The following is a 57671-nucleotide window of genomic DNA, read 5'->3' as shown; positions in this document are numbered from 1 at the left end:
GTCGGACCTGCCCAGTCCGCCCATTTATAACAAGGTCAACCCGGCCGATACGCCGATCCTGACCATCGCCGTCAGCTCCCCCACCCTGCCGCTGACCAAGCTGGAAGACCTGGTGGACACGCGGCTGGCGCAAAAACTGTCGCAGGTGCCCGGCGTCGGCCTGGTCAGCATCAGCGGCGGCCAGCGGCCGGCCGTGCGCATCCAGAGCAATCCCAAGGCGCTGGCGGCGCGCGGCCTGACGCTGGAAGACATCCGCACCGCCATCGGCAGCGCCAATGTCAACCAGGCCAAGGGCAGTTTCGACGGCCCGCTGCAGGCATCCACGGTGGACGGCAACGACCAGCTGCAATCCGCCGAGGAATACAGAAACGTCATCATCGCCTACCAGAACGGCGCGCCGGTGTTCCTCAAGGATGTGGCCAAGGTGGTGGATTCCGCGGAAAACGTGCGCCTGGCCGCCTGGTCCGGCACCACGCCGGCCATCATCCTCAACGTACAGCGCCAGCCCGGCGCCAACGTGATCCAGGTGACTGACCGCATCAAGGCCCTGCTGCCGCAGCTGCAAAGCACGCTGCCCGGCGCGGTGGACGTCCACGTGCTGAGCGACCGCACGGTGACCATCCGCGCCTCGGTGGAGGACGTGGAGTTCGAGCTGATGCTGGCCATCGCGCTGGTGGTGATGGTGATCTTCGTCTTCCTGCGCAATATTCCCGCCACCATCATCCCCGCCGTGGCGGTGCCGCTGTCGCTGGTGGGCACCTTCGGCGTGATGTATTTGACGGGCTTCTCCATCAACAATCTCACGCTGATGGCGCTGACCATCGCCACCGGCTTCGTGGTCGACGACGCCATCGTGATGATCGAGAACATCGCCCGCTACATCGAAGAAGGCGAAAAGCCGATGGCCGCGGCGCTGAAGGGTTCCAAGCAGATCGGCTTCACCATCATCTCGCTGACCATTTCGCTGATCGCGGTGCTGATCCCCTTGCTGTTCATGGGCGACGTGGTGGGCAGGCTGTTCCGCGAATTCGCCATCACCCTGGCGGTGTCCATCCTGATTTCCGCTTTCATCTCGCTGACGCTGACCCCGATGATGTGCGCGCGGCTGCTCAAGCACGTGCCGGAAGAGAAGCAAGGCCGCTTCTACCATGCCAGCGGGCAATTCTTCGACCGCATCATCGCCCGTTACGGCGTGGCGCTGAACTGGGTGCTGGACCGACAGAAAACCACGCTGCTGGTGGCAGTCGGCACCCTGGCGCTGACCGCCGCGCTTTACGTGGCCGTGCCCAAGGGCTTTTTCCCGCTGCAGGACACCAGCGCCATCCAGGGCATCAGCGAGGCCTCGCAATCCATCTCCTTCGGCGCCATGGCTGATCGTCAGGAGGCGCTTGCCGACGCGCTGCTGAAAGACCCGGCGGTGGACAGCCTGTCGTCCTTCATCGGCGTGGACGGCGCCAATGCCACGCTGAACAGCGGCCGCCTGCTGATCAACCTGAAACCCAAGGACCAGCGCGACAATATCCGCACCGTGCTGGCGCGCCTGCAACAGCGCGCCGCCGACGTGCCCGGCATGTCGCTGTATCTGCAGCCGGTGCAGGACCTGACCATAGACGCCCGCGTCAGCCGCACCCAGTACCAGTTCACGCTGCAGGCCACCAGCCAGGACGACTTATCCACCTGGGTGCCCAAGCTGGTGCGCCGGCTGCAACAGGAACCGGCATTGGCCGACGTGGCCAGCGACCTGCAGGACAAGGGCCTGCAGGCCTACGTCAACATCAACCGCGACGTGGCCTCCCGCCTCGGCGTCACCACCGCCGCGATCGACAACGCGCTGTATGACGCCTTCGGCCAGCGGCTGATCTCCACCATCTTCACCCAGACCAACCAATACCGCGTGGTGCTGGAGGTGGACCCCGCGCATCAACGCGACCTGCTGTCGCTGAAGGGCATCTATGTGCCCACCGCCAGCGGCGGCCCGGTGCCGCTGGACACCGTGGCCACCATAGAGGAGCGCCCCACTTCGCTGGCGATCAACCATCTGGGCCAGTTCCCCACCGCCACCATCTCCTTCAATTTGAAGCCAGGCGCGTCGCTGGGCGAGGCGGTGGACGGCATCCGCAAGGCCGAGTCCGAGCTGGGCCTGCCGGCCAGCATGGACACCAAATTCCAGGGCGCGGCCATGGCGTTCCAGGCGTCCTTGTCCAACACGCTGTGGCTGATCCTGGCCGCCATCGTCACCATGTACATCGTGCTGGGCGTGCTGTATGAAAGCTATATTCATCCGATCACGATTCTCTCCACCCTGCCGTCCGCCGGCATCGGCGCGCTGCTGGCGCTGATGGTCACCGGCACCGACCTGTCGGTGATCGCCATCATCGGCATCATCCTCTTGATCGGCATCGTCAAGAAAAACGCGATCATGATGATTGATTTCGCGCTGGAGGCGGAGCGCGAACACGGCATGAGCCCGCGCGAGGCGATCTACCAGGCCTGCCTGCTGCGTTTCCGTCCGATCCTGATGACCACCATGTCGGCGCTGCTGGGCGCGCTGCCGCTGATGCTCGGCGGCGGCATGGGCTCCGAGCTGCGCGAACCGCTGGGCATCACCATGGTGGGCGGCCTGATGGTCAGCCAGGTGCTGACGCTGTTCACCACCCCGGTGATCTACCTGGCCTTCGACCGCCTGGCGCGCCGCTTCGGCCGCCAAGCCAAGCCGGAGCTGAGCGAAGAGGCTGAAGCATGATCCCGTCGGCGCCCTTCATCCGCCGCCCGGCGGCCACCACGCTGCTGACGCTGGCCATCCTGCTGGCCGGCCTGATCGCCTTCAAGCTGCTGCCGGTGTCGCCGTTGCCGCAGGTGGACTTCCCCACCATCTCGGTATCGGCCAAGCTGCCCGGCGCCAGCCCGGAAACCATGGCCGCCACGGTGGCCACGCCGCTGGAGCGCGCCCTGGGCCGCATCGCCGGCGTCACCGAGATGACGTCCACCAGCTCGCTCGGCTCCACCAACATCACGCTGCAGTTCGATCTGGACCGCGACATCAACGGCGCGGCGCGCGACGTGCAGGCGGCCATCAACGCCGCCCGCTCGCTCTTGCCCACCGGCATGCCGTCCAATCCCACCTACCGCAAGGTGAACCCGGCCGACGCGCCCATCATGATCATGGCGCTGACCTCGGACAGCATGACCCGCGGCCAGATGTACGACGCCGCCGACTCCATCCTGGGGCAGAAACTGTCCCAGGTGGACGGCATCGGCAATGTCATCATCGGCGGCGGCGCCCAGCCGGCGGTGCGGGTGGAAATGAACCCGGCCCAGCTGAACCACTACGGCATCGGCATGGAAACGGTGCGCGCCGCCATCACCAGCACCAACGCCAACCGGCCCAAGGGCTTTCTGGAAAACGAAGACCGCCACTGGCAGGTTCAGGCCAACGATCAGGCCGGCAAAGCCAGCGACTACCTGCCGCTGATCGTCAGCTACAAAAACGGCAGCGCGGTGCGCATCTCGGACGTGGCCGAAGTGCACGACTCCGTGGTCGACCTGCGCAACGCCGGCATGCTGGGCAAGCAGCCGGCGGTGATGCTGATCCTGTTCCGCCAGCCCGGCGCCAACATCATCGAAACCGTCGATCGGGTGAAGGCGCTGCTGCCGCAGCTGCAGGCGTCGATTTCGCCGGCGATCAAGATCAATCAGGTGATGGACCGCACGCCGACCATCCGCGCCTCGCTGTCCGAAGTGGAGCGCTCGCTGGTGATTTCCATCGGCCTGGTCATCATGGTGGTGTTCCTGTTCCTGCGCAGCGGCCGCGCCACCGCCATTCCGGCCATCACCGTGCCGGTGTCGCTGGTAGGCACTTTCGCCGTGATGTATCTGGCCGGCTTCTCCTTGAACAACCTGAGCCTGATGGCGCTGACCATCGCCACCGGCTTCGTGGTCGACGACACCATCGTGGTGCTGGAGAACATCTCGCGTCACATAGAAAACGGCATGAAACCGTTTCAGGCCGCGCTGCAAGGCGCGCGCGAGGTGGGCTTCACCGTGCTGTCGATGAGCATTTCGCTGATCGCGGTGTTCATCCCCATCCTGCTGATGGGCGGCATCATCGGCCGGCTGTTCCGCGAATTCGCCGTCACCCTGTCCGTCGCCATCCTGGTTTCGCTGGTCGTCTCGCTGACCACCACGCCCATGCTGTGCGCGCGCTGGCTGAAGGCGCATGACGCGCATCAAGCGCCGGGCAAATTGTTCCAATGGAGCGAGCGCGCGTTCGACGCCATGCTGGACGGCTACCGCCGCTCGCTCAGCTGGGCCTTGCGCCACAGCCGCCTGATGATGGTGATGCTGGGCGCCACCATCGCCTTGAACGTGTTCCTGTACACCGTCATCGCCAAGGGCTTTTTCCCGCAGCAGGATACCGGCCGCCTCACCGGCATGATACGCGCGGACCAGAGCATCTCCTTCCAGGCCATGCAGCACAAACTGCAGCGCTTCATCGACGTGGTGGGCGCCGATCCGGCGGTGGACAAGGTGGTGGGCTTCACCGGCGGCGGGCAGCGCAACGGCGCCAATATGTTCGTCAGCCTCAAACCGCTTACGGAGCGCAAGGAAAGCGCCGACCAGGTCATCGCCCGGCTGCGCAAGAAACTCTCCAACGAGCCCGGCGCCCAGCTGTTCCTGCAGTCGGTGCAGGATATCCGCATCGGCGGCCGCTCCAGCAATGCGCAGTACCAGTACACCTTGCAGGGCGACGACCTCGCCGAGCTGCGCGAATGGACGCCCAAGGTGCAACAGGCGATGAGCAAGATTCCGTTCCTGGCGGATCTGAACAACGATCAGGAAGTGAAGGGCCTGCAAACCTCGCTGACCTTCAATCGCGCGGCGATGGCGCGGCTGGGCCTGACCCAGGCCCAGGTGGATTCGGTCCTGAACGACGCCTTCGGCCAACGCCAGGTCTCCACCATCTACAACGCCTTGAACCAATATCATGTGGTGCTGGAGGTGGCGCCGCAATACTGGCAGAGTCCGGAAGGCCTGCGCGACATCTATCTGCAAACGCCGGGCGGCCAGCCGACGCCGCTGTCAGCCATCGCCAGCTGGAAACCGACCAATACCTCGCTGTCGGTCAACCACCAGAGCCAGTTTGCCGCCACCACCATCTCGTTCAACCTGCCGCCGGGCAAATCGCTGTCCGACTCCACGCAGGCGATCGACGCCGCCATCGCCGACATCGGCTTGCCCAGCAGCATTCGCGCCAGCTTCCAGGGCACGGCCAAGTCCTTCCAGGCCTCGCTGGACAGCCAGCCCTATCTGATCCTGGCGGCGCTGGTGGCGGTGTACATCGTGCTGGGCATGCTGTACGAGAGCGTGGTGCATCCGATCACCATTCTCTCCACCCTGCCCTCGGCCGGCGTGGGCGCGTTGTTGGCGCTGATGGCCACCGGTGGCGAGTTCAACATCATCGCGCTGATCGGCATCCTGCTGTTGATAGGGATTGTGAAGAAAAACGCGATCATGATGATCGACTTCGCGCTGACCGCCGAGCGCGAACAGAGGCTGACGCCGGAAGCCGCCATTCTGCAGGCCTGCCTGCTGCGCTTCCGCCCCATCATGATGACCACCATGGCCGCGCTGTTCGGCGCCTTGCCGCTGGCGCTGGGCCGCGGCGACGGCGCCGAGCTGCGCACGCCGCTGGGCATCTCCATCGTCGGGGGCCTGCTGCTGAGCCAGCTCTTGACGCTGTACACCACGCCGATTGTCTACCTGTATCTGGACCGCTTCCGCCTATGGTGCCTGAAGTGGCGCGGCAGCCATGGCCACGCGCTGGCCGATGGCAAAGAGGAATGATTGCGATGCATAAAACAAGAAAACCATTGAAATCCGGCCTGATCGCCGCCGCGGCCGCCCTGGCGCTGGCCGGCTGCGCCGTCGGCCCCGACTATGTCAAGCCGAAACTGGACATCCCTGCCAGCTTCAAGGAGGACGGACGCTGGAAAACCGCCGAGCCGCAGGACGCCATGCCGCGCGGCGACTGGTGGGCCGTATTCCAGGACGCCACGCTGCACCGGCTGATGGACACGCTGAACCGGCAAAGCCCGACCATCGCTCAGGCCGAGGCGCAATACCGCGAGGCGCAGGCGGCGCTGCGGCAGGCCCAAGCCGGGCTGTTCCCCTCGCTGTCGGCCAACGCCTCAAAAAGCCATGGAGTGGCCGCGCCCGGCGCCGGCGCGACAAACGGGTACAACCTGGGGCTGTCCGCCAGCTGGGAAGTGGACCTGTGGGGCGCCGTGCGCCGCGAAGTGGAGGCCGGCAAGGCCAAGCAGCAGGCATCCGAAGCCCAACTGGCGGCCATCCGGCTCAGCAGCCAGACCCAGCTCGCCACCGCCTATTTGCAGCTGGTGGTAGCGGACATGCAGTTGGCCAATCTGCGCCAGAGCGAAAAACTGCTGGGCGACACCCTGCAGCTGACGCGGAACCAGTACGCGGCCGGCATCGTCGGCGACGACGCCGTGGCCTCGGCCGAAAGCCAGTGGAAAACCGCCCAGGCCGCGGTAGTGGACAAGCGGCTGACGCGCGCCCAACTGGAGCACGCCATCGCCGCCCAGTTGGGCCTGGCGCCGGCCAGCTTCGCGCTGCCGCCGGCCAGCCAGCAGCCGCATCTGCCGCAGATCCCGGCCGGCCTGCCCTCGACGCTGCTGGAGCGCCGCCCCGACATCGCCGCCGCCGAGCGCAATATGGCCGCCGCCAACGCGCAGATCGGCATCGCCAGGGCCGCCTTCTTCCCGACGCTGACGCTGGGCGCCAGCGGCGGCTACCGCGGCTCCACCTTCGCCGATTGGGTGACGCTGCCCAACCGCATCTGGTCAGTCGGCCCGTCGCTGGCGCTGACGCTGTTCGACGCCGGCCTGCGCCGCGCCCAGACCGATCAGGCCATCGCCGGCTACGATGCCAGCGTGGCCAGCTACCGCCAAACCGTGCTGGCGGCTTTGCAAGGCGTGGAGGACAATCTGTCGGCGCAGAGCCTGCTGAAGGAAGAAGCCGACATGCAGCGCGCGGCGGTCGCGGCGGCCAAGCGGGCGGAAGCCATCGCGCAGAATCAGTACCAGGCCGGCACGGTGGCGTATCTGAATGTGCTGTCGGCGCAAAATGCCCGCATCGCCGCCGAGAACAATCTGTGGACCGTGGTCAACCGCCAGTACACCGGCAGCGTCGCGCTGATCGCCGCGCTGGGCGGCCGCTGGTAAGCTTGCCGCCCAGTAAGACCGGCCATGAGCCCCGTTCCCCGCTTCAGCCGCGCGCCGGCACCTCCAAACCGCGCGCCACGGCCGGCCTCGCGGCAAAGGCCGCCAGCGCGCGTTGCAGATTCGGACAATCGGCAAAGCCCACCAGCTCCCCCGCGCCATAATAGCCGACCAGATTGCGCACCCACGGCCAGATGGCGATGTCGGCGATGGTATAGTCGTCGCCCATGATCCAGTCGCGGCCGGCCATCCGCCCTTCCAGTACGCCCAGCAGGCGGCGCGACTCGGCGGCATAGCGATCGCGCGGCCGCTTGTCCTCGTAATCCTTGCCGGCGAACTTATGGAAGAAGCCCAGCTGGCCGAACATCGGGCCGACGCCGCCCATCTGGAACATCAGCCACTGCAGGGTTTCATAGCGGCCGGCGGGGGCAGCCGGCAGCAGCTTGCCGGTCTTTTCCGCCAGATAGATCAGAATGGCGCCGGACTCGAACAGCGCCAGCGGTTTGCCGCCGGGGCCGTTTGGATCGAGGATGGCCGGGATCTTGTTGTTCGGGTTCAGCGACAAGAATTCCGGCGACAGCTGCTCGTTGCGCTCGAAGCTGACGGTATGCGCCTCATAGGGCAAACCGATCTCCTCCAGCATGATGGATACCTTGACGCCGTTGGGCGTGGCCAGCGAATACAGCTGCAAGCGGTCCGGGTATTGGGCCGGCCATTTGCCGGTGATGGGAAAGGCGGACAGGTCTGCCATAGAAGAACGCTCGTTTTGGGTGGTCAAGCCGACATCATACGCGTACGGCATGTCCGCGTCGCCGCCGCTTGTTCGGGATGGTTCGCGCCGCGCAGTGGGTATATCATGTCGTTTTGCTCAATCCGGCCGCGCCCCTCGCGCGGCCGCGCACGAACACAGGAAGACTCCCTTGATCAACGTTACCCTTTCCCCGTCCGTCACCGTCGGCAACGCAGCCCCGTTCACGCTGTTCGGCGGCGTCAATGTGCTGGAATCACGCGATCTGGCGCTGCGCGCAGCCGAGGAATACGTTCGCGTCACCCAGAAGCTGGGCATTCCCTACGTGTTCAAGGGCAGCTTCGACAAGGCCAACCGCTCGTCCATCCATTCCTATCGCGGGCCGGGCCTGGAAGAAGGCATGAAGATCCTGCAGGCGGTGAAGGATGCCTTCGGCGTGCCGGTGATCACCGACGTGCACGAGCCGTGGCAAGCCGCCCCGGTGGCCGAAGTGGCGGACGTAGTCCAGCTGCCGGCCTTCCTCGCCCGCCAGACCGACCTGGTGGTGGCGCTGGCCGAGACCGGCCGCGCCGTCAACATCAAGAAGCCGCAGTTCATGAGCCCGGCGCAGATCCAGAACGTGGTGGAAAAGTTCGTCGAAGCCGGCAACGAGCAGCTGATCCTGTGCGACCGCGGCACCTGCCTCGGCTACGACAACCTGGTGGTGGACATGCTGGGCTTCGGCGTGATGAAGAAGGTATCCGGCAACCGTCCGGTGATTTTCGACGTCACCCACTCGCTGCAGCAGCGTGAATCCGGCGCCGCGGCTTCCGGCGGCCGCCGCGCCCAGGTAGCCGAGCTGGCCCGCGCCGGCATGGCGGTGGGTTTGGCCGGCCTGTTCCTGGAAGCCCACCCGAACCCGGCCGAAGCCAAGTGCGACGGCCCCAGCGCCCTGCCCCTGGCGCTGCTGGAACCGTTCCTGGCGGAAATCAAGGCCATCGACGACCTGGTCAAGTCCTTCCCGCCGCTGCAGATCAGCTGATACCGGCCATAGCCGAATGCGGCGATAGGCTTGGACGCGGCAGGGGAAAGCCACCTCTGCCCTGTCGCCATGTTCCGAATGAGCGGCGATCAGGCGGCGCGGCGCCGTTTTTCCTTGCCCGGCGGCACCGCGATGAAACTGACCGGCAAGGGCGATCCGCGATCACCCGCTCCAGACTGCAGACATGGCCAAGCGACAGCGCAGTTTGTTCAGGCCCCGCGGAAAAGCGGCGATTGTCGAACCGTTCGCGCCAGCGGGCCAGCCTCAAGTTCGTAGCAAAGCATTCAATGGTTTCTATTAGCGCAGTATTGATACGTATTTATAAGCTGCCGCAAGCTACCTAGTATGAATCAGGGCGGCTCCTACCTGCCGGCAGTACCTGCTTGGCACGCAAGCGCATCGCACATCCCGCGACGAATGTAACCCTTCCGGCCGCCCTCCCCTTTCCAACTCCCCCCGGGGGCAACATGTCTACCACCACCGAAAATCAAGCCGCCATTGCGGACGCGACAGCCACCAGGAGTTATGCCTGGACGCTGACCGCCTTCCAGCAGCAGGGCACCCTCTGGCTCAAATGGAGCAGCACTGCGCCATTCCGCGCCCAGCAAGGCCAGATTCACGTTTACGAGAGCACGCACTTCCCGGCCAACCCTCAGGACCAAACCAAAAAATGGACTTGGGACGACGCGCCGAACAGCCCATGGGACACCGGCCTGCCCTGGGGCTCCAACTGGTATTGCGCCTATATCGCACAAAGCCCGCCCAATGGACAATATGTTTATGTAGTACAGGTCATTACACCGCGTGAAGCGTAACTCAGCGCCAACAAAAAGCGGAAGCCATGGCTTCCGCTTTTTTCATGCCCTCAACTGATCCGCCGCGACTGCAAATCCAGCAAATACGGTTTGACTTTGGCCGCCGTCACCTTCTGCAGCTTGCACAACAAGGCGTGGTCGATGTCCGGCAGATGGAACTGCCGCTGCAGCGTGTCGCCCAGCAGCGTCAGCAAATTGGCAGCCATTTCGGCGTCGGCCAGCGCGCGGTGGGCGCGGCCGGCATCGGGCAGCTTGGCCCAGCGCGTCAGCGTGCCGAGCTTGTGGTCCGGCGCCTGCGGCAACAGGCGGCGCGACAGCAGCAAGGTGCAGGCGAAATCCTGCCGGCGCGCCAGGCCCAGCAAGGACAGTTCATGGTCCCAGAACTTGCGGTCGAAACTGGCGTTATGCGCCGCCAGCGGCGTGTCGCCGACAAAACGCGCCGCCTCGCGCATCACCTCATGCGCCGGCGGCGCGGCGCGCAACATGGCGTTGCTGATGCCGGTCAGCTGTTCGATCATCGGCGGCACCCACACGCCTGCGTTCATCAGACTCTGGAAGCGGTCGACGACGCGCCCGTCTTCCACCATCGCCACGCCTATCTCCGTGGCGCGGCAATCGCGGCCCGGCGTGATGCCGTTGGTTTCAAAGTCGATGACGGCGACGCGCTGCCTCATGCCAGCGCGGCCTTGGCAGCCTCTTCCGGCGTCAGGCCGTCAAAGAACTGGTCGGTATACCATTCAGCCTGCTCTTCGATATGCTCCTGAGCTTCGGCCGCGGTCGCGCCGGCCGCCACCAGATGGGTCTCCACCTCCGCGCACCAGGCCAGCAGCGCCAGCGTTTCCTCATCCAGTTTTTCCTGCGGCTTCTTCGACATCGAGATTTCCTTGCAATTCAGTACATTATCGAGCCGGGCATTGTACCCGGCTTTGAGCGGCGCGCAAGCGAAACCGGCTTAATCGATCACGCGGCCGCGCAGCGACTTGATCGCCGCGCGCTGGGATTTGCCGGCCAGCCGGCGCTGCTTGGAGCCATAAGTGGGCTTGGTGGCGCGGCGCGCCTTGGGCGTATGGCTGGCGCCGTCGATCAGCGCCTGCAGCCGCAGCAACGCATCGGCGCGGTTCTGCTCTTGGGTGCGGTACTGCTGCGCCTTGATCACCAGCACGCCTTCCTTGCTGATGCGTTGATCGTTCAGGCCCAGCAACCGCTCGCGCAGCCATGCCGGCAACGATGAGGCGGCAATGTCAAAACGCAAATGGATGGCAGACGACACTTTATTGACGTTCTGCCCGCCTGCGCCCTGGGCGCGCATCGCGGTGAACGTCACCTCGTCCTCTTTGACTACGTAGCGGGGGGATGACACGGCACAATTAGCTGCAAGCAAAAGCCTATTATACGCCTGAAACGGAAAAGCCCGCCGCGCAGACAGGCGGGCGGGCTTGGGCCAGGGGGATGTTCAGGACTTCAGGCTCTTGACCAGCCCGTCGCATACCGGTTTCTGCGCATCGGCGGCCGGCAGCTTTTCGCAGACGCCATTCAACTGGCCGGCCAGACGGCTGATCGCCTCCGCGTGCTTGCCATCCTGGTTCCAGGTTTTCAGCCGGCTGGCGACGCGCTCCAGCGAGCGGCGGCTGCGCTCGTAGAACGCGCTGTCGGACTTGGCCGCGTCGGCAAACACTTCTTGGGCGGCGGTTTCGATCCGGGCGGCATCCTGCGGCGCCAGCTCCACCGCGTTGCCGACATAGCTGGCGCCCCACTGCAGCCGCGTCGCCTGCCCCTCGGCGGCTTGATAGGCCTTTTGATACCAATCGAGCGCCGCCGCCTTGTCGCCGCGCGCCTTGGCGTTGGAGGCCAGGATCAGCATGTGGTAGTACGGCGCATGCGAGGTCTTCAGCTCGCCTTGCAGCAATTTGTCGGACTCCGCCAGCAGCCCGGCATCGGCCAGCAGCTCGCCGGCAGCCGTGATCACCGCCTGGCGCTGATACGGGTTGGCGCTGGCCTTGTCCGCCGCCGCCACCTTGCTCTGAATATCCGTCACCAATTCGGCCGGCAACGGCTGCTTGGGACGCTCAGCCTTGTACAGATCCAGCACGGCGGATTCGGCGCCGAGTCGGTCGCTCCAGGCCAGGGATTCGTCATTGGACAACCGCTGCAATTGGCCATGGAATGCCGCCCGCAATGGCGCGTCGCCCAGCAGCTTCAGCAGGTCGGCCGCCGCGTAAATCACGATGTCGGCATTGGCGCGGCTGAGCGTGTCGTCGTTCAACACGTTCAGCAGGCGAGCGCGGGCTTCCGCTTTATCGAATTCAGGCGGCTGCTTGTCGCCCGCCAGCGCGGCCAGCGCCTTCAATTGCAAGCGGGTGGCAGTGGCGGCCTGCTCAGCCGGCGCCTGGCGCGCCAGCTTGACCAGCGCAGCCGTCACGTCAGATTCCGGAATGATCTGCCCTTGGTCGACATCCCAGGCGTAATCGGCCAGCAGCTGCCAGTCATCGGCCGCCAGCGGCTTGCCGGCCAGCGCGTCGGCCAGCAGCGCCTTCACCGGCCTCACCGTGGTCAGGCCCAGCTGCAAGGTGCGCAGATAGCGTTGCGGGTCCACCTCGCCCGGCAGGCGGGTGATCTCCGTGCCATCCGGGCGGAACAGAATCATCGTCGGGTAGCCGCGCACCTTGAACCGCTCGCCCAACTGCTGGGCGTTGTCGCTGTCGCCGTCCAGATACACCGGCACAAACTGCTTGGTGGCGGCGATGAAATCCGGCCGGTTGAAAATGGTGGATTTGACCTGATTGCACGGCGGGCACCACACCGCGCCCCAGTACAGGAATACCGGCTTGTTTTCGCTACGCGCCTTGGCGAACGCGGCGGGCACATCGCCCTGCTGCCAGGCGATGCCCGGCGGCAAGGCGTGGTCGTTGCTGACATCGGCATGCGCCAGCGGCATCAGGCCGGCCAGCGCCAGGGACAACACCAGGATGGTTCGCTTCATGTATTGGCCTCGCACATTGATTTTAATGCCATCATGCTAAGCCAGGTGCTTGATCAACATAAAGCTCTATTTTTGATTTGCTTAGCTGAGCCGAAGCAAAAACGCCGTCACTCAACTTCCCGCAACTCAAAATCATGCGTGATGTCGGCCGTCTTGCCCAGCATGATGGAAGCGGAGCAGTACTTCTCCGCCGACAGCTTGATCGCCCGCTCCACCGCGTCCGGCTTCAAATCCCGTCCTACGACGACAAAATGGAAATGAATCTTGGTGAACACCTTGGGATCGACGTCAGCGCGCGCCGCCTCTATCTCCACCCAACAGTCGCGCACGTCCTGGCGGGATTTTTTCAGGATGGTGATCACGTCATAGCTGGTGCAGCCGGCGGTGCCCAACAGCACCAGCTCCATCGGCCGCGGGCCCAGATTGCGGCCGCCGCCTTCCGGCGCGCCATCCATCACCACCGCGTGGCCGCTGCCGGTTTCGCCCATGAAGCACACGCCGTCCACCCATTTCAGTCTCGCCTGCATCGCACTCTTCCCCTTTTTGATCGAAAAACCTCATCAGACTAACATCGCCGATTTGGGCAGACAAAGATTCACCGGTAGAATAGAAAGATTGTCCCGTTATATCCGAGCTGCACCCATGCTGGTACTTGGTATTGAATCTTCCTGCGACGAAACCGGCGTCGCGCTTTACGACACCGAACACGGCCTGCTGGCCCATCAGCTGCACACCCAGATGGCGATGCACGCCGAGTACGGCGGCGTGGTGCCGGAGCTGGCCAGCCGCGACCACATCCGCCGCGCCATCCCGCTGACCGAGGCCTGCCTCGCCGACGCCGGCAAAACCTTGGCCGACCTGGACGCCATCGCGTATACGCAGGGCCCCGGCTTGGGCGGCGCGCTGATGGTGGGCGCCAGCATGGCCAATGCGCTGGCCTTCGGCCTGAACATCCCGGTAATCCCGGTGCATCACCTGGAAGGCCATTTATTGTCGCCGCTGCTGGCCGATCCCAAGCCGGAATTCCCTTTCCTGGCGCTGCTGGTCTCCGGCGGCCACACCCAGCTGATGGCGGTGCGCGGCGTGGGCGACTACGAAATCCTCGGCGAAACGGTGGACGACGCCGCCGGCGAGGCCTTCGACAAAACCGCCAAGCTGCTGGGCCTGCCCTACCCCGGCGGCCCGCTGCTGTCCAAACTGGCCGAATCCGGCAGCCCGGACCGTTTCACCCTGCCGCGCCCCATGCTGCATTCCGGCAATCTGGACATGAGTTTTTCCGGCCTGAAAACCGCCGTATTGACGATGACCAAGCAGGTGGAAGCCGAGCACGGCGAAATCGACGAGCAGACGCGGATGGACATCTGCCGCGCCTTCCAGGAGGCCATCGTCGAAGTGCTGGTGAAAAAATCCCTCGCCGCGATGAAACAGGCCGGCATGAAGCGGCTGGTGGTGGCTGGCGGCGTCGGCGCCAACAAGCAGCTGCGCGCCGCGCTCGACGATGCCGCCGCGCGCAAGCGTTTCGAGGTGTTCTACCCGCCTTTGGCGCTGTGCACCGACAACGGCGCGATGATCGCCTTTGCCGGCGCCATGCGCGTGAAGTATGCGGAACAGCCGGGCAGCTTCAGCATCAAGCCGCGTTGGGATTTGTCCAGCCTGCCGGCGGTGTAAACCTAAATATTTTATCAGCCACGAAAACCACGAAAGCACACGAACAACTCCCGAAGCCGGCAGGCCGCCGCTGAGTCAGCAGCTTGCTCCGCCAGCTTTATTTTTCGTGTCGTTTCGTGGATTTCGTGGCCCAATACCATCATGATCCAACTCAAAAACCTAAGCCTGCGCCGCGGCCTGAAAGAACTGCTGATCGGCGCGAATCTGACGCTCAACCCAGGCTACAAGGCCGGTCTGACCGGCGCCAACGGCGTCGGCAAGTCCAGCCTGTTTTCCATGCTGCTGGGCGAATTGCACGCCGATGGCGGCGATATGCTGATCCCGCCCAACTGGATCATGGCCCATGTGGCGCAGGAAACGCCTGCGCTGGAGCGCAGCGCGCTCGATTACGTGCTGGACGGCGACAAGGAGCTGCGCGCGCTGGAAGCGCAACTGGCCGAGGCGGAAGCCAGGCACGACGGCAACGCCATCGGCCATCTGCACGGCGAATTGGCGCATATCGACGCCTATTCCGCCTCGGCCCGCGCCGGCAAGCTGCTGACCGGCCTCGGCTTCGACGAGGCGGCCCAGCAACGTCCGGTGGCGAGCTTCTCCGGCGGCTGGCGCATGCGGCTTAACCTGGCCCAGGCGCTGATGTGCCGTTCCGATCTTTTGCTGCTGGACGAACCCACCAACCACTTGGACCTGGAAACCGTGCTGTGGCTGGAGGATTGGCTGAAGGCCTATCCCGGCACGCTGCTGGTGATCTCGCACGACCGCGACTTCCTGGACGCCATCTGCAGCCACATCGTCGAAGTGGCCAACCAGACGCTGACGCTGTACACCGGCAACTACAGCCAATTTGAAGTGATGCGCGCGGAGAAACTGTCGCGCCAGCAAGGCGAGTACGAAAAGCAGCAGCGCCAGATCGCCCACCTGGAATCGTTCATCACCCGCTTCAAGGCCAAGGCCAGCAAAGCGCGCCAGGCGCAAAGCCGAGTCAAGGCGCTGGAGAAGCTGGAACGGATCGCGCCGGCCCATACCGCCTCGCCGTTCGACTTCCATTTCGACAGCCCGGAACACCTGCCCAATCCGCTCTTGAAGCTGGACAAGGCCAATGCCGGCTATGGCGACAAGACCATCCTGTCCGATATCAGCCTGTCGGTAGAGGCCGGCGCGCGCATCGGCCTGTTGGGCGTCAACGGCGCCGGCAAATCCACGCTGGTCAAGCTGCTGTCCGGCGACCTTTCCCCGCTATCCGGCGAGTGCATCAACGCGCAGATGCTGAAGATAGGCTATTTCGCCCAGCACACGCTGGAAACGCTGCGTCCGGACGAATCGCCGCTCTTGCACATGCAGCGCCTGGCGCCGACCACGCGCGAGCTGGAATTGCGCAGCTTCCTGGGGGGATTCAACTTCCGCGGTGACGCCGCCACCGACCCGGTCGGCCCGATGTCCGGCGGCGAAAAGGCGCGCCTGGCGCTGGCGATGATAGTCTGGCAGAAGCCCAACCTGCTGCTGCTGGACGAACCGACCAACCACCTGGACCTGGAGATGCGCCACGCGCTGACGCTAGCGCTGCAGGACTTCACTGGCGCGCTGATCGTGGTGTCGCACGACCGCAGCCTGCTGGAATCCACCACCGACGTATTCTGGCTGGTCAGCGGCGGCAAGGTGCAGCCGTTCGACGGCGATCTGGAAGACTACCGGCAATGGCGCATCGCCCAATTGGCCGAAGGCAACAAACCATCCGACGGCGATGCCCAGGGCGTGAACCGCAAGGAGCAAAAGCGCCAGGAGGCAGAGGCGCGCCAGCAGTTGGCCAAGCAACGCAAGCCGCTGCAAAACCGCCTGAACAAGCTGGAACAGGAAATGGACAAGCTGTCGCAAGAGAAAACCCAGCTGGAAGCCTTCCTGTCCTCCGCCGAGGCGTACGACGACGCCAACAAGCTGAAGCTCGCCGACAGCGTCAAACGACAGGGGGAAGTGGCCAGCCGCCTGGCCGTGGTGGAGGAAGAATGGATGGAAGTGCAGGAACAGCTGGAAGCGCTGGAATCCTGATCACGCCACTACCCAAGCGCCATGAGCGAAACGCCGCCCCATCCGGGCGGCGTTTTCGTTTTTGAACATAATCCACATCAAGATTGAACAAGGCTGTGGACAAGTTAGGGACAAGATGAAAAATCCCTTTACCTTGAAATACTTGCCTCGCACGCTCAAAATTTGAGCAATGACGGAACTTTCCCACACCCGGCAAGAACAAGCCTGGTGACAGATTGTGGATAAACCAGCCAAGCCCATGAGCGGAAAAGAGAAAATTCGTGCGCTCATTTTTTAATCAATTCTTGCCACAGCCCGACCCAGCGTCATCCGTCCCAGTTGCTGCCACGGTTGGCCGCCGTACTGGCGGATCATGCTGACCGCGACGAATGTGATGGCGATGTGCCGCGGCAGGCCCGGGGTATCCAACAATAGATTGCCGGCCGCGCGCGGGTTGCGCGGATGCGCCAGCGTCAGGTGCGGAGCATGACCGCGCGCGGCGCTGCCCAACACCTCGCGGCGCATGGCCTGGAAATCCGCCTCGCCGGCGACGCAGGGCAACATGATACCGTGCCCCTGAAAGCGCTCCGCCGGGCCGAACGCCAGCCGCAACGGTCCCATTCCACGCAAGCGCTCAAACAGAAGAACCCTGTCCAAATCGGCGATTTCGTCCTCGCGGCACAGCGTGACGTGCGCCGCGATGAGTCTGGCCTGCACCGGGTCCAGCGCATGGCGCAGCGCCTCCAGCGGCTCGCCCTGGACGCGCGGCACAAACAGGGTCAACTGCTCGCGCAGCCTGGCGGTCTCAGCCATGGGCCGCGCAATGGCAAAGCTCGAACTCATTGCCTCCAGGCGAGGCCAACACGATGGAGTTCATTTGCGGATTGGCCAGTCCGTCCAGCACCACCGTCGCGCCGGCCTCTTTGGCGCGGCTCACGGCAGCCGCCAATCGCTCCGGCGCCAGTTCGAACACCGGCACGGCGGCGCAGCCTTGCAGTTCCTCGCCAAAATCATTCAGCAGCATGCCCAAGCGGGTTTCGCCCACCATGAATTCCGACCAATGGCTGCCCCGCTTCAGCGGCTCCCTTTCCAGAAAAGCCTGCCAAAACGCCAGCTCCGCCTCCATCTCGGCCACCTTGAAATACATGCTGCGGATGCGCATTGCTTTTCCCCTCTGCGATTGAACGCGATAGACATTATGCCCAAAGCATCTTAAATGCATTCATCCGGGGGGATCAAGGCAGCAATGTCCGAGCCGGCTGCGCCCAAAATGCCGCATCCAGCGTGTAATCGCGCGTCAGCGGCGCGGCGCCGGGATTGGCCAGCACCAGATGCAGCTTGGGCGCGGCAGCAGGCGGGAAAGCCATCTGCCAGCCGGCCAACGTGTACTCATGGCCGTTGCGCCACAGGCTGTTGTCAGGGCCATCATGGCGATCCTGACTCAGCTTCTCGAACTCGGCCAGACTATGCTGCGGCTGCCGCGCCAGCAAAGACTGGATCCGATCCAGCCGGGTTCTGCTGCTGGCGCCGACTTTTTGCGGCGCATCCAGCAAGTCGGTGTCCGCATAATGATTGGTATGCGCCAAGGTGCCATTCTGCTGACGGACCAGCCGGTAACGCCCCTGCTGGCCTATTTCCACCTGCATCAGGCCGCCGGCATCAGCCAACAGCAGAAACACAGGGCGAGACTGCGGAAACACCTTGTCGGCCGCGGCCGCCACCTCGTCCAGCGAACCATAATCGCGCAACAGCTGCGCCAGAATGCCGTGCCTCTCGCTGTCCGCCAGCCGCACCGTGCGCGGCAGGCTGCTGGCGGAAGCGCTGACCACGGCCAGCCCCTTTTCATTCACGCCCGCCTTGATGCCCGGCGCGCTGCCGTTGTCGGCATACAAGCCCAGATAGGCATAGCCCTGCTGCGGATGACGCAAGCGCAAGGACTGCGCATGATCCGGCTTCCAGTCGCGGTTTTTGGCCAAAAGCGTGCCCTCCGCGCTGGCCGCCCCGGCCGCACCCCACAAGGTGCAGGCGTTTACGGGAGAATGAAACAGCGCGAGCAAGCCCGCCATAGCCAGCCACGATTTCCGCATACAAGCCTCTACTCATGCCTGATTCCATAAAACAGGAAAGCTTTTAGGAGCCGGGACAGGCCACCAACGGCTCGCAAGCATCTAGGGGCTGGAGCGATTCACACCCACAGACATGTGGAAGCCTGCGCCTCACATCTGGCATGCCTCAGCATGGCTCCAGTGATTTAGCTTAACTGATCGAACTTATATTTATAGACAAAATTCGCAACATTTTTTGCAATGCTTGCGATGGAAAGTTGCGTTAATGGTGTTTACATATTGATAATACTAATTTACATTTATTTACAAAACAAACAATATCTTTAAACAAGTTCTTATAGTGAAGAAGATGGACAAAATGAATAAAAATGCCCGCGTGCAAATGATGGCAGCCTGTATAGCCAGTGCCCTGATGTTAAGCGCCTGTGGTGGTGGTGGCGGAGGCGGCGGCGATACCTCGCCCGGCGCCCAGACCACCCGGCAAACCGCTCCCAGCACGCCCAATATTTCGATTGGAACCACGGGCAGCTTGCTGGCAACGGCCCCTATTGCCTTTTCCGCCAGCGCAACCGACCCTTCCGGATTGACGCTTTCCTACATATGGGATTTTGGCGATGGCTCCGCGCCCGCTCCGGGCCAGAACGTCAGCCATAGTTATGCAAAGCCGGGTAGCTATACCGTCAAGGTCTCGGTGTCCAACACCGCCAATCAGGCGTCCAGCTTCACGCAAAGCATCACCATCATTGCTCCCAATCCGGCGACGCCGACTATCCAATCCTCAGCCGCCACCGCTGCCATTGGCCAAAGCGTGACTTTTACCGCCAACTCCAGCGATCCACAAAATCTGCCGCTGACGTTCAATTGGGATTTTGGCGATGGCAGCACCGGCAGCGGCGCAACGGTTTCCCACACCTTCAACAAGGCGGGCACCTACAACGTATCGGTAACAGCTAGCGACACTTCCGGTTTCCAGGCCACCGCCAGCATTGCGCAAGGCGTTGTGGCAACAAACAGCAATAAGCTGGTAGCCGATTGCGCGGGCGCCAATTGCAGCGCCGTGGACGCGTCCACCTATAGCGGCAGCGGAATTGGCGCCTGGCGTTACACCAACACCACATCGAGTGACGCCACCATAGACATCAATATTGCAGGCGTGAAGCCGGGCAACAAAGCGACCCTGGTGTTTACCAATGGCGGCACCAACATGACTTCCGCGCCCGGCACCGGCAGTCTAGCCTCGGCCTCCGCTCTGCCTTCGTTTGGCGCACGCGCAGTCATCACTCACGAGATGATGGCTTACCAGGGCACCTATGCCGGCAAAATGGCCATGACGGAGAAAAACCGACAATTGGCTGAACAGCTGATTCACTTGCCGGCGCAAACCGCCGCCGCGCGCGCGCAGGCAGCGCGCATGCTTGCCCGCCCCCGCGTCAATGCGGCAATTGGCGATACCCGCACCTGGAATGATGTATGGGACAGCACCAGCAACCCCATTCCTTATGTCACCCAGGCTAACACCCAGTGCACGCTGCCGTCTGGCCGCAATGTCGTGTTCTGGCTGGACCCGAACGCCACCAAGTCCGGCAACGTCAGCAGCGACGACATGGCTGCGATGAAAAACGCAGTCTGCGGCAGTAGTGGTGGCTTTGCCCAGCTCAACAACTTACTGGGCGATGTTTGGGGCAATACGCCAAGCAAATACAGCGGCACTCTGATTCAGGATGCGCCCGGCGCCATGCAGGACATCAATATTGTCATCGCCAATGTTCCGGCAAGTACCGGCTGGGCGGGTTATTTCGCTGGTTACAATAACTACCTGAACACGGTCGGAGGGATGAGCAACTCCAACCAGGCCTTGCTGTTCTTCATCAACGCCGGCGAGATCAAGAATAACCGCAACTACACCATTGCCTCTTTGCTGCACGAAGCGACGCACATGGTCAACTTCTACCAGCGCGCGGTTGTCAGAGGCACTGCGCATGACACTTGGCTTGAAGAAACCTCGGCCATGCTGTCGGAGGATGTGATCGCGCCTGCCTTGCTTGGCGGCTACGATACGGCCTATTCAGACAGAATCCCTGGTTACCTGAAAACTGGCGGCGGCGTCAGCTACAACCAGTGGTCTACGCTGTCGTCCGGCTCATACAGCCTGGGCGGCGCGTTTGGCGCCTTCCTGAACCGCCGTTATGGCCTGGCCATCTACAAACAGCTGATCACCAGCTGCAATGACGGCGACAGCTATGGCATCGACAGCAGCTACAACTGCTTGGACAAACTGATCACCCGCAATGGCGGCAGCGGCCTAGCCGATGAATACGCCCGCTTCGGCGCCAGCGTCTTCGCCACGCTGCCTGCCACAAACTTGCCCAATGGTTATGGTTTCCCGACCAAAACAGACGGTGCCTACCAGTTCGCAGCGTTTGATCTGACGAAATATCAGACCACCTCACCGCAAAGCCTGTTCGGGATTTTCCAGTCCATGAGCCATAGCTATCAAGTGGATAACATCAACGGCAATAGCTATAGCCGCAAGGGCGTGAAGATTCCGGCCAACAGCAGCATGATTCTGGTGGTACGCTGATGCAAACAGGCCGGCATGGATTCATTTGCTTGCTGCTGGCGAGCAGCGTGCTGGCCGGTTGCGCCCACTCTGGCAACGCCAGCCAACCGCTGCAGCACACGGTTGCGCCCAGCCAGCGCTGGGTGGGCGCAGTCGTCCGCAAAGGTCCGGATGTGGGCGGCTGGTGGGCGCTGGTTGACGCCAAAGGCCAGGCCTGGCGACTGGATGGTTTAAGTCGGGCCGACACGGCACAGCTGGCCAAACTGCAGTACCAACGCATAGAGGTCAACGGCAAGCCCGGGCAAGAGCTGCTTTCCGTCCCCGGCATCATTGTGGAGCGCTGGTCGCCGCAACCCTAGGGGCTGTTGACGTTTGGTGAGTGGATCGCGTTTGCGCCGATTTGTGCCGGAAGCAAGGCGCACAGTCCGCCGCATAGTCATTCTATGCAAGGGCTGGGCAACGCGGCTTCCGGCCCAAAGCGGCCAAACCCGCAGGGCCGGGCGCCTTTCGCGCCGACTCTTCGTTGTTCCGCGCTGGCAGAGAATGACTATGCGGCGCGCGAAACGCCTCGATTCGGCGCAAAACGCATCCCGGCGCGACCGCTCTCCAAACGTCAACAACCCCTAGGTCCGTCTGACTTGCAGAATGAGCAAACGCCACTGTTTCACGGTGGCGTTTTTCTTGGAATTCGCCGCTGCAGCGCAGGCCGCTACCCTACTTCAGCCTTACCTCATACCCGCGAGCTTGCAAGGCCTTCCCCCACTCCGCCATCGCAATCTCCACTAACGCCGGCTGGCCGCTGAAACCAAACTCGATGTGCATTTCCGGAATGGCCTCATTGCCGAAATTGGGCAAGCTGGACAATTTGAGCGAAGGGTAGCGCGTAGTGAATTCCTGCATCAGCCCGATCAAATCGCCCTCTTTCGCAGCGATGGCGATGCAAGTCTTTTCGATATCTGGCTGATCGTTGAACAGCTGGCGATAATGGGTATCCAGCACCCACTCGATCATGGGCCAGGCCATGCTGGGGAAACCCGGCACAAAGTGGACGTGGCCGCTGGAAAAACCGGGAATCTGATTGACCGGATTGGGAATGATGGCCGCGCCCTGCGGGAAGTGGCCCATGTGGATGCGGTGCGGATAGGCTTCGTCGCCGAAGCGCGCTTCCAGCAGCGCCTTGGCTTCCGGGTGCAGCGCCAGCGGCACGCCCAGCGCGCGGGCGGCGCAGGCGCGGGTGTGATCGTCCGGGGTGGCGCCGATGCCGCCGAAGCTGAACACCAAATCGCCGCCGGCGAAAGCGCGGCGCAGGGCGGATTCGATGCGCGCCGGATCGTCGCCCAGGTACTCAGCCCACGCCAGCTTCATGCCGCGCGCGGCCAGAATGCGGATCAGCGCCTGCATATGCTTGTCCTGGCGCTTGCCGGACAGCAATTCGTCGCCGATGATCAGTGCGCCCACTTGCATGTCTTGCTCCTTTTAACGCCCGCCGTCTTCCAGCATGCGGCGGCAAACGGCGTAGCAATCGTCGATATGGGTGTTGCCGATATAGCGCATGGCGGCGAAGCCGATGGCGGCATTGGCGGCCCAGCCGAGCACCGGCACCAGCTTCAGCGCTTGCTTGCCGGCCCAGCGTCCGGCGGCGCGCTTGACCAACGCAGCCAACAGCGTCCGCGTCACCTCCAGCCCCAAAAGCGCGCTGCCGGCGCGGCGGATCAGCTGGTACAACATCTGTTTGCGCGCCGCGTCGTAAGCGGCGATCTGCTCCGGCGCCACGCCGAAGCGCTGGTTGATGGCCGGAATCAGCTGCAGCAGAATGGCCACATCGGCGGCGACATCCACGCCTGGCGCGGGCAAGGCCGATGCGCCGGCCGACAGCGCGGCGCGTTGCCTCACCAAGGCGCGGCATTCCTCGCGAATGGCATCCAGCTCTTGCAGGCTGGCGGGCAGCATCTCAGTGCGCCTCGCCCACCTGCGGGCCAGCCAGCGCATCCTGCGGCATCGCCAGCTGCCTCACCACGGCCTGAGCGGCGGCGAAGTCGGCGCTGGCGATCACGCGCTGCCAGTCCTCGGCCGGGCTCTTGCCCGCCATGCGTTCCAGACGCTCTGCCAGCTTGGGCTGGGACGACGGCGCAAGCTGCGCCAGCATGGCATCCGCCTCTTCCGGCTGATTGCACACCAGCACCATGTCGCAACCGGCATCCAGCGCCGCGTCGGCGCGTTGCACATAGCTGCCGGCGCCGGCTGCGCCGGCCATGTCCAGCGCGTCGGAGAAGATCACGCCGTCGAAGCCCAATTGGCCGCGCAGGATATCCTGCAGCCAGACGCGGGAGAAGCCGGCCGGCTGGCTGTCCACGGCCGGATACAGCACATGGGCCGGCATCACCGCCCCCATGCCGGCATCGGCCAGACGCGCGAAGGGGATCAGATCGTCGCGCTCGATTTCGGCCAGGCTGCGATCGTCCTGCGGCATCAGGTGGTGGCTGTCTCCGGTCACATAGCCATGGCCGGGGTAATGCTTGCCGCAACTCATCATGCCGCCGCGCCCCAGGCCCTGCTGCAGCACCTCGGCCAGCGCCGCCACCGCCTCCGGGTCGCGGTGGAAGGAACGATTGCCGATGACGGCGCAGCGCTCCCAGTTCAGGTCCAGCACTGGGGTAAACGACAGGTCGATGCCGCAGGCCGACAGCTCGGCCGCCAGCACATAGCCGACGGTTTCCGCCAGCTTGAGCGCCTGATCGCGGTCGGCATCCCAGGCCTCGCCCAGCACATTCATCGGCGGCAGACGGGTGAAGCCATCAAGGAAGCGCTGCACGCGGCCGCCTTCGTGGTCGACGGCGATCAGCAGGTGTGGACTGCGCAAGGCGCGGATCTCGGCGGTCAGCGCGCGCAGCTGTTCGATATTCTGGAAATTGCGGCGGAACAGGATGACGCCGCCCACCAGCGGATGGGTGAGCCGGGCGCGTTCCTGCTCGGTGAGCGCGAAGCCGGCGATGTCCACCATCACCGGGCCGCGCGGAAGGTTCAATGGGGTCTGAGTCATGGTTTTATCCTCGACCGTTGCGGGAGGCATGGATTGCCAACCCAAGTATTGCAAAGACAAGGCTGGAGCGCCGGCCGTTCCCGCTACGATTCCAGCACGACAAAAGCCAGCGCGTGGCCGCGCTCATCGCTGATCGACACGTGCATGCGCGCGACGCCGCGCTCAGCGGCGAAGGCGGCCAGCTCCTTGGACAGCGCCAGCAAGGGCTTGCCCTGCGCGTCATGGCCGACGCCTATCGCCGTCAGCAAGGCCGGCGCCACCACGCCGGTGCCCAAGGCCTTGGCGAACGCCTCCTTGACGGCGAAGCGCTTGGCCAGGAAACGCGCCGGCTCGGCATGCGCTTCGAATTCGGCTTGCTCAACTTCCGTCAGGATGCGCCGGCCGGCCTTGGCGCCCCAACGCTGGAAGAGCGCTTCCATGCGGGCGATTTCGACCAGATCGGTGCCGATGCCGTAAATCATTACAGCCCCTGGCGGCCTTCTATCATCAGCGCCTTCATTTCGCGCACGGCCTGCGGAAAACCGACAAACAAGGCGTGGGCGACGATGGCGTGGCCGATGTTCAGTTCGGCGATCTGCGGGATGGCGGCGATGGGCTTGACGTTGTGGTAGTTCAGGCCGTGGCCGGCGTTGACCACCAGCCCCAAGCTCGCGCCGAACTCGGCGGCTTCGCGGATGCGGACCAGCTCGGCCTCGCGCTCGGCCGCATGCGGGGCATCGGCGTAGGCGCCGGTGTGCAGCTCGATCACGCGCGCGCCGGCGTCGTAGGCTTTCTGGATTTGCTCGCGGTCCGGATCGATGAAGATGGAGACGCGGATGCCGGCTTCGGCCAGCTTGGCCGTGTAATGGCCGACGTCGGCGTAATGGCCGCGCACGTCCAGGCCGCCTTCGGTGGTGACTTCCTCGCGTTTTTCCGGCACCAGGCACACGTCTTCCGGCGCCACTGCCAGCGCGTGCGCCAGCATTTCCGGCGTCATCGCCATTTCCAGATTCATCCGGGTTTTCAGCACCGGGCGCATGGCCTTGACGTCGGCGTCCTGGATATGGCGGCGATCTTCGCGCAGGTGCAGGGTGATCAGGTCGGCGCCGCTGGATTCGGCCACCAGGGCGGCCTCCACCGGGCTGGGGTAGCGGGTGCCGCGCGCCTGGCGCAGCGTGGCGACGTGATCGATGTTTACGCCCAACAGAATCATTTGCTTCTCCCTTTTTCGCCGTCTAGTCCGACAGGGACTGGATGGCCTGCAATAATTCGCGCGACGCCAGCGGCTCCTCGCCCAGCAACGCGCCCAGCCACACCCGGCTGAGCTGGCGCGCCTGGCCGCGCACCGCCGGATCGCTGTAATCGTCGGCGTCAATCGCCAACAGCGCCGCGCCGGAAAGCCGCGCCACGCGGCCGATCAGCGCCAGCTCAGGATGATCGTCCGGCTCCGGCAGCGCCGCGTCGCGGCACAGGTAATGGCGATCGGCGGCGACGGCCGCGCCGTGGCTGTCCCGCGCCAGCGACGGCGCGTAGCCCAGCGCCTGGGCCAGTTTCAACTCGTAGCGGCGCAGCACCGGCGCCAGCGATGGCTGGACGGCCAGATCGCGCACCGCCGCGTCGTAAACGGAAAAAGCCCGCGGCTCGGGATCGTCCCGCGCCGTGAGCTTCAGCATCAATTCATTCAGGTAAAAGCCGCAGACCAGCGGCAAGCCGGTCAACGGCCGCACGCCGCCGTCCCAGTCGGCGCCGTGCAGCGTGCGCAACTCGCCCTTGCCGAACCACGAGAGCGTCAGCGGCTGAAACGGCAGCAACACCCCGCGCAAATCGGAGCGCGGCCGCCGCGCGCCGCGCGCCACCAGGCTGAAACGGCCATGATCGCGCGTCAGCACTTCCAGCAGCAGGCTGGTCTCGCGGTACGGCTGGGTATGCAGGATATAGGCCGACTGCTTGTCCACCCGCCCCGGCTGGCTCATGCGCGGCTATCCTCCGGCAAACGGCGGCTGACGACAAAATCGAACTCGCCGGCGCCGCGGCCCAAGCGCTGCAGAACCAGTTGTTCCACCCTGCCGCGCCAGGCGGCGATGGCATCGACGCTGTCCCAATACGTGAGCTGCTCCACCGCGTCGCCGCCCAGGCAGCCCGGCTGCGCCGTGGCCAAGCGCAGCGCGCACAGAGACAGCCCGGCCAGCGCCGGCGTGTCGGCGGCAAGCCGCACCGTCCAGCAAGGCTGAAACGGCGGCTGTTCCAACGGCTTCATCAGTCCAGACCGAACTCGCGCAGGAAGCGGACGTCGTCGGCCCAGCCGGACTTCACCTTCACCCATACCTGCAGGAACACCTTGCCGTCGAACAGCTTTTCCATGTCCAGACGCGCCTCGGTGGAAATTTTCTTCAGCTTCTCGCCGCCCCTGCCGATCACGATGGGCTTCTGATGCTCCTTGTCCACCAGCACCGCGATGTGGATGCGGCGCAGCGCGCCGTCCATCTCGAACATCTCCACTTCGACGTTCATTTCGTACGGCAGCTCTTCGCCCAGGTAGCGGAACAGCTTCTCGCGGACAATCTCGGCCGCCAGGAAACGCTCGTTCTTGTCGGTGATCATGTCTTCCGGATACAGCGGCATCGACTCCGGCAGATGCGGGCGCACTTGGTCCAGCAGCTCGGCCAGGCGTTGGCCGTGCTTGGCGCTGACCACTTCCACGCCGGCGAATTCGAACTCGGCGCACACCTCGTCGATGAAAGCCTGCAGCGCCAGCTTGTCCTTGGCCTTGTCCAGCTTGTTCACCACCAGGATGACAGGCGTTTTCTTGGGCAGCAGCGCCATCACTTCGCGGTCGGCGGCGGTGAAGCGCATCGCTTCCAGCAGGAACAGCACGCAATCGACACTGCCGAGCGAATCCTTGACGCTCTTGTTCAGCGCCTCGTTCAGAGCGCCCTTGTGGTAGGTCTGGAAGCCCGGCGTATCGACGAACACGAACTGCGCCGCGTCCTCGGTATGGATGCCGGTGACGCGGTGGCGCGTGGTCTGCGACTTCTTGGACGTGATGCTGATCTTCTGGCCGATCAAGTGATTCATCAACGTGGACTTGCCCACGTTGGGACGGCCGACGATGGCGACAAAGCCGCAGTGGAATGGGGTGTGGGTCATGTTCGTTTCTTGCTTGCTGCGAGTTTCTGTTCCAGCAGGTTGATCGCCGCTTCGGCGGCCTGCTGCTCGGCTGCGCGGCGGCTGCCGCCTTCGCCGGTGGCGATCAGGGCCACTTCGCCCAGATCGCACTCCACCTTGAACCATTGTTCATGCGCCTCGCCGCTTTGCGACAGGATGCGGTACTTCGGCAGCGCCAGCTTGCGCGCCTGCAGCGCTTCCTGCAAGCGGGTCTTGGCGTCCTTGGCCTGGCGCGTGGTATCGATGGTGGCCACGCGCTGCGCGTACAGCTTGCGCACCACCAGCTCGGCGGCGGCGAAGTCCGCGTCGAAGCTGACGGCGGCGAAGGTGGCTTCCAGCGCGTCGGCCAGGATGGACGGCCGGTTGAAGCCGCCGCTTTTCAGCTCGCCCTCGCCCAGGTACAAGTAGTCGCCCAGCTTCAATTCATGGGCGATCTCGGCCAGCGTGTTCTGGTTGACCAGATTGGCGCGCAGACGGGACAGCTCGCCCTCGGTCAACTGCGGAAACTGGTCGAACAACATGCGGGCCACGGTGTAATTGAGGATGCTGTCGCCGACGAACTCGAAGCGTTCATTGTTGGCGCTGCCGTAGCTGCGGTGCGTCAAGGCCTGGCGCAGCAATTCCGGCGTCTTGAAGGAATAATCCAGCGCCTGGGTAAGGCGCCGGAATCGATTATCGGTTTGGGTCACGGTATGGTTATTGAACAGCAGGCGGTTGGCCTGCCTGGGTATCGAAATGGAACAGCAGACTGACATTGGCGAACAGCGGCACCTCGCGCTGGTATTGCGCGCGCAGGAAGTTGCCGTTATTGCCGGCCACCACTGTCAAGTTATCGCCCTTGATCGCGGTGATGTCGGCAACGGCCGCCTTCTGGTCAAACTCATGCCGCAGCGTGTACTCGCCGGCATTGGTTTCGCCGGACAGTGTCTGCAACGTATTCTTGATATTGGCGAATTCGGTGTAGACCGGCACGATCTTGAACACCAGCAACAAGGCGGCGCCGGCCAGGGCGACACACAACAGCACGGCGATGCCAGACAAGCCCCTCTGTTTTTTCATGCGAATCTCCCGCTGCGGCCAGCGCGGCCTGTAGCTTACTGAATTTTGCTGCCGATGCGCGACAGGTCGCCGAAGTTCATCCAGATCATGAAGGCCTTGCCCACCATCAGATCATCCTTGACGAAGCCCCAGTAGCGGCCGTCGGAACTGTTGTCGCGGTTGTCGCCCATCATGAAGTAGTTGCCCTGCGGCACTTTGCAGACAAAGCCATCGTCATCGTAGCGGCAATTGTCGCGGTACGGGAAGTCCTGCACCTGGCTCAGCGCCACTACCGGCGTGCCCGCATTATTCAGCACCTTGTACTGCTTGCCGTTCTGGCTTTCGCGGAACTGATCGGCCGTGATCTGTTGCAGGCCCAGCTCCTTTTCCAGGTAATCGTAGGTGCCGTCCTGCACATCGGTCAGCGGCTTGCCGTTGACGGTCAGGCGCTTGTTGCGGTACTCGACGGTATCGCCCGGCAGGCCGATCACGCGCTTGATGTAATTGATCTTGGGGTTCGGCGGGTAGTTGAACACCACCACGTCGCCGTGCTGCACCTGCCCCACCGGGATCAATACATTATTGAGCACCGGCACGCGGATGCCATAGGCGAATTTATTGACCAGGATGAAGTCGCCGACGACCAGGCCCGGCCGCATCGAGCTGGACGGAATCTGGAACGGCTCCACCAGGAAGGAGCGCAGCACGAACACCACCAGGATCACCGGGAAGAAGCCGCGGGAATAATCGACGAAATGGCCGGCCTCGGCGCCGCTGGCAGCGCGCTTCTTGGCCAGCAGCCACTTGTCCAGCGCCCACACCACGCCGGTGATCAGCACGAACACCAGCATCACGGCGGTGAAGCTCATGTAGTTGGAGAGGAAGCCGAAGCCGCCGATCACCAGCGCCAGATAGCCCCACTGCACGGACTGCGGCCAATCGGCCGCTCCTTCCTGCTTCTTGCCGCCCAGCACGATCAGCATGGCGCCGATCGCTGCCAGGGCGACGAATACCCAGTACAAGTTTCCGCCCACTTATTTGTCCCCTACTTGAAGAATGGCAAGGAAAGCCTCTTGCGGGATTTCCACGTTGCCGACCTGTTTCATGCGCTTTTTGCCGGCTTTTTGCTTTTCCAACAGTTTTTTCTTACGCGTGATGTCGCCGCCGTAGCACTTGGCCAGCACGTTCTTGCGCAGCGCCTTGACGGTTTCGCGGGCGATGATGTGGCCGCCGATGGCCGCCTGCACCGCGATGTCGAACATCTGGCGTGGGATCAGCTCGCGCATCTTGGACACCAGCTCGCGGCCGCGGTACACGCTGGAAGCGCGGTGCACGATCAGAGACAACGCGTCCACCTTCTCGCCGTTGACCAGCACGTCCAGCTTGACCAGATCGGCGCTCTGGAATTCCTTGAATTCGTAGTCCAGCGAGGCGTAGCCGCGGCTGGTGGACTTCAGCTTGTCGAAGAAGTCCATCACCACCTCGTTCATCGGCAGATCATACGTCAGCATCACCTGGCGGCCCATGTATTGCATATTGCGCTGCACGCCGCGCTTCTGGTTGCACAGCGTCATCACCGCGCCGACATAATCCTGCGGCACCAGGATGGTGGAGGTGATGATGGGTTCGCGCAGGTCTTCATACTTGCCGGAGTCCGGCATCCGAGACGGGTTGGACACCACTTCCACCGTGCCGTCCCTCATCACCACTTCGTAATTCACCGTGGGGGCGGTGGTGATCAGGTCCATGTCGAACTCGCGCTCCAGCCGCTCCTGCACGATTTCCAGGTGCAAGAGGCCGAGGAAGCCGCAGCGGAAGCCGAAGCCCAGCGCTTGCGACACTTCCGGCTCGTATTTCAGCGAGGCGTCGTTCAGCTGCAGTTTTTCCAGCGCGTCGCGCAGCGCTTCGTAATCATGGCTTTCCACCGGATACAGGCCGGCGAACACCTGCGACTGCACGTCCTTGAAGCCCGGCAGCGCCTCGGTGGCCGGATTGCTCACCAGGGTGATGGTATCACCCACCTTGGCCGACTTCAGCTCCTTGATGCCGGCGATGACAAAGCCGACTTCGCCCGCGTTCAGGCTGGGGCGCTGCACCGACTTCGGCGTGAACACGCCCACCTGTTCGCACAGATGCTCGGCGCCGGTGGCCATGAACTTGATCTTATCCTTGGGCTTCAGCGAGCCGTCGATGACCCGCACCAGCATCACCACGCCGACATAGTTGTCGAACCAGGAGTCGACGATCAGCGCCTTCAGCGGGCCGTCCGGATTGCCCTGCGGCGGCGGAATCTTGTTGACCACCTCTTCCAGGATGTCCTCGATGCCGATGCCGGACTTGGCCGAGGCGCGCACGGCGTCCACGGCCTCGATGCCGATGATGTCCTCGATCTCCTGGGAGATGCGCTCCGGGTCGGCGGCCGGCAGGTCGATCTTGTTCAGCACCGGCACCACTTCCACGCCCAGTTCGATGGCGGTGTAGCAGTTGGCCACGGTTTGGGCTTCCACGCCCTGCGATGCGTCCACCACCAAGAGCGCGCCTTCGCAGGCGGACAGCGAGCGCGACACTTCGTAGCTGAAGTCCACGTGTCCCGGGGTGTCGATCAGGTTCAGATGGTAGACCTCGCCATTGCGGGCCTTGTACTGCAAGGCGGCAGTCTGCGCCTTGATGGTGATGCCGCGTTCCTTCTCGATATCCATCGAGTCGAGCACCTGGGCGCTCATTTCGCGCAGCTCAAGGCCGCCGCAGAATTGAATGAAACGGTCGGCCAGGGTGGACTTACCATGGTCGATATGGGCAATGATCGAAAAATTTCGGATGTTCTTCATCGGTTTCCAGCAAAAGATAAGGGCACGCAAGCGTGCCCGGGGCTGCTGACGGATGGCCCTTCCGGGGGACCCGCTCGGGTCCGACGGCTGCCGGAAGCCGATCAGCAAGCGGGGGCGCGTCCTGCGCGCCCCCGGTTTGACTCACACTGGCGCGGATTTTAGCCGATTTCGCCCAAGTGTGCAGCCAACTTCGTCGCATCGAGATGCCAGTGGCAGATTTCGGTCTCGCCGTCCATCAGCACCGGCACCAGCTCATTGAAGCGGGCCTCCAGCGCCGGATCGGCATCGATATCCAGCACTTCCAGCTCGAAACCGTGGCGCTCGCGCCAAGGCGCAAGCTCCGCCAGCATCTGATGGCAGAGGCTGCAATATTCGCGGAAGTAAAGCGTCAGCTTCACTGCGCGTCGCCCACAGTCAGCGGCACAAACTGCACCTGCCCCTGGCGCATCACCTGCAATGCCACGGTGCCGCCCTTCTTCACTTGCTCCAGCGCCTTCTTCAACTGTGCGAAGCTCTGCAGCGGCTCGCTGCCGACGCCGACGATGACGTCGCCAGGCTGAATACCGGCGCGCATCGCCACGCCATTGGCCGCGCGCACCAGCAGGCCATAGTCGATGCCGGCCTGCTTCAGCTGCATCGGCGTCAATTCCTGCAGACGCAGGCCGATCTGCGCCAGGCTCTGCTCACCCTGCGCGCCAGGCTTACGGTATTCGCGCTGGGCGATGCGGGAGTCCTCTTCCTTCAACTCCTCCGGCACCACGCGCACCGCAGCCGGCGCGCGGTTGCGCCAGATATCCAGCGCCAGCGGCTTGCCAGGCGGCATATCGCTGATCAGGCGCTGCAGATCGCCGCCGGAATTCACTTCCTGGCCATTGACCTTGAGGATGATATCGCCAGCCTTCAGCCCCGCCTTCTGCGCCGGGCCTTTCGGATCCAACGCATTGATCAGCGCGCCGCTGGGCTTGGCCAGGCCAAACGAGGCCGCCAACTCCTTGCTCAGCTCCTGAATCACCACGCCGATGCGGCTGCGGGTCACCTTGCCCTTGGCCTTCAGTTGATCCGCCACATTCATCGCGGTATCGATCGGAATGGCGAAAGAGATGCCCATGAAGCCGCCGGAACGGCTATAGATCTGCGAATTGACGCCGATCACCTCGCCCTTCATGTTGAACAGCGGGCCGCCGGAGTTGCCGGGGTTGACCGCGGCGTCGGTCTGGATGAACTGCACCGCGCTCTCGTCCGGCAGCATGCGGTTCTTGCCGGAAACGATGCCCGATGTGGCGGTGTTTTCAAAGCCGAATGGCGAGCCGATGGCCAGCACCCACTGTCCCACCTTCACGTCCTTGGCATTCCCCAGACGGGCCACCGGCAGCTTGGCCGCTTCGATCTTCAGCAAGGCCACGTCGGAACGGGCATCGGAGCCGATGACCTTGGCCTGGAATTCGCGCTTGTCGGTCAGTTTGACGGTGATCTTGTCGGCGCGCGCCACCACATGGGCATTGGTCAGCACGTAACCATCTGCGGAGATGATGAAGCCGGAGCCGAGCGAGCTTTCCTGCCGCTCCTGCATGCGCGGCGGCGCGAAACGGCGGAAGAACTCGAAGAAGGGGTCGCCCTCCATGCCTTCCGGCAAGCCGGACGACACTTCCTTGACCGTGGACGTGGTGCTGATATTGACCACGGCCTTGCCTTCGGTTTCAACAATGGCGCTGAAATCCGGCAGATCCGCCGCCATGGCGACGGGAACCGCGGCAGTCAGCACCGATGCCGCCAGCATGGCGGAAACGATCAGTTTTTTGATCGACATGTGCGCTCCATCTTTTTGCTGTGTTGTGGATTGAATACGCCGGCGAGCGCCGGCTATTGAAACGAACAGACAGGAAATACAAGCCTGGCGGCCGGCATCACCCCTCCTCTATTCTCATCGGCGCGGAAGAACAACCGCGCCGGTCACTGCGGGCCACTCTTCCGCCAAGAGAGGAAGAGTGGCCGATCCCAATCGTCTTGCCCGGCTCATTCGCTCTTGGCATTGAGATGCATGCCCTTGAGCAGCGCCATCATCGCCGTTTGCGGCATATCGCCCACCGCGGTCAGCTGCATATCGCCTTGATAGCTGGTGGCCATATTGATCGCGCCGTGCAGATTGCCCACCCGCTCCATCCGCGCGTTTTCCGGCGGCGGCGGCTCGACGAACACCGACAGCATCACCAGACCGTCGGACAGCACCAGATGACGCACCGGCTTGGCGCCGGTGCCAGGCAACACCCGTTCAGCCGAGCGCAACAAGCGGAAGCCCTGCGGCAAACCGGTGATTTCATTTTGCGAAATCGACGGATCCGCGCCCGTCGGCGCCTTGGCCGAACGCAGCAGGAACTTCTGCGGCAGCTTGGCGCGGTAGGCCCGCTTGTCCTTGACGCCGGCCAGCTCTATCTCGGTGAAGGTGAACTGCTCCACCGAGTCGCCGCGCGGCGACAGGGTGATCATCTTCAAGGGCAGATAGGTGGTCGGCTCGACGCACATGCGCATGGTGTAGCGTTGCGGATCGCGCGGCTGAAGATCCAGCCACTGGCAGTCTCGCTGCGCCACCCGATCCGTGCCGGTGCGCTTGAGCACATAGGAGCGGGCAATATCGTCAACATCGTCAGGCAGCAAGGCCGGGAACAGCCGCATCGCGCTGATCTTGCAGGCCATCAGCGCGCGCTTGTCCTGCGCGTAGCAAGTCAGCTCGCCGCCGTTTCTCACCACCTCGCGCGGCGGGCCGTCCAGCGACGTGCGCTTCTCGCGGACATTGTCCCCTTGCCCCTGGCGCACCAGGCGGAAAGTTTCCAGCATGCCATTCATCTGATGCAGATAGGTGCCGTCCAAAGCCTGCTGCCGGCTGGCATTGCCAACCTTGCGCAACAGCTGCATGTCATCCTCGGCGTGGGCCGCACAGGCGGCCCCGAACATCAACACACCAATCAGGGGTACGACACGCATCAGTGGCGAACTCCGTTTCCGTAAGATACCCGCATCACACCTTGATCCGCGGTCACCTCCTGGTGAGCCAGCACGTACGGGTCATCCTGCTCGAGTTGAGCCGGCTGCGCCATCTGCACCGGCACGCCGCGATCAGCTATCACGGACGGCGCGGCCTGACGATGGCTGAGCTGCTGCCAGCCCACCACCGCGGCGAAGCTGACGCTGGCGGCCAGCGCCACGGCGCCCGCCGTTCTGGCGCGCTGCGGCCGCATCCAGCGGCGCGGAGCCAGCACGGTCGGTTCCGCCGCCAGACGCTCGGCCACCTTGGCGCGCACGTCGAGCGAGGCCAGTCGATTGGCGCGCATCGCATCGCCGATCAGATGATATTGTTCCCAGGCCGCATCCAGGTCTTTGTCGTCGGCGATCGAGGCAATGGCCTTATTGACCAGGGGCTCGTCCAGTTCGCCGTCAATCAGCGCGGAAATCGTTTCTTTCATACTTACCACCTTCTGTTCTTGGCCGTATCCAGCAGAGGCCGCAGTTCAGCAGCAATCGCCTCGCGAGCGCGGAAAATCCGCGAACGCACAGTGCCTATAGGACAATCCATCACCGTAGCGATCTCGTCGTAGGACAGCCCCTCCATTTCCCTGAGGGTAATGGCGGTACGCAACTCCTCCGGCAAGGCTTCCACGGCGGCATTGACCGTTGCCAGAATTTCCTTGTTCATCAGCTCGGTTTCGGGCGTGTTCATGTCCGGGATCTGCGACGCCATGTCGAAGCTCTCGCCGTCCTCGTCCTCGATCTCGCTGTTCACCACCGGGCGTCGCCCGTTGGCGCTGAGGAAATTCTTGGCCGTATTGATGCCTATCCTGTACAGCCACGTGTAAAACGCGCTCTCACCTCGGAAAGACGGCAAAGCACGATACGCTTTGATAAAAGCTTCCTGCGTCACATCCTCGATGTCCGAACCGTCGCGGATAAACCGCGACAACAGCCTGGCGAGACGTCGCTGATACTTGGCAACAAGCAGATCGAAAGCTCTTTTTTCACCTCGCTGGGCACGTTCCACCAACTGTTGATCGATATCCCGATCACTCATGTCGTTGTTATGCTCCCTGGTTTGCCCACTGTTTTATGTGGTCGTTACGTGGACTGTGATCTAGACCACAGGCTTCGCCTTGAGTTCCCAATATCGAGGACGATGCGAAACATATCATCCCCGGGCCAAAACTTGAACATCCAAATGTCAACTATTGCCAGTATTTTCTAGAGCCTTTACACTCCAACCAAGCACTTGCTTGAATGACAGGCTGCTAATTCACATCCATCGTCAGGAGCATCCAATGAGCACTCCCGGGCAGCGATTCCGCCAGGCCGTGGCCACTGAAAAACCGTTGCAAGTAGTAGGCGCGATCAATGCCTATGCCGCACGTTTGGCCGAACACTCAGGTTTCAAGGCCTTATACCTGTCCGGCGGGGGGGTCGCCGCTGCGTCCTGCGGCATTCCGGACCTTGGCATCACCACGCTGGAAGACGTGCTGATCGACGCGCGCCGCATCACCGACATCACCGACCTGCCGCTGCTGGTCGACATCGACACCGGCTGGGGCGGCGCCTTCAACATCGCCCGCGCGGTGCGCAGTCTGGAGAAAGCCGGCGTGGCGGCCGTGCACATTGAAGATCAGGTCCTGCAAAAGCGCTGCGGCCACCGCCCCAATAAGGCGATCGTGCCGCAGGATGAGATGGTGGACCGCATCAAGGCCGCCACCGACGCCCGCCGCGACGGCAGCTTCGTCATCATGGCCCGCACCGACGCTCTGGCGGTGGAGGGTTTGGACGCCGCAATCGAACGCGCCGTCGCCTGCGTGGAAGCCGGCGCCGACATGATCTTTCCGGAGGCGATGACCGATCTGGCCATGTACCAGCGCTTCGCCGAAGCGGTGAAAGTGCCGGTGCTGGCCAATATCACCGAATTCGGCGCCACGCCGTTGTATACCACGGACGAGCTGGCCGCCAATGGCGTCGGCCTGGTGCTGTACCCGCTATCGGCCTTCCGCGCCATGAGCCAGGCCGCGCTGGAAGTATACGGCGCCATCCGCCGCGACGGCACGCAGCAGGCTGTGTTGGACAAGATGCAAACCCGGATGCAGCTGTATGAGCACCTGGGCTACCACGAATACGAAAAGAAACTGGACCAGCTGTTCGCCGCCGGCAAGCAATAACAATCAAGGCAGCGGCATCGCCCCAAGTCTGACAAAGGAGAAGTGGCATGACTGAAGTGGTACTCACCGGCAAACCGAAGAAATCCGTGGCGCTGTCCGGCGTAGCCGCCGGCAATACCGCGCTGTGCACCGTAGGCCGCAGCGGAAACGACCTGCACTATCGCGGCTACGACATTCTGGACATCGCCGGCCATTGCGAATTCGAGGAAGTGGCCTACCTGCTGGTGCACGGCAAGCTGCCGAACAAGGCCGAGCTCGCCGGCTACAAGAAGAAGCTGAAGTCGCTGCGCGGCCTGCCCGCCTCGGTCAAGGCCGTGCTGGAAGCGCTGCCGGCCAGCGCCCATCCGATGGACGTGATGCGCAGCGGCGCCTCGGCGCTGGGTTGCGCGCTGCCGGAGAAGGACGACCACAACCTGGCCGGCGCGCGCGACATCGCCGACCGCCTGATGGCCTCTTTCGGCTCCATCCTGCTCTACTGGTATCACTACAGCCACAACGGCAAGCGCATCGAGGTGGAAACCGACGACGACAGCATAGGCGGCCACTTCCTGCACCTGCTGCACGGCGCCAAACCGTCCTACGAGTGGGTGCGCGCGATGCACACCTCGCTGAACCTCTACGCCGAACATGAATTCAACGCCTCCACCTTCACCGCCCGCGTCATCGCCGGCACCGGCTCCGACATGTACAGCGCCATCACCGGCGCCATCGGCGCGCTGCGCGGCCCCAAACACGGCGGCGCCAACGAGGTGGCGTTCGAAATTCAACAGCGCTATGAAAATCCGGACGAAGCGGAAGCCGACATCCGCGCCCGCGTCGAGAAGAAAGAAGTGGTGATCGGCTTCGGCCACCCCGTTTATACGATTTCCGATCCGCGCAACAAGGTCATCAAGGAAGTGGCGCGCCAGTTGTCCAAGAGCAATAGCGATATGAAGATGTTCGATATCGCCGAGCGCCTGGAAAGCGTGATGTGGGACGTCAAGAAGATGTTCCCGAACCTGGACTGGTTCTCGGCCGTCAGCTACCACGCGATGGGCGTGCCCACCGCCATGTTCACCCCGCTGTTCGTGATCTCCCGCACCAGCGGTTGGGCGGCCCATGTGATCGAACAACGCCAGGACGGCAAGATCATCCGTCCGTCGGCCAATTACGTCGGGCCGGAAGATCAGGTCTTCGTGCCGCTGGAAAAACGCTGAGCCTCTCGCCACGAACCCCACGAAAAAGACGAAGACGCATTTCCAAATGCCTAGGCTGCGAAAACGCAGCGCGTGGCGTGGCGCTTTTGTGGATTTCGTGGGTTTCGCGGCTAACTGGATTGACTTGTGGGATTTAAATGAACACCGCCTACCGCACTGCCCTGCCCGGCACCGGGCTAGACTATTTCGACGCCCGCGCCGCAGTGGAAGCCATCCAGCCCGGCGCCTGGGACAAACTGCCCTATACCGGCCGCATCCACGCAGAGAACCTGGTCCGCCGCTGCGATCCGGCCATGCTGGCCGAATGCCTGGAACAGATCGTCCATCGCAAGCGCGAGCGCGACTTTCCGTGGTTCCCCGCGCGCGTGGTCTGCCACGACATCCTCGGCCAGACCGCGCTGGTGGACCTGGCCGGCCTACGCGACGCCATCGCCGACCAGGGCGGCGACCCGGCCCAGGTCAACCCGGTGGTGCCGGTGCAATTGATCGTCGACCACTCGCTGGCGGTGGAATGCGGCGGCTTCGACCCAGACGCGTTCCAGAAGAACCGCGCCATCGAAGACCGCCGCAACGAAGACCGCTTCCACTTCATAGACTGGACCAAGTCCGCTTTCGACAATGTCGACGTGATCCCGGCCGGCAACGGCATCATGCACCAGATCAATCTGGAGAAGATGAGCCCGGTGATCCACAACGACCACGGCGTCGCCTACCCCGACACCTGCGTCGGCACCGACAGCCACACGCCGCACGTGGACGCGCTGGGCGTGATCGCCGTCGGCGTCGGCGGCCTGGAAGCCGAGAACGTGATGCTGGGCCGCGCCTCGTGGATGCGGCTGCCTGACATCGTCGGCGTGGAGCTCTCCGGCAAACCCGGCCCCGGCATCACCGCCACCGACGTGGTGCTGGCGCTGACCGAATTCCTGCGCCAGCAAAAAGTCGTCGGCGCGTATCTGGAATTTTACGGCGAAGGCGCGGCCGCGCTGACGCTGGGCGACCGCGCCACCATCTCGAACATGGCCCCGGAGTACGGCGCCACGGCCGCGCTGTTCTTCATCGACCAGCAGACGATCGATTACCTGAAATTGACCGGCCGCAGCGACGAGCAGGTCAAGCTGGTGGAAACCTACGCCAAGGCCGCCGGCTTGTGGGCGGACAGCCTCAAAACCGCCAAATACGAGCGCGTGTTGAAGTTTGATCTCTCCACCGTCACCCGCACTCTGGCCGGCCCGTCGAATCCGCACAAACGGCTGCCAGTAGCCGACCTGGCCGAGCGCGGCATCGCCGCCAACCTCGCCGAAGCCCGCGCGCAGGAAGCGCGGGGCCTGCTGCCGGACGGCGCGGTCATCATCGCCGCCATCACCAGCTGCACCAACACCAGCAACCCGCGCAATGTGATCGCCGCCGGCCTGTTGGCGCGCAACGCCAACCGGCTGGGCCTGGCGCGCAAACCGTGGGTCAAGTCCTCCCTGGCCCCCGGCTCCAAGGCCGTGGAGCTGTACCTGAAGGAAGCCGGCCTGCTGTCCGAGCTGGAGAAGCTGGGCTTCGGCATCGTCGCCTTCGCCTGCACCACCTGCAACGGCATGTCCGGCGCGCTGGACCCGAAAATCCAGCAGGAAATCATAGACCGCGATCTGTACGCCACAGCGGTGCTGTCCGGCAACCGCAACTTCGACGGCCGCATCCACCCCTACGCCAAACAGGCCTTCCTCGCCTCGCCGCCGCTGGTGATCGCCTACGCCATCGCCGGCACCATGCGCTTCGACATCGAAAAAGACGTATTGGGCGTAGTAGACGGCAAGGAAATCCGTCTGAAAGACATTTGGCCCAGCGACGAAGAAATCGACGCCGTGCTGAAGCAGGCTGTCAAACCGGAACAATTCCGCCAGGTCTACGAGCCGATGTTCGCCATCCGCCAGGACAGCAGCGAGAAGGTCAGCCCGCTGTACGCCTGGCGGCCGCAAAGCACGTATATCCGCCGCCCGCCATACTGGGAAGGCGCGCTGGCCGGCGCGCGCACGCTGAAGGGCATGCGTCCGCTGGCCTTGCTGCCGGACAACATCACCACCGACCACCTGTCGCCGTCCAACGCCATCCTGGCCAGCTCCGCCGCCGGCGAATACCTGGCCAAGATGGGCCTGCCGGAAGAAGACTTCAACTCCTACGCCACCCACCGCGGCGACCACCTGACGGCGCAGCGCGCCACCTTCGCCAACCCGCAGTTGGTCAACGAAATGGCCGTGGTGGACGGCGAGGTGAAGAAAGGCTCGCTGGCTCGGGTGGAGCCGGAAGGCAAAGTCATGCGGATGTGGGAGGCCATCGAAACCTATATGGCGCGCAAACAGCCGCTGATCATCATCGCCGGCGCCGACTACGGCCAGGGCAGCTCTCGCGACTGGGCGGCAAAGGGCGTGCGGCTGGCCGGCGTCGAAGCCATCGTCGCGGAGGGCTTCGAGCGCATCCACCGGACCAACTTGATTGGAATGGGCGTGCTGCCGCTGGAATTCAAACCCGGCGTCAACCGCAAAACGCTGGGCCTGGACGGCACCGAAACCTACGATGTGATCGGCCAGCGCCGGCCGCGCGCCGACCTGACGCTGCTCATCCATCGCAAAAATGGCGAAACCACGCAGGTGGCCGTGACCTGTAGGCTGGATACGGCGGAAGAAGTGTCGATTTACGAGGCCGGCGGCGTGCTGCAGCGCTTCGCGCAGGATTTTCTGGAAGCGGCGCGCGTCTGACAGCGGATACAACAGGATAAATACATGACTGACTCCAAACAAATCCGCATCCCCGCCACCTATATGCGCGGCGGCACCAGCAAGGGCGTATTCTTCCGGCTGCAAGACCTGCCGGAAGCCGCCCGCCAGCCCGGCGCGGCGCGCGACAGACTGCTGCTGCGCGTCATCGGCAGCCCGGACCCTTACGGCAAGCAGATAGACGGCATGGGCGGCGCCACGTCCAGCACCAGCAAAACCGTCATCGTGTCCAAGTCGACGCGGCAAGATCACGATGTCGATTATCTGTTCGGCCAGGTCAGCATCGACCAAGCCTTTGTCGACTGGACCGGCAACTGCGGCAACCTGTCCGCCGCGGTCGGGCCGTTTGCGATTGCCTGCGGCCTGATCGACCCGGCGCGCATTCCCGACAACGGCTTCTGCACCGTACGCATCTGGCAGGCCAATATCGGGAAGACCATCATCGCTCATGTGCCGATCACCCGCGGCCAGGTGCAGGAAACCGGCAACTTTGAACTCGATGGCGTGACCTTCCCCGCCGCCGAAGTGCAACTGGAATTTCTCGACCCCGCCGACGAAGGGGAAGGCGAAGGCGGGGCCATGTTCCCCACCGGCAAGCTGGTGGACCAGCTGGATGTGCCCGGCGTGGGCAGCTTTCCGGCCACGCTGATCAATGCCGGCATCCCCACCATCTTCGTCAATGCGGCCGACATCGGCTATACCGGCACTGAGCTGCAGGATGCCATCAATGCCGACCCCGCCGCGCTGACGCGTTTTGAAACCATACGCGCCTACGGCGCGCTGAAGATGGGGCTGATCGAGAACCTGGACCAGATCGCCAGCCGCCAGCACACGCCCAAGATCGCCTTCGTGGCGCCGCCGGCCGACTACACCGCATCCAGCGGCAAGCGGGTCAAAGCCACGGACATCGACGTGCTGGCGCGCGCCATGTCCATGGGCAAGCTGCATCACGCGATGATGGGCACCGCCGCCGTAGCCATCGGCACCGCCGCCGCCGTGCCCGGCACCCTGGTGAATCTGGCCGCAGGCGGCTGCAAACGCCAGGCCGTCCGTTTCGGCCACCCGTCCGGCACCCTGCGCGTGGGGGCGGAAGCCAAATTGGTGAATGGCGAATGGACCGTGACCAAGGCCATCATGAGCCGCAGCGCCCGCGTCTTGATGGAGGGCTGGGTTCGCGTGCCCGCGGACACGGTATAAGAACCGCGAACAAAACCCCTGATCCTGCGTTGCGCCTACTTGCCGTATGACTTGTACTGTCTGCGTCGGCGCGCCTTGGCTCAGGTTCTCTAATGAGTTTTCGTTCGCGACTCTAAACACAAGCCACCGAAAAAGGGATGCCAAGGCATCCCTTTTTCTCTTTCCCCTGTCCGCCCGGCCTGCCGCTGACAATTTCCGGCGCCATCCATGAGATAATGCCGCCAGGCATTCACGCGAGCCGTGCGCATCCCGGCATCATCCGGCCCGCCGACGCGTCATGCCCGCCCTGTCATCACCCGGAAAACCAAGCCCATGGACAATACCGCCCCCATCCTGACGTCTTCATCCGACTGGCACTGGAGCCCCACCCCCTATCCCGGCGCAGATTTCGTCTGGTTGCGCAGAAATCCAGACGGAGGCGGGTCGGCGTTGCTGAAGCTGGCCAAAGGGGCGAAGCTGCCCTTGCACCAGCACCCAGGCACGGAACAGGTGTTCGTAACCGCCGGCAAGCTGAAAGTGGGCGAGCATGTGCTGAACAAGGGCGACCACCTGTTCATCGACGCCCATGTTCCGCACGCGGTGGAAGCGCTGCAGGCCACCGTGTATCTGACCCTGTCGGAGACCGATGGCGTGGAGCTGCTGGAGCAAGAGCCGGCTTTTACGGCTTGATCGCCACCTTCAGCACGCCGTCGCGCTGATGGGAGAACAGATCGTAGGCCTCGACGATCTGGTCCAGCTTGTAACGATGCGTGACCAGCGGCGACAGGTCCAGACGCTGGCTCTCCAGCGCATTCATCAGCCGCCGCATGCGCTCCTTGCCGCCGGGGCATAGCGAGGACACGATCTTTTTGTCGCCCAGGCCGGCATTGAACGCGTCCAGCGGAATCTTCAGATCGGTGGAGTAAACCCCCAGGCTGGACAAGGTGCCGCCCGGCTTTAGCACGCGCAGCGCCGACTCGAAGGTACCCTGGGTGCCCAGGGCTTCGATCGACGCGTCCACGCCGCGGCCGCCAGTCAGCTTCATGATTTCCGAGACCACGTCCACCTGGCGGAAATTCAGCGTCACATCCGCGCCCAACTGGCGCGATATGCCCAGCCGCTCATCCAGGCCATCCACCGCGATGATGCAAGACGCGCCGCGCAAACGCGCGCCTGCCACCGCGCACAAGCCTATCGGCCCCTGCGCGAACACCACCACGATGTCGCCAATCTGGATATTGGCCGCCTCCGCCCCGGCAAAACCGGTGGACATGATGTCGGGACACATCAGCACCTGCTCGTCGCTGAGCCCGTCTGGAATCGGCGCCAGATTCGCCTGAGCGTCCGGCACCAGCACGTACTCGGCCTGGGTGCCGTCTATGGTGTTGCCGAAGCGCCAGCCGCCCATGGGCTTGTAGCCATGGCATTCGCAACCGCCGTCCTGCGCCGGATGGCCGTCCTGGCAGCCATAGGAGGTGAAGCTGGGGCAAATCGCTCCCGCGATCACCCGCTGCCCTTCTCGATAACCCTTGACGTTGGCGCCCAGTTTCTCGATCACGCCCACCGGCTCATGGCCTATGGTCAAGCCGGACGCCACCGGATACTCGCCTTTCAGAATGTGCACATCGGTGCCGCAAATGGTGGTGGTAGTGATCTTCACCAAGGCATCGCCAGGACCGACCGCAGGAATCGCTTTTTCCCGCAGTTCTATCCTGCCTGGCGCGACGAATACCGTTGCCTTCATGCTGCTCATGGCCTGTCTCCCGCATCATTGGCGGCTGCGACGCCGGATCGCGCGCAACCCATGCTTCAATACAGTAGACCTATTCACCGGCCGCAAGCGTGCCGCCAGCCCGAATGGCCAGTGCCTGACACAGATCAATCCGGCTGCCTGGAAGCGGCTGTGTCCAGCGCGCAATGCGCGCAAGCGCGCCGCCCGAACATGACGCGAATGGCTTTGCATGCCCATCAGCCGCCCAGCCCAAAAGCGGGCCGATAGAAGCGACAGGCCAGACACAATCCATTTCCCCTACTAGACGCAAGGTATCGTCAATGCTTGCCGTTATGGCCCCGCAGAAGGAAATGTTGTCCGCTTGATGTAACAACTGGTTTACATGATGTCGTTCCGCGTAAAATATCTCCATATAAAATAATTTCGCTGGATGACAATCATGAACAAGCCGATGCTCTACGCGTTCGCCGCCATCGCCATGTGGGCCTCCGTAGCCACGCTCAGCGCGCTCACTCACAGCTTGCCGCCCTTCTTCGTCGCCGGCGTGGGCCTGATCCTGGGCAGCTTGCTGACCGTGCGCCGCGCCGGAGATTGGAAAGTGCCGCTGAAAGTGTTCGCCAACGGCGTGTACGGCATCTTCGGTTTCTACTTTTTCCTGTTCAACGCCTACCGCCTGGCGCCGGTGATGGAAGCCACCGTGCTCAGCTACGTCTGGCCGCTGCTGATGGTGCTGCTGTCGCCGCTGCTGCTGCCGGGCACCCGCCTCGGCGTCAATCACATCCTAGGCAGCCTGATCGGCTTTGCCGGCGCGGCGCTGATCGTCACCGGCGGCAAGTTGTCACTGTCTATGGGTGCCCTGCCCGGTTATTTGATGGCGCTGGGCGCCGCCGTGGTGTGGGCCACCTACAGCCTGTTCACCCGCCGCCTGCCGGCCAGCTCCGACAACGCCGTCGGCGGCTTCTGCCTGGCCTCCGGCATGCTGGCCCTGGGCTTGCATTTCGCCACCGAGCCGGCCGCCCACCCCACCGCCACGCAGTGGCTGATCATCGGGGTGCTGGGCTTGCTGCCCATGGGCGCCGCCTTCCTGTGCTGGAACCGCGCCATGCAGCTGGGCGACCCGCGCCAGACCGGCGCGCTGGGCAACACCACGCCGCTGCTGTCCACGCTGCTGTTGGTGGCATCCGGCCAGGCTGCGCTCAATGGCAGCGCCGCCATCGCCATCGCCATGATCGTGGCCGGCGCGGCGCTGGGCACATTGCCGACGGAGCGGCTGCGTCTGCCATGGAGCCTGCCGCGCCGCGCCTGAGCCATAGGCCGGGCTCGCCGCTTCGAACCGCGGGCTATAATCGCCGCTCCCACTCGAGGAGAACTGCCATGAAGCCCGCCCTGTTTCTGTCGCTGACGCTGCTCGCGGCCAGCCACGTCGCGCTGGCCGCGGACGACAGCTGCAAAAACGCCATGACGACGCTTGAGATCAACGACTGCATGCAAAAGCAGTTTGAAAGCGCGGACAAGCGGTTGAACCTGCGTTACCAGGAATTGCTGCAAAAGCTGCGCCAGAACGATAACAGCGCGGCGGCGGACAAGGACAAGCCCGCCTCCTTGCTGGCGCAGGCCCAGCGCAAATGGATAGCCTTCCGCGACGCGGACTGCGACGCCAAGTACCAGATCTACATAGCCGGCACCATACGCAATGCCGTCTATCTGGGTTGCAAGATAGAGCGCACCGAACAGCGCATCAAGGAACTGGACTCGGCCCTCTGGTAAGCCCTCGGGTTTGCGGCCACGCGCCCGAAGAGTATCATTTCCGCCTATCTTCAGACAAAACAAAAAAGGGCCTGACATGGCAAGATACTGGGGGCCGGTGCTGACCGCGATGGTCACGCCGTTTGACGCGACGGGGCGCTTGAATCTGGACATGGCATGCCAGTTGGCGCGCCACCTGGCCGACAACGGCAGCGACGGCCTGGTGCTGGCCGCCACCACTGGCGAGGCCCCCACACTCTCCGAGGCCGAGCGCTTCGAGCTGATCCGCGCCGTCAGCGAAACCGTGACCATCCCGGTGCTGGCCGGCACCGGCAGCAACGACACCCGGCACGCGCTGGAGATGACGGCCAAGGCGGAAGCCGCCGGCGCCGCCGGCGTGTTTTTGGTTTCTCCGTATTACAACCGTCCGCCGCAAGCCGGCATCGAAGCGCACTTCCGCGCGCTGGCCGCCGCCACCCGCTTGCCGGTGATGCTGTACGACGTGCCCTGCCGCACCGGCCGCCGCATCGGCCACGACGTGCTGATCCGGCTATTCCGCGAAGTGGACAATATCGTCGCCTTCAAGGACGCCACCGGCGACCCGGCCGCCGCCGCCCGCCTGATGGCCGAGGCCGGCGATCATTTTGAGCTCTACTCCGGCGACGACGCGCTGACGCTGCCGCTGCTGGCCGTCGGCGCCGTCGGCGTGGTCGGCACGTCCAGCCACTGGACCGGTCCGGAGTTCGCCGCCATGATCGCCGCCTTCGAGCAAGGCGAGGTGGCCCGCGCCCGCGCCATCAACGCCGCGCTGCAGCCTTCTTTCGCCTTCGCCAATACCGAGGAGTCGGTGTTCTCGATGTCGGTCAAGGCCATGCTGCGCAGCCAAGGCCTGGCCGTGGGCGAATGCCGCTTGCCGCTGCCGCCCGCGCCAGCCGGCGTAGAAGAACGCGCCGCCCAGGTGTGGCGCGAACTGCAGGCCTGGCGAGCGATGCAGCGTTAAGCCGCGCCAATCATGCAAAAAGGAGACCTCTCGGTCTCCTTTTCCTTCGCTCTCGCACCGATCAGGGCTTAATCGCGGAAGTTATTGAACTGCAGCGGCGCGCCGTTTTCCAGATCGTTGGCGATATCCTTCTTCAGCACGGCGATGGCCTCCTGCAGCACGTCGCGCTTGGCGCCGGACACACGCACCGCCTCGCCCTGAATGCTAGCCTGCACTTTCATCTTGGAATCCTTCAGCAGCTTGACGATTTTCTTCGCCAGATCGCTGTCCAGGCCTTCCTTGATCTTCAGCACTTTCTTGACCTTGTTGCCGGATACCTTTTCCAGCTTGCCATAGTCCAGGCTGCGCACGTCGACGGCGCGCTTGGACAGCTTGTTCACCAGGATGTCGTTGACCTGGTCCAACTGGAATTCGGTGTCGGCGTACAGCGTCACTTCCTTGTCGTTGAATTCGATGCGGGCATCGCTGCCCTTGAAATCGTATCGGGTGGAAACTTCCTTATTGGCCTGATCCAGCGCATTGCGCACTTCCACCTTGTTTACTTCGGAAACGACATCAAAAGACGGCATAAAACTATCCTCATATGGAACCAGCAGAATTCTAGTAGCGCGCCGCCGGCTTGTCACCCGCGCCGGGCATTGCCAAACCGCCCCGCCGCGTGGTGTGATGGAGCATTCAAGTCCATCATGACCCAAGACAAGACATGCTCGTGACCCTGCCGCAACTGGCCGCCTTCCTGGCCGCCGCCATGCTGATCACCCTCTCGCCCGGCCCGGACAACCTTATGGTCCTGAGCCAGGGCATTTCGCGCGGCCGCCGCCAAGGCATGGCCTTCGGACTCGGCTGCGCCCTAGGTTGCCTGAATCACACACTGCTGGCGGCGCTGGGCATCAGCGCGCTGATCGCCGCGTCGCCGCTGGCTTTCACCGCGCTGAAAATCGCCGGCGGGGCTTATCTGGTTTATCTAGGCTGGGGCGCCATCCGCAGCCCCTGCGCCAGCTTCCGCGCCGATGGCCAGGCAACCGGCCCGCAAAGCTCGTTGGCCGCCACCTTCCGCCGCGGGCTGATCGCCAACGCCATCAACCCCAAGGTGGTGCTGTTCTTCCTCGCCTTCCTGCCGCAATTCGTCAATCCGGCGCAGGGTCCGGTCGGCCTGCAGACCGCCATCCTCGGCACCGTGTTCACGCTGCAGGGCGCCGTCATCTTCGGCGCGCTGGGCTACTTTTCCGGCCATGTCGGCCAGTGGCTGGCCAGAAGCTGCAAGGCGAGCCAATGGCTGGACCGCATCGCAGGCAGCATTTTCATCGCTTTGGGACTGCGCCTGATTCTGGCGCGCTGATCAGTGCCGACCTGTCGTCGGCCGCACTAGGAGCCAAGCATGACGTTCAACGTGTACCAAGCCTCCATCCCCGTGCTGTTGCGCGGGCTGGACAATCTATCCGCCATCCTGCGCAAGGCGGAGCAGGACGCCGCCGCGCGCAACATCGCGCCAGAAGTATTTTTGCAGGCGCGGCTGGCGCCGGACATGTTCCCGCTGTTGCGCCAGGTGCAGATTGTCAGCGACACCGCCAAGGGCTGCGCCGCCCGGCTGGCCGGCATTGAGGTGCCGAGCTACGCCGACGAGGAAAAAAGCTTTGACGAGCTGCAGCATCGTCTGGCCCAGACCCGCGCTTTTATTGAGCGCATCCCCCAGGCGCAGCTGGACGGCAGCGAAAGCCGCGAAGTGACGCTAAAAGTACGCGGCAACGAGCTGCGCTTCCAGGGCCAAGACTATCTGTGCGGCTTTGCGCTGCCCAATTTCTATTTCCACATCACGGCGGCTTACGCCATCCTGCGCCATAACGGCGTGCCGCTGGGCAAGATGGACTACCTGGGCCAGGTTCAACAATAAGCACGATGCAAACGAACGGCGCGACGGCAAAAACCGCCGCGCCGTCTGGCTATTTCTTCAACAAGAATTCCACCAGCACGGTCTTGAAGATAAAGCCGGTCACGCCAAAGCCGAGCGCCAAAAACAGCACGAACATGCCCAGCTTGCCTGCCTTGGATTTCTTGCCCAGGTCCCAGATGATGAAACCCATGAACAGAATCAAACCGGTCAGACAGACCGCCATCGAAATATCGGTGAATTGCTCTTCGGACACCTTGTCATTCCTTATCCGCTTCACAAAACACAAGCCTGGTTTGCTCTGCGGGCTATGAAAAATGGCGGCCGCATGGCCGCCATGCCAACGGTATAAGCCCGATTATATCAGCTACGCTTGTTCCGCGCATTGGCGGCAATGCGCATCCGCAAGGCGTTCAGGCGGATGAAGCCGGCCGCGTCGGCATGGTTGTAAGCGCCGCCGTCTTCGTCGAAGGTGGCGATGGTCGGGTCGAACAGCGAGTCGGTTTTCGATTCGCGGCCGACGACGATCACATTGCCCTTGTACAGCTTCAGCCGCACCCAGCCGTTCACCGTGGCTTGCGAGGCGTCTATCATCTGCTGCAGCATCGCGCGCTCCGGGCTCCACCAGTAGCCGGTGTAGATCAGCTGCGCGTATTTCGGCATCAGCTCGTCTTTCAGGTGGGCCACTTCGCGGTCCAGGGTGATGGACTCGATTGCGCGGTGCGCCTTCAGCATGATGGTGCCGCCCGGGGTTTCGTAGCAGCCGCGCGACTTCATGCCCACGTAGCGGTTCTCGACGATGTCCAGCCGGCCGATGCCGTGCTTGTTGCCCAGGCGGTTCAACTCGGTCAGCACCGCGGCCGGGCTCAGCGCCTGGCCGTTGACGGCGACGATGTCGCCCTTGCTGTATTCAAGCTCCACGTATTCGGCCTGGTCCGGCGCGTTTTCCGGGCTGACCGACCACAGCCACATGTCCTCTTCCGGCTCCTGCGCCGGATCTTCCAGCACCGTGCCTTCATACGAGATATGCAGCAGGTTGGCATCCATGGAATACGGGCTGCCGCCGTTCTTCTTCTTGCTGATGTCGATGCCGTGGGTTTCCGCGTAAGCCAGCAGCTTCTCGCGCGACAGCAAATCCCACTCGCGCCACGGCGCGATCACCTTCACGTCGGGCTTCAGCGCGTAATAACCGAGCTCGAAGCGGACCTGATCGTTACCCTTGCCGGTGGCGCCGTGCGATACGGCGTCCGCGCCGACCTGGTTGGCGATCTCGATCTGGCGCTTGGCGATCAGCGGACGGGCGATGGAGGTGCCCAGCAGGTATTCGCCTTCGTAAATGGTGTTGGCGCGGAACATCGGGAACACGAAGTCGCGGACGAATTCCTCGCGCAGATCCTCGATGAAGATGTTCTCCGGCTTGATGCCCAGCGACACCGCCTTTTGCCGCGCCGGCTCCACTTCTTCGCCCTGGCCGATATCGGCGGTGAAGGTCACCACTTCGCACTGGTACTCGTCTTGCAGCCACTTGAGGATCACCGAGGTATCCAGACCGCCGGAATACGCCAAAACCACTTTCTTGATGTCAGACATTGCTTCTCTTTCTACTGAATGGTTTGCCTATGCGCCGAAGGGAGGACCTCAGTCCTGGTTGCGTCCCAACAGCAGGAATTCGATCAGGGCTTTTTGCACGTGCATGCGGTTTTCCGCTTCGTCCCACACCACGCTCTGCGGGCCGTCTATCACCTCTGCCGCCACTTCCTCGCCGCGGTGGGCGGGCAGGCAGTGCATGAACAAGGCGTTGGGCTTGGCATGCTGCATCAGCGCCGCCGTCACCTGATAGCCGGCAAAAGCCTCGCGCCGCGCCGTTTGCTCGGCCTCGTAACCCATGCTGGTGAACACGTCGGTGGTGACGATGTCCGCGCCCTGCACGGCGCGCACGGGGTCCTGGGTCAGCTCCAGCACATCAGGGCCGTAATGATGGCCATCGAGCGCGGTCAGCTCGTAACCCAGTGGCGACGCCACCTTCAGCTTGAAGCCGAGCAGGCGCGCGGCCTGCAGCCAGGTGCGGCACACATTGTTGCCGTCGCCTATCCAGGCCACGGTCTTGCCCTTGATCGAGCCATGCCGCTCGACATAGGTGAAAATGTCGGCCAACACTTGGCACGGGTGGTACTCATTGGTCAGGCCGTTGATCACCGGCACCCGCGAGTGGGCGGCCAAGCGCTCCACCAGGCCCTGCTCGAAGGTGCGGATCATGATGATGTCGCTCATCCTGGACAGCACGCGCGCGGTGTCCTCGATAGGCTCGCCGCGGCCGATCTGCGAACTCTTGGTATCCAGAAACATCGCGTGGCCGCCCAGCTGCGCCATGCCGGCCTCGAACGAGACGCGGGTGCGCGTGGAATTCTTTTCGAACACCATGGACATCACCTTGCCGACCAGCGGCCGGTACAGCTCGCCGGCGCTTTGTCGTCGCTTCAGGACCTGGCTTCGCGCGAAGAGATGGTGGTACTCGTCGGGAGTGAGGTCGCTGAACTGCAGGTAATGCCTTACGGACGTCATGATGCTCCAATCAAAAAAAAGAGGCCGTTGCGCGTGCAACACCAAGAGGTGATTTCATGCGCAACGGCACATTACTACACGCTGGTCTCAAGTCACTTTACAAATGCCGCACCCCCATAAGCACACAGGCATGTTTTACAGAAATGCGACATTTGTTATATTTATCGGAAATCGCCCTGTCTGACAAGCACTCAGTTGAACAGGCTGCGCCCCGGCAGCTCCGCCCACTCCTCCGGCCGCAGCACCCGCACGTAGAATTCCCCGCCATCTTCGGCCAAACCATGCATTTCTATGGTTTTTTGCGTTTTTTGCAAACGCGCCAGATAAGCCAGTATGGTGTCGTCTATCACCTGCCCCGGCACCAGCACCGGAATGCCGGGCGGATACGGCACAATCTGGTCGCAACACACCCGCCCGCTCAGCGCGGCATTGGGCCGTCCGTCATCGTCCAGCAGCGGCAAACGCTCCCCCGCCTCGTAGAAGGCGTCGCGCGGCAGGCAGGCCAGGCGGGTGAAGCGCGGAATTTCCGGCATCCGCCCCAAGGCGCGCGGCGGACGGTTTTCCTTAGCCAGCCGCAGCATCGCGTCGTACAGCCGGGACAACTTGCTGCGGGTGGTGCCTATGGTCAGCAGCAGCGTGATGGTGCTGAAGGTCGACTTCTCCACCTGGATGTTGTAGCGCTCGAACAAGCCCTGCTGCAGCTCGTCGGCGGTGAAGCCGGAGCGGCTGAAATCGACGGTCAGCTTGGTGGGGTCCAGCTGAATGCCGTCCTCGCGCATCTCTTCCGGCAATAGATCATTCAGTTCCAGCACGCGGAAGGCGCCGGTGGAGTTGATCTTCTCGCGCAGCTCCTGCGCCAGCTTCAAGGTGCGGTCCAGCAGGCGGTAGCCTTCCATCACCGCCTGCTTGCGCGCCACGTCCAGGCTGGCGATCAAGCTGTATTGCGGACTGGTGGACGCGTGCATATTGAAGTTTTCGCGGAACAGATGTTCGTCGAAGCGCGGGTCGTTTACGTGAATCATGCTGGCTTGCGAGAACGCCGACAGCACCTTGTGCGTGCTTTGCGTGACATAGTCGGCCCCGGACTCCAGCGCAGTGGGGCGGAAGGCAGGATGGAAACGGGCGAAACCGTACCAGGCCTCGTCCACGATCACCTTGATGCCCTTCTCGTGCGCGGCCTCGATAATGGGCTTCAGGTCGTAGCGCAGGCCGTCGTAGGTGCAGGAGGTGAGGATCAGCACCCGCGCATCCGGATTCTCGTCTATGGCCTGGAAAATGGTCGTCTTCGGCACCGGCCCGAAAATGCCGTACTGCCGGTTGATCGACGAGTCCAGATACACCGGCCGCGCGCCAGACAAAATCACGCCGTGATGCACGGACTTGTGACAGTTGCGATCCAGCAGCAGCTTGTCGCCCGGTGCCAGCAGCGTCTGAAAAATCACCTTATTGGATGTGGAGGTGCCGTTGGTGGCGAAATAGGTCTTGCGCGCGCCAAAGGCCTTGGCCGCCAACATCTGCGCCTCGGCGATGACGCCGGTCGGATGCAACAGCGAATCCAGCATCGGCACCGATACCGACAAGTCCGCGCGCAGCAGATGTTCGCCGACGAAATCGTGGAAATCGCCGACCCACGGGCTGCCCTTCAGCGAATCGCCGCCGGAATGGCCCGGCGTATGCCAGGAATCCTTGGCCATCCGCACATACTGCTTGAGCCGGTCATAAAAAGGAGTAGCGGACTTTTCCGCCAACTCAGCCGCCAGAATGCGGAACCAGCCGTTGAAATCGGCCTCGTCGCGGTAGAAATAGCCGTCCACCGCGTGGCTGGCCAATTCCTCCACCAGCGCTCGCTCGTCGTCGTCCCGCAAGAAGACATACAGCGAGATTTCCGGACGGAAATCGCTGATGCGGTTGGCCAGCTGCGCCGCCGCTTCGCCATTGGCGGCGCCCTTCAACTGCCGGTCCACCAGCGCCACCTGCACCTCGCCGTCGCGGGCAAGCAGCTCCATGGTTTCGGCCGTGGCGTTGGCGGCGACGAAAGTCAGGCCAAACGGATTTTCCAGCCGCACCGCGGCGGCCCCCAGGCCCGCCATCACTTCGGCTTGCCAAGTCACATCGTCGCTGACCACGAGCACGCGGCTAACGGGTTTCATGATGGTTTCTCCTGATGGTGTTTGCCGCGCACATTGTTATGTGTGGAGTCTGTCCGGCCATGCGCGTGTTTTTTGTTTTCCCCTATCCTATCCGCATCCTGCGCCCGCCGTCATTATGCAGGCGCACATCGGCCGCATACGTTACAATTGCGCCATGCTGACCGATGCCGAAAAAGACGCCATACGCGACCACTATCGCGCCATTTCCGACCGCCTGCCGGGCTTCCGCCCGCGCGCCTCGCAACGCCGCATGCTGGCCGAAATCGCCAATGCGCTGGCGCGCTCGCAAGAGAAAGTCGGTGACGAATGGCCGGAGCGCGAGGGCGAAAGCATTACCGTGATCGAGGGCCCGACCGGCGTCGGCAAGAGCCTGGCTTATCTATTGGCCGGCGGCGTGATGGCGCGCGCGCGCGGCAAGAAGCTGGTGGTCACCAGCGCCACCGTGGCGCTGCAGGAGCAACTGGTCAACCGCGATCTGCCCTTCGTGGTGGAAAACAGCGGCCTGCCGCTGACCTTCGCCCTGGCAAAGGGCCGCGGCCGCTATCTGTGCCCGTACCGCCTGTACGGCCTCACCGCCCAGCACGCGCAGCAAAGCCTGCTGCAGCCGGACCCTATGATGGCGCTGTGGGACCACAAGCCGGAGCAGGCCGAACTGGACGCGCTGACCGCCATGGCCGACGCCTTCCATCAGCGCAAATGGAACGGCGACCGCGACAGCTGGGACAGCGTGGTGGAAGACGGCCTGTGGGCGCGCGTCACCAATGACCGCCACGGCTGTCTGAAAACCGCCTGCCCGAACCGGGTGGAGTGCCCGTTCTATCTGGCGCGCGACACATTGGAAAACGTGGACGTGGTGGTGGCCAACCACGACTTGATGCTGGCGGACGTCTCCATGGGCGGCGGCGTCATCCTGCCCGCCCCCGAGGAAAGCTTCTATTGCATAGACGAGGCGCACCATCTGGCCAAGAAAGCCATCAACCAGTTCGCTGCCGAACATTCGCTGGGCCAAGCGTTGGGCTGGCTGGACAAGGTGGGCGCCGTCGTCGTTCATGCCGAAGCGCATACCGGCAAGGCCGAGCTGGCGAGCAGCGCCATCGACTCCGCCGCCGCCTGCGTGGAAACGCTGACCGAGTGGCAATGGCTGCTGGGCAGCGAAGAATCGCTCGCCGCCAGCAGCGACAATCTGGAGCCGTCCTGGCTGATTGAAGACGGCATCCTGCCGGAGCGTCTGAAAACGCCGGCCGCCAATATGGCGATTTCCGCGCGCGCGCTGAGCAAACAGCTGGACGATATGGGCAATGCCCTGTCCGAAGCGCGCAAGGACAAGAGCGGCGACGCCGATCTGGACAAGACGGCCACCGAGCTGGGCTTCCTGATCGGCCGCGCCGAACAGCTGATGGCGGTATGGGACTTGTTCGATACCGAAACGCCGGCAAACGCGCCGCCTATCGCCAAATGGATTACCCGCCGCTCTGAAGGCAAGGGCGACTATCTGTTCTCCGCGTCGCCCGTCAGCGCCGCCGCCAGCCTGGCCGCCACCCTGTGGCGCCGCGCCGCCGGCGCCATCCTGACCTCCGCCACGCTGCGCTCGCTGGGCGACTTCGAGCTCTTGCTGTCGCAAACCGGCCTGAAATGGCTGCCCAAAGTCAGCTGCCTGGCATTAGACTCGCCGTTCAATTTCGACGAGCAAGGCGAACTGTATCTGCCGCCGCTGCTGGCCAGCCCCAAAGACCCGGGCGGCCACACCCGCGAGATCATAGAATGGCTGCCTAAGCTGATCGACCTCTCCCAGGCTGTCGGCACGCTGGTGCTGTTCTCCTCGCGCAAGCAGATGCAGGATGTTGCCGCCGGCCTGCCGGCCGAATTGCGCGCACAACTGCTGGTTCAGGGCGACATTCCCAAGCGCACGCTGCTGGACACCCACCACCAGCGCCTGCAAAACCAGCAGGCCAGCGTGATCTTCGGCCTGGATTCTTTCTCGGAAGGCCTGGACTTGCCGGGCGAGAGCTGCGTGCACGTCATCATCGCCAAGCTGCCGTTCGCCATGCCGGATGATCCGGTGGGCAAAACGCTGTCGCGCTGGATAGAAAAGCGCGGCGGCAACCCCTTCATCGAGCTGACCGTGCCGGAAGCGTCGATCAAGCTGGTGCAGGCCGTCGGCCGCCTGATCCGCACCGAGCGCGACTACGGCCGCGTGACCATCCTGGACAATCGCCTGACTCGGCAAAGCTACGGCAAGAAGCTGCTGGCCTCGCTGCCCCCATTCAAGCGCATATGATTTTCAGGTATGATCATGGAACTTTCGCATTAGCAAATAACGCCGCCTACAATATCCCCTAGCAAGTACGACAAAACAGGCTACACCCAAAGCAAACATACTGGTCCCACCGCCATGATCTGTAATCCGTACGAAATCGTGATCCAAGGCCTCACCTCCGAGGGCCGCACCTTTCGCCCCAGCGACTGGGCCGAACGCCTGGCCGGCATCCTCGCCTCCTTCGACACCAACCAGAAGCTGTCCTACCATGCCTTCGTCCGTCCGATGATGCTGGAAGGCGTGCGCTGCGTGGCCGTGGACAAGAAACTGGAAAAAATCTACCCGCAAATCTTCCAATTCCTGATGGCTTTCGCCAAGGACAATGACCTGCGCGTAGTCGATTGTCGGACACTGATCGACGAAATCTACCCGAACAAGTTTTTGGCATAAACGCAACAAGCGTCGTATTCTCGCCACTCTTTTTGCCAGTTTGGAAACAGTTTTGTCATATTCTGTGGTTAAACTCAGACAAGTTGTGAAGCGGCAGTCTAATCTGTGAACAGACATGCCGAACCTTCACGCTTCATCGCAGAACCGTCTGACTTGACTTGGAGTTCCATCATGCAAAAGAAGAATCTGGCAGCATTGGTTGCATCGCTGTTCATCGTTCCGGTCGCAGCTCACGCCGACGTCACCATCTATGGCTTCATGAGCGGTGCCATTGAATCCACCAAAGCGACTGGCAACGGCGATAGCAGCAAGGATTACACCTCCCGCTCGCGCGTAACTGATAACAACTCCCGCATTGGCTTCAAGGGTTCGGAAGACTTGGGCAATGGTCTGAAGGCCATCTGGCAAGTGGAAAGCAGCCTGCGCAACTTCGAGCAAGGCGGCACCAACGACAAGGGCGAATCTGCCACCTTCGCCACTCGCAATACCTTCGTTGGCTTAGAAAGCGCTGATTTCGGCCGTGTCCTGCTCGGCCAATACGACTCCGCCTACAAAACCCTGTCTGGCAGTGGCAACAAAGCTTTGGGCATCGACATCTTGGCCGATACCACCGCTTCCACCTTCAATAAGTCCTCTGTCAACGGTCGCGGGGAAGAACGCGTAAAGAACTCCGTTCATTGGTACTCGCCAAAATGGGCGGGCTTCCAATTGGGCGCATCATGGGGCGTAGATGAAAACCGCCTGCAAGACAATACCAACAAATCTTCCGTCGATGCCAAGCGCCTGTCTCTGGGTCTTGCATACAATTGGGAAGCCCTGACCCTGAGCACTGGCTGGGATCGCCGTTACGATACCGCGGTGAAGGCCAACACCAATACGATCTACGACGGTTCGAAAAACACCCCTGCGGATGCCAATGGCAGCAGCGGCAAAAATGTCAGCCTGTACAATATTGCCGCCAGCTACAAGTTTGACTTTGGCACGTATGTCGGCGGCTACTACGAATGGGCAACCTACGATCAAGTAGGCGGTGGCCAACTGAAGCAGGATGATTGGCTGATTGCACTGGGTCAGGACTTTGGCGCAGCTTCCGTAAAATTGGGTTACGGCCAGCTGGGCAGCTTGAAGAACGTCGCCACCGGTATCAATGGCGATGATTTCAAGGCCAAACAATGGTTGTTGGGTGGTACCTACAACCTGTCCAAAACCACTCAGGTTCTGGCGTACTACACCAAGATCACCAACAATGCGAAAGCCAATGCCAACTTCGCGAACAATGCCATCAATGGCTTGGTTGCCGGCAACAGCCCGCAAACCTTCGGCCTGGGCTTGAAGGTTGCGTTCTAAGCCTGATTCGATCTAAAAGTCAAAACCGCCACGGCATGCCGTGGCGGTTTTTTATGCATGAGCAGAAACATCAACCACACACCCTGTTCAACTCCTCCGGCTGCGACACCAGGAAGTTGCCTTCTCCCTGCCATTGCATGATGCGCTTATTGCGCTGGCGCTCCCACTCATCGACCGGATATTGGCGCGCCCAGGCGCACATCAGCTGCTTGTCCTGGCGGCTCATGCTCAAGCCATAGCGCTGATGCATGTACAGCGTAATCCGCGCCGCCGCTCCCCTGACCTCCTCGCGCGGCTGAAAGCGCTTGAGCTTGAAGTCCACGATGGACTGGCACTGGCCATACACCGGGCGCGGATGAATTTCCCAAGCGCCATAGGAGAAGTTGGCGCGATCGCCGTTGACCTCCCCCACCGCCGGCACCAGATTATTCAGGTCGCCCTCCGCCATCTGGAACAAGGGATCATTTGCGGCGCAATTCTTGCGGCCTCCCTGTTGCCAACACTGGCGCTGATGTCCCAGCACCCAGGCTGGCACCACATGCTCCCATTCGATGCGGCTGGCTCGGCTTTCCGATTTTCGTGGCTGATAGCCGCAAGATGCCCAGTCCACTTCCTTGCCCTGATAGCGGCAGCCGCAATAAAAATCGACCTCCATGCCGGAATACAGCCTCGGCAGAATACGCTTGGCGGCAGTGAAGTTCCGATGCCCCACTTCCTTGCTGCCGCCAACCAATGGCTGAGGATTCACCTTGTCTGCCGGAACCGATGCCGCTTGCCCGGTTCCAGATAGCAAAGCCTCCCCCAGTGCCGCTAATTGCTTGACTTCGCCCGACTTTGCCACCTGGTTCAACTGATGAGCGTCGCAGGCTACCAGGGACAAACTGATTGAGATTAGAAATATCGATGTTCGCATTGACCGGAGTGTAAGCACTCAAGCCAATAGCAGCAATATGATTGCCTAATTATGGCTATGTCCCAATTACAAGTTGGTAACTACACTGAAGTAAGCCTCTCACCAGGAGCGTGATGATGGATACCCAGTCGTTTCAACGCCTGCTTG

General features: G+C 63.0%; 54 protein-coding genes and 1 pseudogene (1 of these 55 running past the window's edge). 22 read left to right on the top strand and 33 right to left on the bottom strand.

Annotated elements, in window-relative coordinates:
- The 3 genes in view from QUG01_RS05595 to QUG01_RS05585 are tightly spaced (at most 5 nt apart) and all read left to right on the top strand, a layout consistent with a single transcriptional unit that may run on beyond the window.
- On the top strand, positions 1–2743 hold the 3' portion of the coding sequence (locus QUG01_RS05595) for an MdtB/MuxB family multidrug efflux RND transporter permease subunit (RefSeq protein WP_500829263.1). Its footprint begins 359 nt before the window's first position; only the last 2743 of its 3102 coding nucleotides appear in the window; its start codon lies beyond the left edge, outside the window; it ends in the stop codon at positions 2741–2743.
- Positions 2740–5844, top strand: a complete 3105-nt coding sequence (locus QUG01_RS05590) for a multidrug efflux RND transporter permease subunit (RefSeq protein ID WP_500829262.1) — start codon at positions 2740–2742, stop codon at positions 5842–5844. Before QUG01_RS05595 ends, QUG01_RS05590 begins: the two co-directional genes overlap by 4 nt.
- 5 nt (positions 5845–5849) lie before the next feature.
- Positions 5850–7241, top strand: a complete 1392-nt coding sequence (locus QUG01_RS05585) for an efflux transporter outer membrane subunit (RefSeq protein WP_500829261.1) — start codon at positions 5850–5852, stop codon at positions 7239–7241.
- 43 nt (positions 7242–7284) lie between these two features.
- On the opposite strand, the gene QUG01_RS05580 is transcribed toward QUG01_RS05585, so the two are convergent.
- Positions 7285–8040, bottom strand: coding sequence for a glutathione S-transferase N-terminal domain-containing protein (locus tag QUG01_RS05580; RefSeq protein ID WP_500829260.1), 756 nt, complete (start codon positions 8038–8040; stop codon positions 7285–7287).
- 118 nt (positions 8041–8158) lie between these two features.
- On the opposite strand from QUG01_RS05580, the gene kdsA reads away from it, so the two are divergent.
- Positions 8159–9007 (top strand): 3-deoxy-8-phosphooctulonate synthase, encoded by an 849-nt coding sequence (gene kdsA / locus QUG01_RS05575; protein WP_500829259.1) that lies wholly within the window; start codon positions 8159–8161, stop codon positions 9005–9007.
- A 467-nt stretch (positions 9008–9474) separates the two neighbouring features.
- Positions 9475–9822: a hypothetical protein gene (locus tag QUG01_RS05570; RefSeq protein ID WP_500829258.1), complete on the top strand. Its 348-nt coding sequence runs from the start codon at positions 9475–9477 to the stop codon at positions 9820–9822.
- 50 nt (positions 9823–9872) lie between these two features.
- On the opposite strand, the gene QUG01_RS05565 is transcribed toward QUG01_RS05570, so the two are convergent.
- From QUG01_RS05565 to QUG01_RS05545, 5 genes are all read right to left on the bottom strand, one after another.
- A complete protein-coding gene (locus QUG01_RS05565; RefSeq protein ID WP_500829257.1) occupies positions 9873–10496 on the bottom strand; it encodes a 3'-5' exonuclease in 624 nt (207 codons plus the stop codon).
- Positions 10493–10696: a hypothetical protein gene (locus tag QUG01_RS05560; RefSeq protein ID WP_103321470.1), complete on the bottom strand. Its 204-nt coding sequence runs from the start codon at positions 10694–10696 to the stop codon at positions 10493–10495. The genes QUG01_RS05565 and QUG01_RS05560 overlap by 4 nt, the downstream gene beginning before the upstream one ends.
- 78 nt (positions 10697–10774) lie before the next feature.
- Complete coding sequence (gene arfB, locus QUG01_RS05555) at positions 10775–11182, bottom strand: alternative ribosome rescue aminoacyl-tRNA hydrolase ArfB (protein ID WP_500829256.1); 408 nt, start codon at positions 11180–11182, stop codon at positions 10775–10777.
- 93 nt (positions 11183–11275) lie between these two features.
- Entirely contained in the window at positions 11276–12802 is a 1527-nt protein-coding gene (locus tag QUG01_RS05550) for a thioredoxin family protein (RefSeq protein WP_500829255.1), read from the bottom strand.
- 107 nt (positions 12803–12909) lie between these two features.
- A complete protein-coding gene (locus tag QUG01_RS05545) occupies positions 12910–13329 on the bottom strand; it encodes an OsmC family protein (protein WP_500829254.1) in 420 nt (139 codons plus the stop codon).
- 115 nt (positions 13330–13444) lie between these two features.
- Between QUG01_RS05545 and tsaD the strand changes: the two genes are divergently transcribed.
- Both tsaD and QUG01_RS05535 read left to right on the top strand, forming a co-directional pair.
- Positions 13445–14470, top strand: coding sequence for a tRNA (adenosine(37)-N6)-threonylcarbamoyltransferase complex transferase subunit TsaD (gene tsaD, locus QUG01_RS05540; RefSeq protein WP_500829253.1), 1026 nt, complete (start codon positions 13445–13447; stop codon positions 14468–14470).
- 141 nt (positions 14471–14611) lie between these two features.
- Entirely contained in the window at positions 14612–16510 is a 1899-nt protein-coding gene (locus QUG01_RS05535) for an ATP-binding cassette domain-containing protein (RefSeq protein ID WP_500829252.1), read from the top strand.
- Positions 16511–16783: 273 nt separating this feature from the next.
- Here QUG01_RS05535 and QUG01_RS05530 read toward each other — a convergent pair whose 3' ends face one another.
- From QUG01_RS05530 to QUG01_RS05520, 3 genes are all read right to left on the bottom strand, one after another.
- Positions 16784–17302: a 2'-5' RNA ligase family protein gene (locus QUG01_RS05530; protein ID WP_500829251.1), complete on the bottom strand. Its 519-nt coding sequence runs from the start codon at positions 17300–17302 to the stop codon at positions 16784–16786.
- On the bottom strand, positions 17295–17651 hold the full coding sequence (locus QUG01_RS05525) for a VOC family protein (RefSeq protein ID WP_500829250.1): 357 nt from the start codon (positions 17649–17651) through the stop codon (positions 17295–17297). The genes QUG01_RS05530 and QUG01_RS05525 overlap by 8 nt, the downstream gene beginning before the upstream one ends.
- Before the next feature lie 73 nt (positions 17652–17724).
- Complete coding sequence (locus tag QUG01_RS05520; RefSeq protein ID WP_500829249.1) at positions 17725–18576, bottom strand: carcinine hydrolase/isopenicillin-N N-acyltransferase family protein; 852 nt, start codon at positions 18574–18576, stop codon at positions 17725–17727.
- 337 nt (positions 18577–18913) lie between these two features.
- Here QUG01_RS05520 and QUG01_RS05515 point away from each other — a divergent pair, with 337 nt between their 5' ends.
- Together QUG01_RS05515 and QUG01_RS05510 are read left to right on the top strand one after the other, a co-directional pair.
- Positions 18914–21136: a M30 family zinc metallopeptidase gene (locus QUG01_RS05515; protein WP_500829248.1), complete on the top strand. Its 2223-nt coding sequence runs from the start codon at positions 18914–18916 to the stop codon at positions 21134–21136.
- Between the two features lie 29 nt (positions 21137–21165).
- Entirely contained in the window at positions 21166–21474 is a 309-nt protein-coding gene (locus QUG01_RS05510) for a hypothetical protein (protein ID WP_500829247.1), read from the top strand.
- Positions 21475–21829: 355 nt separating this feature from the next.
- Here QUG01_RS05510 and QUG01_RS05505 read toward each other — a convergent pair whose 3' ends face one another.
- From QUG01_RS05505 to rpoE, 17 genes are all read right to left on the bottom strand, one after another.
- Positions 21830–22579 (bottom strand): competence/damage-inducible protein A, encoded by a 750-nt coding sequence (locus QUG01_RS05505; protein ID WP_500829246.1) that lies wholly within the window; start codon positions 22577–22579, stop codon positions 21830–21832.
- Between the two features lie 12 nt (positions 22580–22591).
- A complete protein-coding gene (locus QUG01_RS05500) occupies positions 22592–23065 on the bottom strand; it encodes a hypothetical protein (protein WP_500829245.1) in 474 nt (157 codons plus the stop codon).
- 1 nt (position 23066) lies between these two features.
- Positions 23067–24155, bottom strand: a complete 1089-nt coding sequence (gene nagZ / locus QUG01_RS05495) for a beta-N-acetylhexosaminidase (protein WP_500829244.1) — start codon at positions 24153–24155, stop codon at positions 23067–23069.
- Between the two features lie 83 nt (positions 24156–24238).
- The gene (acpS, locus tag QUG01_RS05490) at positions 24239–24616 is read right to left on the bottom strand and encodes a holo-ACP synthase (RefSeq protein ID WP_500829243.1); all 378 of its coding nucleotides are present in this window, start codon (positions 24614–24616) and stop codon (positions 24239–24241) included.
- Positions 24616–25347, bottom strand: a complete 732-nt coding sequence (gene pdxJ / locus QUG01_RS05485) for a pyridoxine 5'-phosphate synthase (protein WP_500829242.1) — start codon at positions 25345–25347, stop codon at positions 24616–24618. The genes acpS and pdxJ overlap by 1 nt, the downstream gene beginning before the upstream one ends.
- 22 nt (positions 25348–25369) lie before the next feature.
- A complete protein-coding gene (gene recO, locus QUG01_RS05480; RefSeq protein WP_500829241.1) occupies positions 25370–26107 on the bottom strand; it encodes a DNA repair protein RecO in 738 nt (245 codons plus the stop codon).
- Positions 26104–26391: a hypothetical protein gene (locus tag QUG01_RS05475; RefSeq protein WP_500829240.1), complete on the bottom strand. Its 288-nt coding sequence runs from the start codon at positions 26389–26391 to the stop codon at positions 26104–26106. Before QUG01_RS05475 ends, recO begins: the two co-directional genes overlap by 4 nt.
- Positions 26391–27281: a GTPase Era gene (gene era / locus QUG01_RS05470; RefSeq protein ID WP_103321452.1), complete on the bottom strand. Its 891-nt coding sequence runs from the start codon at positions 27279–27281 to the stop codon at positions 26391–26393. Before era ends, QUG01_RS05475 begins: the two co-directional genes overlap by 1 nt.
- Positions 27278–27988, bottom strand: coding sequence for a ribonuclease III (rnc, locus tag QUG01_RS05465; protein WP_500829239.1), 711 nt, complete (start codon positions 27986–27988; stop codon positions 27278–27280). Before rnc ends, era begins: the two co-directional genes overlap by 4 nt.
- A 7-nt stretch (positions 27989–27995) precedes the next feature.
- Positions 27996–28358: a DUF4845 domain-containing protein gene (locus tag QUG01_RS05460; RefSeq protein WP_500829238.1), complete on the bottom strand. Its 363-nt coding sequence runs from the start codon at positions 28356–28358 to the stop codon at positions 27996–27998.
- A 35-nt stretch (positions 28359–28393) separates the two neighbouring features.
- A complete protein-coding gene (gene lepB / locus QUG01_RS05455; protein WP_500829237.1) occupies positions 28394–29371 on the bottom strand; it encodes a signal peptidase I in 978 nt (325 codons plus the stop codon).
- Entirely contained in the window at positions 29372–31165 is a 1794-nt protein-coding gene (gene lepA, locus QUG01_RS05450) for a translation elongation factor 4 (RefSeq protein ID WP_500829236.1), read from the bottom strand.
- A 158-nt stretch (positions 31166–31323) separates the two neighbouring features.
- Positions 31324–31563, bottom strand: coding sequence for a glutaredoxin family protein (locus QUG01_RS05445; protein WP_500829235.1), 240 nt, complete (start codon positions 31561–31563; stop codon positions 31324–31326).
- Entirely contained in the window at positions 31560–32972 is a 1413-nt protein-coding gene (locus QUG01_RS05440; RefSeq protein ID WP_500829234.1) for a DegQ family serine endoprotease, read from the bottom strand. The genes QUG01_RS05445 and QUG01_RS05440 overlap by 4 nt, the downstream gene beginning before the upstream one ends.
- A gap of 206 nt (positions 32973–33178) precedes the next feature.
- Positions 33179–34144, bottom strand: a complete 966-nt coding sequence (locus tag QUG01_RS05435; protein WP_043626264.1) for a MucB/RseB C-terminal domain-containing protein — start codon at positions 34142–34144, stop codon at positions 33179–33181.
- Positions 34144–34623, bottom strand: coding sequence for a sigma-E factor negative regulatory protein (locus QUG01_RS05430; RefSeq protein WP_103320296.1), 480 nt, complete (start codon positions 34621–34623; stop codon positions 34144–34146). Before QUG01_RS05430 ends, QUG01_RS05435 begins: the two co-directional genes overlap by 1 nt.
- Positions 34624–34625: 2 nt before the next feature.
- Positions 34626–35225 carry an RNA polymerase sigma factor RpoE gene (gene rpoE, locus QUG01_RS05425; protein ID WP_043626269.1) on the bottom strand — a complete coding sequence of 200 codons (600 nt, stop codon included), beginning with the start codon at positions 35223–35225 and terminating at the stop codon, positions 34626–34628.
- A 244-nt stretch (positions 35226–35469) separates the two neighbouring features.
- Here rpoE and prpB point away from each other — a divergent pair, with 244 nt between their 5' ends.
- The 5 genes from prpB to QUG01_RS05400 all read left to right on the top strand — a co-directional run bounded on the left by prpB (position 35470) and on the right by QUG01_RS05400 (position 42169).
- A complete protein-coding gene (gene prpB, locus QUG01_RS05420) occupies positions 35470–36348 on the top strand; it encodes a methylisocitrate lyase (protein WP_500829233.1) in 879 nt (292 codons plus the stop codon).
- 47 nt (positions 36349–36395) lie between these two features.
- Positions 36396–37544, top strand: coding sequence for a bifunctional 2-methylcitrate synthase/citrate synthase (prpC, locus tag QUG01_RS05415; RefSeq protein WP_500829232.1), 1149 nt, complete (start codon positions 36396–36398; stop codon positions 37542–37544).
- 137 nt (positions 37545–37681) lie between these two features.
- Complete coding sequence (acnD, locus tag QUG01_RS05410) at positions 37682–40285, top strand: Fe/S-dependent 2-methylisocitrate dehydratase AcnD (protein WP_500829231.1); 2604 nt, start codon at positions 37682–37684, stop codon at positions 40283–40285.
- 24 nt (positions 40286–40309) lie between these two features.
- A complete protein-coding gene (gene prpF / locus QUG01_RS05405) occupies positions 40310–41500 on the top strand; it encodes a 2-methylaconitate cis-trans isomerase PrpF (protein WP_500829230.1) in 1191 nt (396 codons plus the stop codon).
- 312 nt (positions 41501–41812) lie between these two features.
- Positions 41813–42169, top strand: a complete 357-nt coding sequence (locus QUG01_RS05400) for a cupin domain-containing protein (protein WP_500829229.1) — start codon at positions 41813–41815, stop codon at positions 42167–42169.
- On the opposite strand, the gene QUG01_RS05395 is transcribed toward QUG01_RS05400, so the two are convergent.
- Complete coding sequence (locus QUG01_RS05395) at positions 42159–43232, bottom strand: NAD(P)-dependent alcohol dehydrogenase (RefSeq protein ID WP_500829228.1); 1074 nt, start codon at positions 43230–43232, stop codon at positions 42159–42161. The genes QUG01_RS05400 and QUG01_RS05395 overlap by 11 nt on opposite strands.
- Before the next feature lie 418 nt (positions 43233–43650).
- Between QUG01_RS05395 and QUG01_RS05390 the strand changes: the two genes are divergently transcribed.
- The 3 genes from QUG01_RS05390 to dapA all read left to right on the top strand — a co-directional run bounded on the left by QUG01_RS05390 (position 43651) and on the right by dapA (position 45957).
- Positions 43651–44517: a DMT family transporter gene (locus QUG01_RS05390; protein WP_500829227.1), complete on the top strand. Its 867-nt coding sequence runs from the start codon at positions 43651–43653 to the stop codon at positions 44515–44517.
- 68 nt (positions 44518–44585) lie between these two features.
- Positions 44586–44978: a lysozyme inhibitor LprI family protein gene (locus tag QUG01_RS05385; RefSeq protein WP_500829226.1), complete on the top strand. Its 393-nt coding sequence runs from the start codon at positions 44586–44588 to the stop codon at positions 44976–44978.
- A 76-nt stretch (positions 44979–45054) separates the two neighbouring features.
- On the top strand, positions 45055–45957 hold the full coding sequence (gene dapA, locus QUG01_RS05380) for a 4-hydroxy-tetrahydrodipicolinate synthase (RefSeq protein ID WP_500829225.1): 903 nt from the start codon (positions 45055–45057) through the stop codon (positions 45955–45957).
- Between the two features lie 68 nt (positions 45958–46025).
- Here dapA and QUG01_RS05375 read toward each other — a convergent pair whose 3' ends face one another.
- Positions 46026–46526 carry a YajQ family cyclic di-GMP-binding protein gene (locus QUG01_RS05375; protein WP_500829224.1) on the bottom strand — a complete coding sequence of 167 codons (501 nt, stop codon included), beginning with the start codon at positions 46524–46526 and terminating at the stop codon, positions 46026–46028.
- Positions 46527–46660: 134 nt separating this feature from the next.
- On the opposite strand from QUG01_RS05375, the gene QUG01_RS05370 reads away from it, so the two are divergent.
- Together QUG01_RS05370 and QUG01_RS05365 are read left to right on the top strand one after the other, a co-directional pair.
- Positions 46661–47296, top strand: coding sequence for a LysE family translocator (locus QUG01_RS05370; protein WP_500829223.1), 636 nt, complete (start codon positions 46661–46663; stop codon positions 47294–47296).
- A gap of 39 nt (positions 47297–47335) precedes the next feature.
- Positions 47336–47848: a DUF1993 domain-containing protein gene (locus tag QUG01_RS05365; RefSeq protein WP_500829222.1), complete on the top strand. Its 513-nt coding sequence runs from the start codon at positions 47336–47338 to the stop codon at positions 47846–47848.
- A 49-nt stretch (positions 47849–47897) separates the two neighbouring features.
- On the opposite strand, the gene QUG01_RS05360 is transcribed toward QUG01_RS05365, so the two are convergent.
- The 4 genes from QUG01_RS05360 to QUG01_RS05345 all read right to left on the bottom strand — a co-directional run bounded on the left by QUG01_RS05360 (position 47898) and on the right by QUG01_RS05345 (position 52557).
- On the bottom strand, positions 47898–48101 hold the full coding sequence (locus tag QUG01_RS05360) for a DUF2788 domain-containing protein (protein ID WP_103320319.1): 204 nt from the start codon (positions 48099–48101) through the stop codon (positions 47898–47900).
- 107 nt (positions 48102–48208) lie between these two features.
- A complete protein-coding gene (locus tag QUG01_RS05355) occupies positions 48209–49435 on the bottom strand; it encodes an argininosuccinate synthase (RefSeq protein ID WP_500829221.1) in 1227 nt (408 codons plus the stop codon).
- A gap of 48 nt (positions 49436–49483) precedes the next feature.
- Positions 49484–50407 (bottom strand): ornithine carbamoyltransferase, encoded by a 924-nt coding sequence (gene argF / locus QUG01_RS05350; protein ID WP_500829220.1) that lies wholly within the window; start codon positions 50405–50407, stop codon positions 49484–49486.
- A gap of 191 nt (positions 50408–50598) precedes the next feature.
- Positions 50599–52557: an aminotransferase class I/II-fold pyridoxal phosphate-dependent enzyme gene (locus QUG01_RS05345; protein WP_500829219.1), complete on the bottom strand. Its 1959-nt coding sequence runs from the start codon at positions 52555–52557 to the stop codon at positions 50599–50601.
- A gap of 154 nt (positions 52558–52711) precedes the next feature.
- Here QUG01_RS05345 and dinG point away from each other — a divergent pair, with 154 nt between their 5' ends.
- From dinG to QUG01_RS05330, 3 genes and pseudogenes are all read left to right on the top strand, one after another.
- Complete coding sequence (dinG, locus tag QUG01_RS05340; protein WP_500829218.1) at positions 52712–54835, top strand: ATP-dependent DNA helicase DinG; 2124 nt, start codon at positions 52712–52714, stop codon at positions 54833–54835.
- 114 nt (positions 54836–54949) lie between these two features.
- Positions 54950–55237 (top strand): annotated as a pseudogene (locus QUG01_RS05335) (DUF3579 domain-containing protein); the annotation flags it as partial.
- 198 nt (positions 55238–55435) lie between these two features.
- A complete protein-coding gene (locus tag QUG01_RS05330) occupies positions 55436–56611 on the top strand; it encodes a porin (RefSeq protein ID WP_500829217.1) in 1176 nt (391 codons plus the stop codon).
- A gap of 70 nt (positions 56612–56681) precedes the next feature.
- On the opposite strand, the gene QUG01_RS05325 is transcribed toward QUG01_RS05330, so the two are convergent.
- Positions 56682–57359, bottom strand: a complete 678-nt coding sequence (locus QUG01_RS05325) for an endonuclease (RefSeq protein ID WP_500829216.1) — start codon at positions 57357–57359, stop codon at positions 56682–56684.
- Between the last annotated feature and the right edge of the window lie 312 nt (positions 57360–57671).

Source organism: Chromobacterium sp. CCUG 76385, assembly GCF_059916625.1.
Note: the sequence above shows the minus strand (reverse complement) of the source record. Positions and strands in the feature narration are given on the sequence as shown.

Bases quoted from the DNA above. Each gene is read 5' to 3' on its own strand.
- QUG01_RS05590 (WP_500829262.1), top strand. From the start codon at position 2,740: ATGATCCCGTCGGCGCCCTTCATCCGCCGCCCGGCGGCCACCACGCTG.
- QUG01_RS05585 (WP_500829261.1), top strand. From the start codon at position 5,850: ATGCATAAAACAAGAAAACCATTGAAATCCGGCCTGATCGCCGCCGCG.
- QUG01_RS05580 (WP_500829260.1), bottom strand. From the start codon at position 8,040: ATGCCGTACGCGTATGATGTCGGCTTGACCACCCAAAACGAGCGTTCT.
- QUG01_RS05570 (WP_500829258.1), top strand. From the start codon at position 9,475: ATGTCTACCACCACCGAAAATCAAGCCGCCATTGCGGACGCGACAGCC.
- QUG01_RS05565 (WP_500829257.1), bottom strand. From the start codon at position 10,496: ATGAGGCAGCGCGTCGCCGTCATCGACTTTGAAACCAACGGCATCACG.
- QUG01_RS05560 (WP_103321470.1), bottom strand. From the start codon at position 10,696: ATGTCGAAGAAGCCGCAGGAAAAACTGGATGAGGAAACGCTGGCGCTG.
- QUG01_RS05550 (WP_500829255.1), bottom strand. From the start codon at position 12,802: ATGAAGCGAACCATCCTGGTGTTGTCCCTGGCGCTGGCCGGCCTGATG.
- QUG01_RS05545 (WP_500829254.1), bottom strand. From the start codon at position 13,329: ATGCAGGCGAGACTGAAATGGGTGGACGGCGTGTGCTTCATGGGCGAA.
- tsaD (WP_500829253.1), top strand. From the start codon at position 13,445: ATGCTGGTACTTGGTATTGAATCTTCCTGCGACGAAACCGGCGTCGCG.
- QUG01_RS05535 (WP_500829252.1), top strand. From the start codon at position 14,612: ATGATCCAACTCAAAAACCTAAGCCTGCGCCGCGGCCTGAAAGAACTG.
- QUG01_RS05530 (WP_500829251.1), bottom strand. From the start codon at position 17,302: ATGGCTGAGACCGCCAGGCTGCGCGAGCAGTTGACCCTGTTTGTGCCG.
- QUG01_RS05525 (WP_500829250.1), bottom strand. From the start codon at position 17,651: ATGCGCATCCGCAGCATGTATTTCAAGGTGGCCGAGATGGAGGCGGAG.
- QUG01_RS05520 (WP_500829249.1), bottom strand. From the start codon at position 18,576: ATGCGGAAATCGTGGCTGGCTATGGCGGGCTTGCTCGCGCTGTTTCAT.
- QUG01_RS05515 (WP_500829248.1), top strand. From the start codon at position 18,914: ATGAATAAAAATGCCCGCGTGCAAATGATGGCAGCCTGTATAGCCAGT.
- QUG01_RS05505 (WP_500829246.1), bottom strand. From the start codon at position 22,579: ATGCAAGTGGGCGCACTGATCATCGGCGACGAATTGCTGTCCGGCAAG.
- QUG01_RS05500 (WP_500829245.1), bottom strand. From the start codon at position 23,065: ATGCTGCCCGCCAGCCTGCAAGAGCTGGATGCCATTCGCGAGGAATGC.
- nagZ (WP_500829244.1), bottom strand. From the start codon at position 24,155: ATGACTCAGACCCCATTGAACCTTCCGCGCGGCCCGGTGATGGTGGAC.
- acpS (WP_500829243.1), bottom strand. From the start codon at position 24,616: ATGATTTACGGCATCGGCACCGATCTGGTCGAAATCGCCCGCATGGAA.
- pdxJ (WP_500829242.1), bottom strand. From the start codon at position 25,347: ATGATTCTGTTGGGCGTAAACATCGATCACGTCGCCACGCTGCGCCAG.
- recO (WP_500829241.1), bottom strand. From the start codon at position 26,107: ATGAGCCAGCCGGGGCGGGTGGACAAGCAGTCGGCCTATATCCTGCAT.
- QUG01_RS05475 (WP_500829240.1), bottom strand. From the start codon at position 26,391: ATGAAGCCGTTGGAACAGCCGCCGTTTCAGCCTTGCTGGACGGTGCGG.
- era (WP_103321452.1), bottom strand. From the start codon at position 27,281: ATGACCCACACCCCATTCCACTGCGGCTTTGTCGCCATCGTCGGCCGT.
- QUG01_RS05460 (WP_500829238.1), bottom strand. From the start codon at position 28,358: ATGAAAAAACAGAGGGGCTTGTCTGGCATCGCCGTGCTGTTGTGTGTC.
- lepA (WP_500829236.1), bottom strand. From the start codon at position 31,165: ATGAAGAACATCCGAAATTTTTCGATCATTGCCCATATCGACCATGGT.
- QUG01_RS05440 (WP_500829234.1), bottom strand. From the start codon at position 32,972: ATGTCGATCAAAAAACTGATCGTTTCCGCCATGCTGGCGGCATCGGTG.
- QUG01_RS05435 (WP_043626264.1), bottom strand. From the start codon at position 34,144: ATGCGTGTCGTACCCCTGATTGGTGTGTTGATGTTCGGGGCCGCCTGT.
- QUG01_RS05430 (WP_103320296.1), bottom strand. From the start codon at position 34,623: ATGAAAGAAACGATTTCCGCGCTGATTGACGGCGAACTGGACGAGCCC.
- rpoE (WP_043626269.1), bottom strand. From the start codon at position 35,225: ATGAGTGATCGGGATATCGATCAACAGTTGGTGGAACGTGCCCAGCGA.
- prpB (WP_500829233.1), top strand. From the start codon at position 35,470: ATGAGCACTCCCGGGCAGCGATTCCGCCAGGCCGTGGCCACTGAAAAA.
- prpC (WP_500829232.1), top strand. From the start codon at position 36,396: ATGACTGAAGTGGTACTCACCGGCAAACCGAAGAAATCCGTGGCGCTG.
- acnD (WP_500829231.1), top strand. From the start codon at position 37,682: ATGAACACCGCCTACCGCACTGCCCTGCCCGGCACCGGGCTAGACTAT.
- prpF (WP_500829230.1), top strand. From the start codon at position 40,310: ATGACTGACTCCAAACAAATCCGCATCCCCGCCACCTATATGCGCGGC.
- QUG01_RS05400 (WP_500829229.1), top strand. From the start codon at position 41,813: ATGGACAATACCGCCCCCATCCTGACGTCTTCATCCGACTGGCACTGG.
- QUG01_RS05395 (WP_500829228.1), bottom strand. From the start codon at position 43,232: ATGAGCAGCATGAAGGCAACGGTATTCGTCGCGCCAGGCAGGATAGAA.
- QUG01_RS05390 (WP_500829227.1), top strand. From the start codon at position 43,651: ATGAACAAGCCGATGCTCTACGCGTTCGCCGCCATCGCCATGTGGGCC.
- QUG01_RS05385 (WP_500829226.1), top strand. From the start codon at position 44,586: ATGAAGCCCGCCCTGTTTCTGTCGCTGACGCTGCTCGCGGCCAGCCAC.
- dapA (WP_500829225.1), top strand. From the start codon at position 45,055: ATGGCAAGATACTGGGGGCCGGTGCTGACCGCGATGGTCACGCCGTTT.
- QUG01_RS05375 (WP_500829224.1), bottom strand. From the start codon at position 46,526: ATGCCGTCTTTTGATGTCGTTTCCGAAGTAAACAAGGTGGAAGTGCGC.
- QUG01_RS05370 (WP_500829223.1), top strand. From the start codon at position 46,661: ATGCTCGTGACCCTGCCGCAACTGGCCGCCTTCCTGGCCGCCGCCATG.
- QUG01_RS05365 (WP_500829222.1), top strand. From the start codon at position 47,336: ATGACGTTCAACGTGTACCAAGCCTCCATCCCCGTGCTGTTGCGCGGG.
- QUG01_RS05355 (WP_500829221.1), bottom strand. From the start codon at position 49,435: ATGTCTGACATCAAGAAAGTGGTTTTGGCGTATTCCGGCGGTCTGGAT.
- argF (WP_500829220.1), bottom strand. From the start codon at position 50,407: ATGACGTCCGTAAGGCATTACCTGCAGTTCAGCGACCTCACTCCCGAC.
- QUG01_RS05345 (WP_500829219.1), bottom strand. From the start codon at position 52,557: ATGAAACCCGTTAGCCGCGTGCTCGTGGTCAGCGACGATGTGACTTGG.
- dinG (WP_500829218.1), top strand. From the start codon at position 52,712: ATGCTGACCGATGCCGAAAAAGACGCCATACGCGACCACTATCGCGCC.
- QUG01_RS05330 (WP_500829217.1), top strand. From the start codon at position 55,436: ATGCAAAAGAAGAATCTGGCAGCATTGGTTGCATCGCTGTTCATCGTT.